Raw genomic sequence first — 57,671 nt, 5'->3', positions numbered from 1 at the left:
ATGAATCAGCGGCAGATTGATGTTATTACCCAGGAAATTATTCCATATCAAAGTTTGGAAACAGTAGATTTAGGAATTGTAACTCCATACCGAAATCAGATTTCTGCTTTGCAAAATACATTTCAGGGAACAAAGATCAAAGCTAATACGGTAGACAAATTTCAAGGAAGAGAAAATGATGTGATTATTCTTTCCACTGTAGATAATGAAATATCAGATTTTACCGATAATCCGAATCGTTTGAACGTTGCTATTTCGAGAGCAAAAGATCAGCTGATTCTGGTTGTCAATGGAAATGAAAATGAGAAAGACAATAACATCTCTGACCTGATCCGTTATATTGATTATCACAACTTCACCATCGTCAACAGTGAGCTCCACTCTATTTTTGACTATCTGTACAAAGGCTATGAAGAGAAACGAAGAGTTCTCCTATCAGGTCAAAAGAAAAAATCGGTTTTTGACAGTGAAAATTTAATGTACCTGCTGATCAAAGAGGTTCTATCACAAGACGAGTTTTCCAAATACGATGTGGTTCTGCATTTTCCTTTAAGAAATCTTCTGTTGGATTTTGACAAACTTTCTGAAGAGGAAGAACAATATGCCAGACATCACGCCACCCATCTTGATTTTCTGATTTACAATAAGCTAGGTAAAAACCCTGTTTTGGCGATAGAAGTTGATGGCTATGAATACCATAAAAAGGAAAGCCGACAAGGTGAAAGGGATCAAATGAAGAATGAGATTGTGGAGAAGTATGGAGTTCCTTTTTTACGATTTTCTACTACGGGAAGTGGGGAAAGGGGGAGGTTGATTGATGCACTGAAAACGGTAAGAAAATAATTTTTTCTAATTACGGATTTCCGTATTTTCTTTCGTCGTTATTGATTTAGATTTGTAAGTAATATCAAAGAGATTAATATCTAACAAATTTTAAAATCAAAACTAACCATGAAAAAAATATTACTCTATCTGACGATCTTTCTATCGTTTATTTCTTGTACAACCAATTACTACACCGTTTTATTATCTGAAGATACTCCAATATACGAAAGTAGCAATAATGAAAGTATTGTAACGACAGTACCAAAAGACACTCAAGTTTTCATTTCAACCAAAGCCAATAAGAACAATTATAAAAGGATAAAATGGGACAATTATTTGGGATGGGCGTATAATCCAAGCTATACAACTTACAGCTCTTATACACACTTTAGCACATCCCACTCAACTAAATCCACTTCCTCTTACACACCAAGTTCTAATTCTGGCGGATCAATACAAGTAAAGGGATACACAAGGAAAGATGGGACTTATGTTAGGCCGCATACTAGAAGTGCGCCGAGAAGAAGATAATATAACTACATAAAAAAATAAAAACATTAAGTGAGTCTCTGCATGATTGAGATTCACTTTTTTTTATGACATCCTAATATCCTCTAAAATAAAATATTGTATAATAATAAAATAGCTGGATACTTCTGTGTTTGCCTATTTGCAAATCCATAAGTATCCAGTTATAATGAGATTTTAAATGATGTACTTTAATAAAATAAATATATCAGTCTGAAAATTTACTACACATTATAAGAGTACAATACAAAGCATTATTAAGTTTGATTAATGTAATTAGTATATAATTTTCTTTATCACAGATTTACTTTTTCAAATCTCGTTTTGTAGGAAAGTTCTTCTTCAACTCATCTTGAATATTGGCATCCAAATCATTGAATTCTTTTCTCATAAGCCAATGATACACATTTTGTTGTCCTATAGTAACAACATAAGCCTGCTGAAACTCCCATCCCAAAGCACCCATATAATTCATGGCATCAACCATCGAATTAAAATCTCTGTTAGATCCGTCAGTATTTTTAACACGGTTACTTTCCCAAATTGATGTCGCTTGGCCATAGTCAATTTGGATAAGCACTTTTGTACTTAAAAATTTCGAAGTTCCTACAATTTCTGAATAAACATACTTAGGAGTTTCCTGAGCATTAACAATAAGCGCAAAAAGAATTGCGAAAATAAGTACTAGTTTTTTCATGGTTTAAAATATTTAGCCAAATCTAGGGGAAAGAAACCATGATTAATTATGGGAAACCTTTGGTGGTAATAGCAATAAAGAATATAGACACTTGACCTATTTAGAAATTACGAACATCTTATTTTATCTGATTATGGGATTCCATAATGTAGAAAACAAGCATTGTTTTACTTTTGAAATAATCTTAATCCGTTTTAAGATTATAAATATTTTCTAACTATATTAATTAATTGAAATGAGCACAATTCAAGCAATCAAGCCAGGACCAAAACCTAAAAAAGAGGACGGTACGCCTGACAGAAGGAGAAGCGTTACTCCTCCTAACCAACCAAAACATCCTACATTAGATCCGCACAAACATAAACCTAAAGACTAATGAGAGGATAAGGGCAACTGATTTTCAGCTGCCCTTTTTTATTAAATAATTTGCACAATTTAATGTAAATATGGTAATAAATCACCCTCTGTAATATTTGTACTTTATTTTTCACTTGCATACTTTAAAATAATTCTTTCTGAAACAGGTTTGAGTTCTTTTTGATTATCTGGGTTGACTCCATCCATCGTGAAAAATTCAACTTTATTCTGATATTTCGAATACCAGACGTTCTCCATTCCGTTATCAATATCTAAAGTGTCAGGACGAGTAATTTTTCTAAAATATTTAAACCGAACACTGTCTAATGGAATAACATCATGTTTAGGATTCAGATCCGCTGCAACAGTCAACCGGTACTCTTCTCCATTCCAATACATATGATCCTTCTTTTGAAAGTATCCGTTAAAGTGAGCAAATGAACCGGCCGTTAGAAATAAACCAATAAAACCTGCTCCCATTGCATTATTTTTATTAACGATTTCAGAAAATTTAAAAGTAGGAGCATGTGTAATTTTAATAATAATGCTATTAACGGAATCAGCAATCGCATCTATACCGTTGCCGATTTTTACGCTAATATCGTTATTTGCAGATTGGTTTCTAAAAAAACCATTCTTTTCTTTATACTCATTGTAATCTCTGCAGTCAAGATATAAACTCAGCGCATCCAGACTTGATTTCTTAATGGATTTATATTCTTCTTTTTCTAAAACTACACTATTATAATAAGCAAGCATGGTCTTGTAACTTAAGTTGATTTTGTGAGTGTTAATTAAGTCTGTACTTACATCCTTAAAGACACCACTGTCCGAGGTTCCACCGTCTCTATTTTTAGATTTTAAATAGACATCTTCGAGCAATTTTTTTTCTGCCACTAATTCTTGTTTCATAGTCATTAGATTTATTGCAAATTATAACATTTCCAGCACATTACCTTACGGTTAACCGTAATCTTGGCCCATTTAAAATTTCCAAATTTTTTCCAAATTTCTGCTAACACTCACCTTCATTATCACCGTTACTTTGCCATAGAAATCAGTGAGAAACTAAACAATTATTAACAATCTGATTTCTGAATATCTGAGAAAACGGAGGATTGATTTCCGGGTTGGGAAGCAGAGGTTTCTCTTCCGTTTTCAAGGGTTTCACTTCCCAAAATTTAAGAAGCGCTTCTTTTTTCAAAAACGTGTAACACCGCCTGCAATCAGTTTTGCGGGGAAGAACACCAATGTCAATTTTTAAATTTTACAACAGTGATACAACTCTTATTAATGCTACTTGGTTTAGCATTCGGAAGCAACAATGCAAATACGTACAACAACAATGGTACAAATACTATAATGACGCAGCTCGATGGAACTGGAGAAGGATTAGATCCGGGAACAGGAACAGGCGGAGATGACGGCACAGGAGGTCCCGGAGGACCAATCGGAGGAAACACAGGACAGACGCCCCCTACTCCAAGACCATAATAAATAATTTATTCAAAGGCAGATCAAAAGTCTGCCTTTTTTCATATTTTGCAGTAAAAATCAAATATGATAAGAGTTTTATTGCTGATATTGTTTTTACTTCTTTATTCATGTAAGAAAAGCCAGCCAGATAAAGTTACTTTGCTTAATAACAGCAGTCACGACAAGGCAAATGAATTTAGAGATAATCAAATATCTGATTCAGCATTTTATTACTATAATATCGCAAAAGATGAATATCTTTTGAATAAAGATTCCTCTAAAGCTGCACAAGCAACTATTAATATGGCAATTATCCAATCCAATAGTGGAGATTACTTCGGAAGTATCGAAACATCATTAGAAGCGGATACTTTATTAGCGAAGAAAAAGGACAGTATTTCAAAGGGGTTTTTAGCGGCAAATTACAATAACCTCGCAGTAGCATCGAACAACCTTAAGAATTATGATGAAGCAGAAAAGTTTTACAAATTAGCATTGGACAATGCTGTCAAGTTAAAAAACAAGTTTATTTACTGTAATAATATCGGAGATGTTTTAATTACTAAAGGTGAATATCAAACTGCAATTCCTTACTTACAAGCTGCCTTAAAAACAACCGATAGTGTGGACTATGCCAGAGCATTAAATAACTGGGCACGTGCCAAATACTTGGAAAATCAAAATTTCAATCCTTTGCCTTTCTATAACAGAGCTTTAAATATCCGATCTAAAGGGGGAAATAAATTAGATTTAAATTCTAGTTTTGCAAATTTATGTGACTATTATAAAGATAAAGATAATAGGATTGCTTTGGCATACGCAAAAAAAATGGAAGGTGCTGCAATTGCTGCCAATAGTTTACCGGATCGGTTACAGGCTTTCAAAAGAATAATTTTCTTAGATTCAAAGAACTATCAGATAAATTTCCAAAAATTCACTTCTCTCAACGATGAAATTCAATTAGAGGTAAACCGTGCTAAAAATCAGTATGCATTAATACGCTACGGTGTAGAAAAAAGTAAAGCTGAAAACAGCATTCTTAAAGTTGACCAACTTGAATCTCAAAAAAAACTTATTTATTTAGTGATTGCAGTAGTTGGACTAATCACCATAATTATCTTTGCTAATCTATCTTATAAAAAAAGACGTAAAAGACTTGAACAGGAAAAAGAACTGCTTAAACAGGAAAAAGAATTAGAAGTAAAAAACACGGAATTAAAATACTCCAAAAAAGTTCATGATGTAGTAGCCAATGGAATCTATCAGGTGATGACAAAACTAGAAAATCATCTGGATATCAGCAGAGATGAAACATTAGATGATCTAGAATATGTTTATAATCGATCACGGAATATTTCTTACGACAATATTAAAAATGACGATCATTCAGAAGTTTTTCATGAAAAGATTGCTAAACTTTTGAGCTACTTTAATAATGATGAAGTGAATACTATTTTAATTGGTAATGAGGTCGAGGTTTGGGAAGATATATCTGATTTTAATAAGGCTGAAGTTTATCAGATATTACGTGAATTGCTGATTAATATGAAAAAGCACAGTAAAGCAGATCGTGTCACTTTAAGATTCGAAAGAACTTTTGAAAACGTCAAAGTTTTCTATTCTGATACAGGAATTGGAATCAATAATGAAACTATTTTGAAAAATGGTGTTCGTAATATGGTAAACCGTATTGAGAATATCGGTGGGTCTATTACTTTTGAAACTCAAACTGAAAACGGACTGGAAGTAAACTTTTCCTTTCCTATTTCATAAAACAAAAATGTTATGTTTAAAAAAGTTTTAATCGCAGAAGATCACGAAATACTAAATTTATCTGTACAGAGAACAGCTGATGAATTAAAAATCCCAGTGGTGGATTACGTCCATTATTGCGATGATGCTGTAGAAAAAATTAAAAAAAGTTTAAGGGAAAACAGTCCTTACGATCTGCTCATTACTGATGTTTATTATGATACTGATTATAGAGAACAAAGAATTAAAGATGGACGAGAAATGGTGAAAGAAATCCGTGAAATCCACCCTTCTATTAAAGTAATTTTTTTTTCTGCAGAACATAAATCAGGAATAATAGATACATTATTCAAGGACTATCAAATCAATGGTTACGTCAGAAAAGGCAGAAATGATGGAAAAGAATTAAGGAAAGCAGTTTCTGAAGTATTTAAAGGGAACAACTATCTTGCTTTAGAAGCTAGACAAGATGTGAAAAAATTAAATAGTTATGAATTTTCATCTTTCGATGTTACTTTAGTTTCCCTTCTTGCTCAGGGAGTCTTACAAAAGAATATTCCAACATATCTTGCGAATAACAATATAAAACCTAATAGTCTTAGCAGCATAGAAAAGAAATTAAATGTTCTGAAAGAGGAATTGGGAATTAATAATAATGAGCAACTAATTGCATTCTGCAAAGATCTAGGCATCATCTAAAAAATAATATATCTTATCATTTTTATAAACTTTCTAATGCATTAGAAAGTTTTCCTTTTATGGAAATCCGTAATTAAATCTATTATTATCTAAATACTTTTGAAATGTTAATCAATAAAAAATTAAAATTTTATGAAAAAGTATTACGTCAACAAAAATGCTCAAAGCAATGGAGATCATGAGGTTCATCTAGAGAATTGCACATATCTCCCTTTACCAGCCAATTGTCAGTATCTGGGAGAGTTTTCTACATGTGAAAGTGCAGTAAAGGAAGCTAAGAAATCTTACACACACTCAAATGGTTGTAAGACATGCTGTCCAACTTGTCATACTAAATAAACTGTAATTACTTCAACATGAAAAAAATGATCTTCGCCACCGTGCTAAGCTTAGGACTATTGTTACCTGTAGTAAGCAAAGCTGCAGAAATATCTAAGATGACAACTTCAGAACTTTCTTATTTTCAACAGAAGAAAAAGAAATCTAAAAGCCGTAAAAGTACAGCTAAAAAAACGACTTCTAAAGGATGTACTTATAATGGACATACTCTTATTGTGGGTCCTCGTGGTGGTTGTTATTACTACTCCGGAAACAGTAAAGAATACGTAGACCGTTCGTATTGCTCAAGCTGCAATTAAAGTATTAGAAATCAGCCCTCAAAATTGAGGGCTGATTCTATTTTTTAGTAGTGAATCAATGTATTTTCATATAATTCCCTGGAATTATGGTAAACCATAATTTTTGGATAGTCTTTGTTATTAATTTTGAACACAGAATGATAACCCATTAAAATTCAATCCTATGACAACAATTGTACAAGATTCTTTATCTGATGCAGATGAAATTCTATCAAGAATAAAAACTGAACTGCTCAACGCTCAATCAGAAATATTGGTGGCAATGGCGTGGTTTACCAATCCCGAACTTTTTGATATACTTCAAAAAAAGGCAGCTGAACAAGTGAAGATTTCGTTAATCATTTCAGATCAGCCAGACAACGAAAAGCTGGACTTTGAAGCATTACGCATAATGGGCGTAAAATTTAATCGTATTAAAAATATAGGATACGGTATGATGCATCTCAAATTCTGTATCATCGACAGACGACTTGCAATCTCCGGATCATACAATTGGTCAAACAATGCAAAAAACAACCATGAACAGGTATTGGTAACGACTTTTCCTAAAACAGTCGACGAATTGGTGACCACTTTCTTTAAGATAGAAAATAGAATTGAGAAAATTAACAGTGGAATAAGTTTGGAGGATATTGAAAAAGAGGAGCAATCAGAATGGAAAGAAACGTTAAATGACTCTTATGAAAAACCTGCATTTTCACAAAAAGAAGAGTTGAGTTTTCAGGAAAAGTCATTAAAGGATTTCCAGGATGTTTTAACGAGTATTATTGCCACTGAAGTAGGATCTTTTGATAAAAACCTTCTTAAAGCCAATGCATATCAGAGAGCGCACGAAAACCAGGGAGATCATCAGATTTTACCACAAGCTCTGGACAGTTTATATTCGAATTTCATTAACGATATCGAGGTCATTGAAGAAAAGAAGACTCGACTTAAAACAAAAATAGAGGAACAGCAAAAATTAAGTATAGGAAATGTAGAAATCAGAACCGAAAACGAGATTGAGAGCCTTACATCCACTCTTAATGCTGAAACTAAAAATGCACAGGATGTGATCAATATTTTGGAAAAGTCTACCGATGAGAAAAGATTTATCATTAAGGCCAATACTGATACTCAAATTCCCTTTCTTCAAAATAAAATAGAGCTAGTAAGAAAAAAAATCATCGATCTCAAAACAGACATTGTTAAACCTCCGTTGGATATTTTTTTAATGACAGTGCTAGGACTCTTAGGAATATCCTTGCTAGCCTATATATTTGTCTTTTACACATCTGTGGCTTACATTTTTATTTTTTCAAAAGAAGACATTAAAGCATCTTTAGCAGTAGGAATGATACCATCAAACACAGAAATATTTGATCCCGAAGTCTTTACTAAAGTTTCTGAAAAAGGCATTGGTGGCCTTCTATTTTTATTTCTGTTCGTATCAATACCCATAGCATTGGGAATGATGAAGTTAATACTTAGAAATTCATATAATCAAGACTTTAATGGTCAGATGAGAAAAAAAATAGACTTTCAATCATATTTTGGCGTGCCCTTAATATTAATTGTCGATGCATTTATGGCTTATAAAGTTGCACGAAATATTGAGGAAATAAAACTTTTGACCAACGAAATAGATCAAAAAATGGCTACTTCAGATATTATTTTGTCTGAGAATTTTTTGCTTGTTTTTATTTTGGGAACCTTAGGGGTTTTACTTTTAACTTTAATTGTTAACAAAATATATTCTTTGCTTCACGAGCGAAGCACAACTCATCAGCAACAAAAAATAAAGTTTTCTATTGAAAATCTGGAAAATGAAATTTCGGGATTAGACAATCAGATATTAGAAGTTAAAAAAATAAATGACGGATTAAACATTGAGATTTTAGCTATGGACAGAGATAAAAAAGAGTATGAAAAATTAGGACAAAACCTACCGCTGGAGTGCAACAGAAAAATTGGTTCATTAAGAAATGCTTTTTTATCATTCAGGGAAAAAGTCGAAAATCTTTCTCAGATTTATAAAAGTCAGGTAGATAATGACAAATTACCGGTTTCTAAAGCTGAAATGGAAAACAGAATTAATATTTTCATGGAAGGTTGGAGTAAATATCTCTACGAACTATTTGCTGTAAAAAAAGCAGAAATTAAAACATCCGAAGCCATTAATGAATGTGAAAATTGGTTGAATGGTATCAGCCTTCAGAAAAATTTAACCACTGATTTTGCACAGAACTAAACAAACAAAACATGAAAAAATTATATTCATCAATTATTGTATTTCTCTTATTTGTTCTTTTAATTTCCTGTAAAGAAACAAAATGTAGCTCAAAAACAAAAATTACTTATTCTATCACGAGCAATTACAACGTACTCATAGTACCTGATTTATCAAATAGGATTAATCAATCTATTCATCCTAAGCCCATATCAGATATAACTATTATAAATTCAGTATTAGATCGTATTCCTGAATTGTTGAAATTGGGTAATCGAAATCTTAATCAACTAGATATTTATAAAATTGACTTTATTAACCGTGGCATTCTAAATGAGAAAACAATCAATAATTCTAATTTTGAAATCAATTTTTTAAAATTTAAAAATAGGCTTAAAGAAGCTTCAAAATATAAAGGAAGTCAGTTAAAATCAGATATATCAACATTAAAAGAAGAAACAGCCAAGATATATTCTTATGCTTTAATCCAGAGTTCAGGATCAGATGTCTGGAATTACTTTAATGAAACCATCCATTCCTCACTATCAAATCAAATTGATACTATAAAAATTTCAGAGAACAAAGGCATTATCTCTACAACAAAAAATAAGATTGTCCTGCTAACTGATGGATACATAGAAACAATCAATAAAACATCGGGTTATAATCTTAATCAGGATCTAATTACAGAAGTAAGAACTGAATTTCTTAAAAGTAAAACTAGTAACCTACAAAAGTTCATCCTTTCAAATCCTCAATTTCTAGTTAAAAAAACAAACAGTGATCTTAAAAACATAGATGTTTTGGTTTTAGAAATTACCGACAGATCTTTAGATATAAATGGTGTTGCACGGTTTCATCCAACCGACTTGGAAATTATCAAGATTATCTGGACAGATTGGTTGACCAAATCCGGAGCCGGTCGTGTGCAAATACATGCAACTTTATCGAACAGTAAAGATGTCTATCCGATAATTAAAAACTTCATAGAAAGTAAATAGAACTTCATCAACTCAATCCAATAACCCTAAAAAACTATCATCATGGCTTGGTCATACAGAAAAAGAATTAAAATTGTACCAGGTGTACATCTTAATTTCAGCAAAAGAGGCATCTCAACAAGCATCGGAGTAAGAGGAGCTAGTTTAAATTTCAGTTCTTCAGGAACCAGATTAAATACCAACGTTCTCGGCTTCTCAAACTCATATAAAATATCAGGATCTCCAGCATCACGATCACCACAACCTCAAAGTCATCCGCTTCCTGTTCATGATTACAGTCGAAATCTTTCTGATAACATTTTCAGTGCCGATATACACGAAATAACTTCTCAGGATATGTCAGGAATCAAAGAATCTATTTTAGTTGCACAACGGCAAAAAATTGAATTAGAGGCAGATTTGAAGAAGATAAAAAAAGCATTGTCTTTTTCTAATACAAAAAAGATTATAAGCTATATGTTGATTTATGGATTTATTAATAAAAAAATTGTAGAGAAGATTAATCAAGATATAACAGCTCAAAAAGAGGCTATCATTGAAACACAAATTGTCATTGATAACTCTGCAATTAATATTGATGTGCAATTTGATGATCCAATAAAAAGAAAGTACGAACGTTTTTATAATGCTTTTAAAAACTTAAGTACATCTCATCGTATTTGGGATATTACGGGTGTCCATTTTCAAAATCGCGTCGCAGCGAGATCTAACGCCAGCACACTAGTAAATAGAAGAGAAATTAAAGTAGGCTTAAGATCACTTTCCATAATAAAATCTAATTATGAAGCACTATATTTTCAAAATATAAATGGGGCAGATCTCTATTTCTACCCCACTTTTATATTAATGTTTACAAATAATCAAAACTTTGCAATTATTGGAATCGATGAGCTAAATCTGATCAGTACATCTGTCAGCTTTACAGAAACATCCTCTGTCCCACGAGATTCTAAAATTATCAGAAAAACATGGGCAAAGGTAAATAAAAATGGTACCCCTGATAAGAGATTTAAAAATAATTATCAGATACCCGTAGTTCAATATGGCAGAATACATTTATCGACTTCTACAGGTGTAAACGAAGAATATCAAATGAGTAACTACGAGTTTACTCAAGAATTTGGAGATGCATTTCAGGAATACAAAAATTTGTGCAGAGCAATCGATATAACAAACTAAAATTTTCACACAATTTATCTTTGGATTTATGTTAATTAAAGTTGGCCTTACCTACATTATCCTACCTCTTGTTTTACTTGAGGTTTTTTTATTCTCTCAATTAGATTCTTGGGATTTTTAAATAAAAACTCAAACTTTCCGATATCTTTATCGAAACTGATGCAGCCTTGGTATTTCTTCCCTTTGATGTTGGTGAGTCCGTTGATGTAGGCGGTCTCCCCTGTTTTGAGTTTTTCGATCTGACATTTGTTGAGAGGTTCGCCTCTAAAGATTATTGATTATTTTGTTTTTGTAGATTTTTGATAAATGATTTATGAGATTATGATCGTATATATATCATAGCCATTGGAATAAAATGGAGTTTTTCTCATTATATTTGCTGAAAATTTTTACAATTTAAAAAGCACTTGAAACTTTTTTTCGATAAACGATTCTAAAGCCAATCCTGGTGAAAATATGATCCATAGCAATTTCAATATGAAAAAAAAATTACTTTATATTTTAGTCCTTCTCACTGTAAACTTTATCCAAGCACAAAACGTTCATATACCTGATAATAATTTTAAAAACTTATTGCTCAACATACCCTTAATCAATATGAATGGTGATGGAGACATACAAGTTTCAGAAGCAATTGGATACAGTGGTGCGTTACACATCGGCAATCAAAACATTTCAGATCTTACCGGTATTGAAGCATTTGTAAATCTTACCGATCTGTTTTGTCATGGCAATCAACTGACAACGTTAGATGTGAGCCACAATACTGCTTTAACTTATTTGGGTTGTGCTGAAAATCAGTTAACAACACTCAATGTAAAAAATGGAAACAATAGTGCCCTGATATGGCTATATTCTGCAAATAATCCTAATCTTCTGTGTATTCAGATTGATAACAGCAACATGATAGGAACTTATTGGGCTAAAGATGCTGCCGCTACTTACAGTTCAGACTGTCAATCATTTTTAGCAACTGAAGAAACTGTAAAAAAAAGTATTTTAACGTATCCAAATCCTGTAAAAAACTTGCTTCATTTTTCAGTAAATGCTGATGCAACATTATACAATATGGTTGGTCAAAAATTGGGATCGTATAAAAATGTGTCACAAATAAATATGGAACAGTTTGCGGAAGGCACCTATATTTTAGTGCTTTCAGATAAAAATGGAGATATCATCCAGCAAACTAAAATCGCGAAGTATTAAAATAGGTTATCTTCACTATAATCAATAAATTATTTTGACATTTAAACGAAAAACGATCCTCTGAATGCAAATTACAGATCCCTAATTTGTAATCAATTATATTTTTAGACCCTTTGATTTCATTGGATTTTTATCCGTTAATTTTTTCTCATTCTAAGCATTTTTAAACGAAAACTCAAACTTCCCAATATCCTTTGAATGGATAAAGGTTTAGCGTCTTTGAGGTTTTCTTTTGCTGTTCTTTGAGGGTGAACTCATTACCGGAAGGCGCGGTATTGAAATCGGGTTCTTTTCTGATGAACTAAAAAAACGTAGACTTACATGGTTATGATTAGAACATTGTAAGCTTTTAGAAGAGAGATTAATAACCACTTAGCGGGTGAAAATACAGAATAACGTTATTAAAATTCATATTGAAAGCTCAAGGTAGATGTTAATTTCAATCCAGATACTGAACGCTAACGCCAATAAAAGAGTATACCAAAGCAAATCAATTTGTTTCCTGAGCTGAATTCCAAAAATGACAATAAAGAAAAGAGGACAGGCTATCAGATACATTAGAATAGCAATACCCAAAACAATAAAAATATCGTAGTGGTAGTTACCCAACAAAAGTATCATCGCAAAATGTATACACCAGACAACTATCGGCATGAAGATGCACAAAAGCCACTTCGACAGCTTTTTCATTTGCAGCTTTTCTGATGCCTGATGATAATTTCTGATTATAAGAAATACGGTTCCAATTAATAACAGGACAAGTATAATAATCTGGATCAATTTATATCTTACAGTATCTTTCCGTGTATTAACATGATCAGTTTTTATTACGTTGCTGTTTTCGAACAACTGAACTTTTGTACGTTCACCATTAACAAAAGTAACTGCATTTGAAAATTTCCCGTTACCATTATGGAAAACCCAGACAGAGTCTTCAATACCGTTTTTGTATAAACCGGCAATAGTTATTTTGCCATCCTTTTTCCTTATCAACTTCCCATCTAAAAGCCCACCCCTGAATCGTACGGAATCTACCCCTTCGGCTGTATTTATATTTAAATAGGTAATTGTTTTCGGGTCAACCAATCGTACTCCATTACCAAGCATCTGCGAGACAGTGTAATCAAGATTTTTGACAGCAGCATTTTTGCTGTAGTCATCATATTTCACCGGTCTTTCGGACAGAGAAATCTCGTCAACTTTGACGACAAGCAATGAATCAAATCTAAAATACTGTAAATGGTCGTAATCACTTCTGTCAATAGGTTTGTCTGATGTAAGAAGTATATAATGCGGCTGATCAAGCCTTTGCGTGTATCTGGGTTTACTGGTAGAATAAAATGCAAAAATGGCTATTGCCCCGATCAGATAAGGATTTATTCTTTTTTGCCAGACTAAAAGTACTGGTTTCTGCTGATCGCTGTCCATACTGAACCATGCTGCTGCTAAAATTGGCAAAGCAAGAAGATCCGTCAGATCCACTGTTCTTTCTATCGGGAAGAATACTTCACTGAAAAAATCGATAAATGGCTGTGAATGGGAAGTTTTCCAGTAAACAAAAAATACCGCCGTTGTTGTGAAAATTGCTGATCGGTATTTAGGCAGTAAAACAGACCAGAAAACAGGAAATACAAAAAGCCCGCACAAATCTGATAGTTTTCCGGTAAGTATATTATGATAGGTTGTTTTCAGATAAAAATCATTCAGGATCAGCAACCCTAAACATACAATAAATGGGAAAGAAACTATCGGACTCAGACGTTTTTTCATATTGGTTAATTGTTATCGGTTTTTACGACGTACTGTATCTAAGCTTTTTAAAATTATAGAAAAAAAAGCATACCGGCCGTAGCAGATACTTTTTTCCTGATGTACACATTTTAAAATCTACATCATTACCAAATTACAGCTTTAAAATTTAAATATCCTATTTTGAGTAAGAAATAAAAATTCTAAAAAAAGACTGATATATTTTTAAATAATAGCAGTATTATTAATTTATATTTACATAATAAATTAAAAAAAACCATTTAATCGTATATCTAGAATCGTTCTGATGGTATTTTCATTTTCTTTGCCGTTTATTTTCACCAAAGGACTTTATGAAAAATGATTTTAAAAGGTCATTATTTGTGGTTTATCTATTTTAAATTTTCTTTGGACAAGTTATTTTTTAGTGAAAACTAATTATGATGAATTGGCCTATGCAAAAATTAACAATGAAAAATTAGCTGACCGTAATTTATTATTTTTTAAGCAAAAATGCGTAACATACTTTATTATTCAGATAAGATGAGGAATTCTTTTTACTACATTTTGGTATTTTTTGCAGGATTATATTCTGCACAAGTTTCTCAGGTCTATGAAAGAAGCTGGGGAACTTATTTTGGAGGAGTTCATACCAACGGAACTACGGGAACCACGAGCTATAAAGCAACAGAGGTTAATGATGGTAATATTATCATTGACAGAGAATACAATAGCAACTCGAATACCAGTTATTACAACCAATTTATCACTACGGGCATGCAGGGATTTACTCCCGGCATACTCAACCGGTTAGAAGGAAAGATTAATAATAATGGTTCTTTGCTCTATTCAAAATATGCGATTCCTAATACTGCATTAGGCGCATCCGAAAGCGAAAGAATAATGTATCGTGATCAGGATGGAAGTTATTATGTAAACGAATCAAAAAATATACTCAATGCTTCCGCAAGTACAGGAGTTTGGCTTACAAGTTCGGTAGTTGAAGATATACAAAACAATAGCACATCACTTTTGGCAAAGTATGACGCTAACGGTATTTTTCTATGGAGAACATTCATTCCTGCAGGCATTTCAGATCTAAGCTTTACAACAGACGATGCAGGAAATATATACTTCTCGGGACTTACCAAAAAACAAGACTTAGCAGACACGGGAAGTTATCAAAGCAATTTTGTACTAGATTACGTCAATGGAAACTTTAGACAGAATGCTTATCTCGTAAAACTTAATTCTTCAGGACAAAAAATATGGTCAACCTACTATCCTGCTGAACAAATATTTTCTCTTGATGAATATAATGGAGATCTGTACTTAGTTACCAGTTCTGATTTCTTAGTTACCAATACACAACTTGCCACCAGTGGTACATTTCAGCAAACCAAAGCGCTCAGTGCTATTTCGAGATTTAATGCAAATACTGGCCAAAGAATCTGGGGTACTTATTATGGACCTTCTGATAATTATGGAAATGTTGGCATAATAAAAGTAACAGAAACAGGGATTTATACATTAGGTTTGTCTTTTGAAATCTACTCACCCAATAATACCAACTATTTTGCAACTGCAGGAGCGTATCAGGCGCAACCGATGGGAAACCAAGACAGTGTGATCAGCAAATTTAGTTTTTCCGGACAGCGGGTTTGGAGCACTTACTTTGGAGGCACAGAATCAGATGATTTTTCTAGTCTAGATGTAAAAGGCAGCAAAATATTGATTTCCGGGTCAACATCCAGTCAGAATATTGCCAGCGCAAATGCTTTTGTAAACGTAAAGCCCAACCTGAGTATACCTGATATTTTTTTTGCAATGTTTAATACATCTGGAGAATTGGTTGTTTCTTCTTATTATGGAGCTACTGACGTTTCTTTAGGCATATTCTTAGGTGGGTCTGTTAAATCCTTTTTTTCAAAAAATTCAGACTCATTCTACCTGGCCGGAATTACTGCAAATCACAACGGGTTCTCAACAGAAGCAGCATTTCAACCCGCAATCATACCAATAACAGGACCAAGCAGTTCAGACTACACTTGTTTTATTGCTAAGTTTACGCCCAAAAACCTTTCAACATCAGAAAGTATAAAGGCTGATCAAATTAAGCTTTTTAATAACCCGAATAACGGGAATTTCTACATAACCGGAGATTTATTAAGCACAGCAAATTACAAAATCCACCTTTTTGACATTTCCGGAAAATTAATCTATAAAGAAGACTTACCCAAAGGTAAAATTCACAAATTCTCTTTAGAAAATCTTCTTGTATCCGGAACTTATATTCTCAACTTAGCTACTGATACCGGGGAAGCATTAAAAACATTTAAACTCATTGTGAAGAAATAATAAAAGATTGAAAGTTTCTGAACAAGTTGCCAATACCCCTATTCAATTTGTTTCCGGAAATTTCTAAATGAGCGATGAGCAACTCGACAACCTCAAATCTTTGGAATTAGTTTATTTAAGAATCACAGGTTTTAGCTTAGCGATCGGATTTTCAGGAGAAATACCTATCAAAATGCAGGATACAACACCTCCTTCTCCCTTTGCAGCCAGAGGTAAAAAGAAAAAAAAGCTTTCAACTACGGTTGCTATAACTACTAACCCTCAGACCTGCCCTACCGCTGTAAGCGGGAGTTTGGGTATGAGCTGGGAGCGGTAACAAACTTTAAATGCATTGCATTAAGACTGCCGTTCTAGGCAGTCTTTGTTTTATATCCTATATTTGTTTTTACCAAAAATCAAAAAAATGAAAAATTATACTGTCCAATGTTTAACGATTGTCCTCTTGCTTTTTCCTTTATTTTTTAATGCAGCAACGATTCCTTTCGAATTGATTGATGGAAAAATTGTTATTGAGGTCAAAATAAAAGATAAACAGCACCATTTTATTTTTGATTCTGGAGCATTCACTCTCATTTCACCCGAACTAAAGGATGAAATAAAAGCAAAAAAAACCAAGATTATATTTGAAGGAACAGACGCAAATAATGCCAAATCCAAAATGGATGTTTTCTCTACAAATAAACTGCAGATATCAGATATGGATCTTAAAGAAGTTAATTTTTCTTTTGCAGATATCAACTGGATGAGCGCTCGTGCATGTAAGAAAATAAGCGGAATCTTTGGTGCCAATATGATGAAAGGTAAAATTTGGCAAATTGATTTTAAAAATAGTAAACTGACAGTATCGGATCAAGTGAATGAATTAAACGTAGCAAATTCAGTACATATTCCATTTTCTGAGGAGAATTTTACGGGTGTCCCTAAAATAAATATCAAGATAAGAAATCAAAATCTGGAGTTTATTTTTGATACAGGATCCGGAATGGGATTTACGCTTGATCAAAATTCATATAATCAAATCAAAGATGATCTGTTTCTGACATTTGAAGGATTGTTAGCTCAGTCAATAAGCAGCGTCAGTATTGGAGAAAGATATGTTGATTTAATGGAGGTTCAGATTAATAATTCAAATATGGGGGTTCAGATGGTAGATAGCAGCTCGGATTCAAGAAATCTTCTAGGTACTAGATTTATGGAAAACTATGAGGTTCAGCTCGATTTCATCCATAAAAAAATTATTCTTAATTCAAACGGAGACCAACCTCGATATTTTACTTTTGGCGTCTCTTTCGCACCAATGAAGGAAGATTTTATCATCGTCAATAAAATACAGCTTCCTCAATTATCTGCATTAAATGTAAAAGATAAAATTTTGAAAATTAATAATATAGATGTTTCAAAAGTCAATTCAGAAACAGTCTGTGAAGTTAAGAAGGTACTTGACAGCAATTCATCTATAACGATAGAAACTTCAGCTAAGAAAACTTTTACTTTAGAAAAGAAAAACGTTTTAGAGTACATCAGATAAAGCCATAACATATTATTCAGATATTGTTTGTGATGACTGCTTCGCCTGATCAATTTTTAATAAAGTGAATATTCAAAATGAACAAAATTTAAAAGAAATTACGAAAGTAAAAATCCCGTAGTTTATTGTAAACTACGGGATTTTTACTTTTAATACGATATGATTGTGGTGGCTACTGATGTCAAGTCTTACTACAGGTTTTGTACCTCAATATTAAATAGTAAAAAAAGACTAAATATTTTTGACAATACCCATTTTTCAAAAACCGAGATCTCAAAAACCGATAGTACTGTAACGCTCTTTATGGCTAATGGATTTGAAGTTTCAATGAATGTATTTTACTATGAAGCAAGATGATTTTCACCAGTACTAAAGCTGGTGTTGCCCTGGATATTGCATCTTAAATTTTCAATAATCACTTTATGAGAGCATCACTTCTATTTGTTAGAATAATGCTAAACAATATTTTCCTGTAAATCATTATTAAAATTATTGAGATTAATATCAATAACAGGAACTTCATACCTGCTCAAAGCTTCAGCTATCTTTTCGGCTGCGGTATCACAAAAATCCAAACCGGAATAATCGGGATTTAAACCGCCAATAAATGGTACTGCCATTATAAAAAGATGATCTACAGCCTGACTGTAAACATTCAGAGATTGAAAGAAATCATTGATTCCCAGACCAGGAACTTTCAGATAGTAATTATTATTGTGTCCTTCAAGTACGTTATCCATGCCGTCTTCCAGCAATTCTTTTCCTTTAGTATTTTCTTTAAAAGCCAAATATCCTTCACTTGTCACATGATGATTTTGTAAGCCTGCAAAAGGAAGATCGGTAATATTCATTTGCTGTTGGCCAATTGCATCAATAAACATTTTGTAGTATTCATTCTTTTTGAGACCCGTTTCAGAACTGTAATGGTAAACACCACCAAGTTCAGCATGTGGTTCCATTGTACTCTCTTTATCGACCTGAACTAAATCAAGACGACCTGCATTATGTAAGGCCATCAGTTCTTGATAAGAAGATTGTGGAAGTGAAGCAATAATTACAGATACTAAAGGCATTAAACTTGATTTCAAACGCAGCATATCTTCAGCAGAAAAATGTTTTGCAGGATAATTCATAGCATAACTAAACGATGCAAGTTTCTCTTTCCAAGTAATAGATTTTTTTTTGTCAATTGATTTCTCTGCTTCTTCAAATTCAGATTTAAACAGTTCAAAACTGTCGTAACTTTCTCTTAAACTAAGCATTTTTTCAGAAAACTCTTCTATACTTAAATCCTGTATGATTGTATAAAATTCCGCATCTTTCTTTTTAATGGGAAGTTTAAAATTTATTTCAAAAACATAATCTAAATCTACGAAACCTCCGTTTTTGTTTTTGTACTCATAAATTTCGTCTAAAGACATCATCCAGTCTGAAGAGTAAGCATCATCTTCAGAATGAAAACGCAGAGCAGGTAAGAAACCACCCGTTGAAAACAAATTTATTCTAAAATTTTGAGAATCTTTATTCGGTTTAAATTCCGTAGTTCCATTTTCAGTTTTTATAAACTCTCCGTTTAGCCGGGAAATAGTTTTTACCGCATCAACTGCTGTAAGCGATGTTCCACGGATGGCAACGGGAAAATCAGTAGCTTTTGTAAATTTTGAAGGAGGATAAGGAGAATCAAACCATCCTTCTATTTTTTCTTCATGTTTTTTTGGCCATACATGCCCTGTACAAATAATAACCGTATCAGCAAGAAACTCCTCCTGATCGGTCGTGATTTTAAAAACCTCTTTTCCTTGATCAAGTTTTGTGATGTCAGTTACAGTTGTATTCGTTTTAGCGATGATTTTAATTCCTGCTTTTTTTGCAATTTTAATATATTCTTTGAACTGATCTTCCAAATAATTCCCCAAAAGCAATCTGGGAATTACCTGATAAGAATTTAATTGCTCCGCATCACTAAAATCAGGAAAATCCTTCACTGGATTTTTCTTCAGATATTCTTTAAATGAATAACTCAAATCGGGTAATTCATTGGCAGAAACATTTGCAACATGTTCTTTTGTTGAGCCTAATTTTCCATAAGGCATCCCAACACCGAACCGCTCGTTTTTTTCAAAAATATAAATGGTTTCGGGGCAAAGTGATTTTTTGAGAATATGTTTTAAAGTTAAAAGTGCAGCAGGGCCACCACCTATGATTGCTATTTTGTTGGTTGATTGGGTATTCATAATTATTAACTTAATCCTAACAATCCAAATAATGTTCCGTCAAAATTATCTCATACTGAAAAAATAATTATAGTTTTATGACTTCAATACTTAAACATATAAAATTTAAAAAATTATAAAATAAAAACAATACAAAAAAACGTTACAGTGAAATGGTCATTATACCGGTACAGATCACATCAGGAGACCATACTGATATTTTGAACTTAGAGAAAAAATAAATATACATCAAATCAACGGGGTCACTTATTAGCAAAGTCAAAAGCCTAAAAGATTGTAAGAAAAAGATCACTAAGTTAACTAAGTTAACTGTACAAATTAAAAGGATTTATTTAAAGAGAGCAAAAGCAAAGTTCTACCCTTCTCTTGTTTTTTCTCCCAAAATCAGGTTGCAAGCTTTTAATGAGTTTAGATAAACAGCCTCAATCTTTTCATTTTCTTTTACGGTAATAATGATCTACCTTTCAATGAACTGCATTTGTATCTTTTGAGGTTTCTGACTTTTCTATGCAGATTACCATTCAGGCAGGCACAATGAAAACTGCAATCAATTCCTTGAAAGCAATAAAAAGAACATTGATTCAGCCTGAAATATTTTTGCGGAGAGTTTGTAATCTCCGATTACGGATACCTAAAAAGATTTTTTTCCGCAGTGACAACAGAATATATTTACTATCGAAAATCGTATAGCCTCAAAACGCAATTGTCAAAAAGGGAGATTTTACATTATTGATTTATGTAAGGTGAATTTTGTAATCTGAGACTTATCAAAAATTAATAAAGATGATGCAGAAAAAGCAATCTATTTTTTATGATTTACTGGAGATTTAATATTAATGAATATTGATTACTGCAAGTTGATTCTTGTTTTGAAAGATGAGCCTTGTTTAGATGTAAGCTGGACTGAATCTGATGAAAATGTGAGCTAAATAGTATGTATACCGTTTTCAACCATAAGTTAATCATCATGACAAGGATATTTCAGAAAGATTGTAAGCTGTGTTTGCTTTGCGGCCTGCAAAACGATCAATCGTCTACAAATCGGTCTAATTATTTTTTTTAAATCGGTCTGGTGACAACTAAAGCATCATTATTGTTGAATTTTACACATTCAAATTTTGCTGCTGCTGCAAAAAACGTAGCCTGAAAAATTGAGAGAAGTGATTGGTCCGAGGCTTTACTCGTGGGTTGGTTACGGTTCTCTGCAATTTACCTGGCAGTTTTACTACAATTAATTATTTCAAAAATTATTTTACATCATGAATTTTTAATTAAATTAGCCAAAACTTTTAATTATTCACATATGAGTAAACTATACACCTTTTTATTTTTAATTTTCATGTTAGTTTCTTGCAAAACTGACACTAACATAGAAGAAGGCGGTCAACCCAATGCGACGGTAGATTTCAGTTTTGGAAACGCGGCTCAAAGAAATTTTCACGGTCTGGTGCTGTCCACAGACGGAAGTCCTGTTTCAGGTGCGACCGTTACCATCGGGACAAAAACCACACAGACAAACATCAAAGGTATTTTCGCAATCAGTGATGCAGATGTAAAAGAAAATTTTGCCTATGTCAAAGTAACCAAAGCAGGGTTTGTGAATGGGGCAAGAACACTTGTTCCCACCACAGGAAACAACAGAATCAATATCATGATGATTCCTGCAACCAATACGATGACGGTAAGTTCCGGAACATCATCTACAGTTTCCTTACCGAACGGAACAAAAGTGAAATTTGATGGAAGTTTTAAAGATGAAAGTGGTGCCAACTACACAGGAAATGTAAACGTCGCAATGTTTCATTTAGCACCTTCCAATCTGTATCTTAACGAATTAATGCCTGGTTCATTCCTGGCTACAAACTCTAACGGGAATTCCAGAATCATGGAAACTTTTGGAATGCTTCACGTACAATTAACCGGCTCTTCGGGACAAAAACTGCAGATTGCAAATAATCATACAGCAGAAATGACCATAGCGATCGATGCTTCTCAACTGGCTACTGCTGCGGCAACAATTCCGCTATGGTCCTTCAATGAAACAACCGGAATCTGGCAGGAAGAAGGCGTTGCAACTAAAGTAGGAAATGCTTATGTAGGAAATGTAAGTCATTTTTCCTGGTGGAACTGTGATGTACAATTTCCTGTTGCTACCTTGAAAGTAAATGTAAAAAACTCTGCCGGGCAAGCATTGAGTAACTTAAAAATTGGCTTAAAAAGAAGCACACAGACGTATGAAACCTATGGCATGACTGATAATGCCGGTTCAGTTTCAGGGTTGGTTCCTGCAAATGAAACACTGATTTTAAAAGTATATAATTTTTGCGGAACAGTACTGTATACGGCTAATGTAGGACCTTTCACGGCAGGAAATATTCATACATTACCAGATATCATCATCCCGTCTTCTGGCATCACTGCATTTACAGTTACCGGAACTTTGAAAAACTGCGCAGGAGCAAACGTAACCAATGGAGTGGCTGTTTTACAGCCTGTGGCAGGTTCTACCAACTATTTTCAGGGCGGTACAGCAATTGTTACCAATGGTACATTTTCCATGAACACTGTTTCGTGTAATGCCAATCAACAGTTTATTCTAGAAGGTTTTGACTTTGCCAATATGCAGACCAGTGGTGGAATCAGTTTTACGGGAGTGAGCCCTGTTACCAATCTTGGGAATATTACGGTATGCACTGCGGTAAATGAGTTTATCACTTATCAGATTGATAGCCAGACACCAAAGAATCTTCTTCCTCCTATCGGAGCAACCTATTCGGCAGGAACTACAACTCCGGGAACATCAAATACTTTGTCGGTAACCTGTTATCCGCCAAATTCGGCACTAGGAGGCTTTCAGATGATAGTTCCAAATATATTGAGCGCAGGAACTTATACTAATTTAAATAACCTAGATGTAGTCGGAAGTGGCTCAATTTCTCCTGGAAATAATTTATCTCTACAAGTTATTAATCTCGGAGCAGTAGGCCAATATATTGATTTTACAATCACTGGAACCTATACCAACTCTACAGGAACTCATACTCTTTCTGTGACAGGACACGTTATCAGAGACAATTAAAGGTTTTAAGAACTTTTTATATAAAGGAGGCTTGAGAAAGTCTCCTTTTTTTATTCTCTGTCCCAGATTGGTAATCTATTTTTACTGACGTTTTATAAGAAAATTTAAAAGCGGATGGTATCTATCAAAATTTAAAAGATTCGTTGGAAGCTCTGCAAAAAGTTTTTCCAGACAAAGACTACAAGCATTATTGTAAGCTTTTAGAAGGCAGATAAATAACCACTTAGCTGATAATATAGAATTACGTTATTAAAATTTATACTTCTTGAGAAACTTTCGTAATAGTAAAATTGATGACAAATCATCCTTTTGTGTTATTTTTTCTTGCATGAAGTTAACGTAATTTTATTGCAAACTAAATAACAGACCATGAAAAAACTTACACTATCCCTACTAGTCACTTTCAACACCGTAATAATTGCACAAATAAAAGTGCAAGATACCACATCCACAAAATCACCTGTTGCTAGGTATGAAAGAGATATGATATCACAAGATGGCAAAAAAGGAGACTTTAATGATAAAATGCTTAACATATTTTTCGCCGAAAAAGTGGGTACTGCATTTGGCGGCACAAACGATCTCAGTCTACAAAAATTCTTTGCCTCACTTGATGCTGGAGAGAATTCAATATCTGTAGGTGGTAATTTTGATGACAGAGATGATGAATTAAAACGACTGAAGTGGGTCTTGAGTACAGGTTTAAAAATGAAAGCTAAAGACAAGTTTTCAACTTTTTATAAAAACGGTGATTTCCAAGGTAGTAATATTGGCGGATTCTTCAAAGTAACATTGATAGGTAGAGGTCTTATCAATTACAGTGATAAAGACAAGATCAACAAATCTATCAAAAGAAAGGATGCAATTATAGCTTACAGAAAACATTTATATTCTGATTATGAACTTAAATACACAAAATTAAAGACCGAAGAAAAGGATATTGTGGCTAGACAACTAGAACTACAAAAATACAATCAAGAAGCCGAATTACCACAAGCAATTCTGGATAAAAAAAGTGATGAATTATACATTGCGATGGCTAAAGATGAAATCAAATATACGGAAGATAATAAACTCTATCGTTATCTATGGAATCATTGGTTATCTGCGGATGTATACATTCCTTTTGGTGAAAACAAGTACAAGACAACTTCTGATTTCATATCAAGTCCTCTCGTGGATAAAAATTTCTTTGCGATCAGTGGGTCTTTGACGTATAATGTCATGTGGTTATATTCATCAGGCGAATCTATATTTTTAAAAGTAAAAGGAGCTATTAAAAACAACAATAATATTATAGTTGACGCCATGACCTCTACACCATTTCAAACGGTTTCTACAGCTGCAAATAACACCACAGTTATCACTAATACAGAGGATGGCTACATAACAAATTTTGAAAAATTCATCACACCGACGATAACAATTGAACCTGCTTTTTTCACTTTTAACAACACTGTCGGTTTTAGTCCGGCAATTGAATTTAATGCTGGAAAATATAACAAAACAAACTGGAAATTGGGAATCCCCATAAGCTTAAAAGATAAAGAAGGTAAGCCTAAGGTAAACTTTGAATTGCAGTGGAAGGAGATCAATACATTTAAATCCTCAGACCATATTGTGGGAGTTTCTGTTAATTTCTTATTTGGTGACATGATTAACTAAAGTTTGTGATAGAGTACATCTACCTTGACTATCATTTCAATCGCTTCTTCATTACATTACAAGTGACATTCCTGACTTCCCAACTATTGCGCAATTCCGATCGCGTGTGAGGATAATAAACACTCTCTCCTACTGAGATTTTCCCATTTGGCTTGATCTCAGTCAGAGAGATATTTTAAGTTTTGAGATGCTACTGAATAACCTGCTTCCGAATTTTTTGATTTTGCTGTAGCATTCTCAACATAAAACGCTGGATACATTTCTGTTTTTAAGTGAGTTCCAGTTCTGAAATGTAAATTCCATCTAAAGAATATCAATGTTGATCGATGCTGGCGTGATATTTGTAAAATATTTTGAACACCCATTCACATTTTTTAAAACATGGAAATTACTTTTGATATTAAAGATGACCTCATTAGCCACACGAAATTAATCGAAAACGTTGAGGTCGTTTATAAGAAAAAAAAGAAACACAACGGCGCACTGTCTGCCGTAAAAATCAGTCCGTTTGAGGTCAGAATATTGGATGAAACCACTAAAGAAGAAAATCCGCAACACCTCATTGATTTTGACCTTGCCCAACAGCTAACACTCACATTCTTTGATGGCACAGTGAAAACGTATCAGGATCCAATCGTGTAATTTTTTTCTAAAACTTGCGCAATATCCCTTATTCAGGCACAAAACTTGTACCTGTTGTACAGATAAATGATTTCAAATACACACCACAATCACATTATATTAACTCAAAAATCCCCGTTGTTTTATTAAGACCGGGGATTTTTACTTTTCAGATTATGTATTAAATCCCACTCCTCTGATAGATATAGAGTAAGTTTAGAAATTTTATAAAAAATACATGGTTTAAACCCGAATGTTGAGACAACTGACGAATCAGAAATCCACTTTTTCGATTTTTGTAGGACTGTAACCAAACTGTTTTTTAAAAACATAAGAAAAATGTGAAAGGTCTTCAAAACCTAAATCAACAAAAATATCAGAAGCAGATTTGCCCTCTTCTTTGATGAGAAAATAGGCTTCATTCAGCCGCTTTTGAAGAATCCATTTGTGTGGCGAAGTCTGAAATACTTTTTCAAAATCACGTTTAAATGTGGCTAAACTTCTTCCTGTAAGGAAAGCAAAACGTTCCAGATTGACATTGTAACGAAAATTTTGATTCATAAAAGCTTCTAAATCAATTTTGAAAGGCTCTGAAAAATCGAATAGAATATTTTTCAATTCAGGTTTCGTTTGCAATAAAATTAAAAGAAGTTCTTTTATTTTCAAATCTACTAAAGTTTGATGATTCAAATTGCTATCCAGAAGAGTCTTTAACGAAGTGATAAAATTCTGAAGCACCGCATTTACTTCTACCGAAACAAGAGGTTTGGCAGTGATTGAATGCTCTGCCTGTAGATGATATTCTCTCGAAAAATTAATTAAATTCTCGTCACTCAAGTAGATATTCATACTTTCAAAAACATCATTTTCAGGTGGAATTTTGACAAACTTCACCAATTGGTTTTTTCTTATTAAATTAAAATCTCCAGGATTCGCTGTATAATTTTCTTTGTCATCTGCCAGCACAAAACTGCCAGAAATCTGATACGAAAGCGTATGCGTCGGAACAAAATTTTCGCCCTTCCTGCTTACCTCGTGGTAACAGGAATAGACAATTGCTGAAGTTTCTACTTTACTGTTCATATCAAAATAAAAGCGCTATCTGTTGCGATAACGCTTATCAAATTTACAAATTATTATTTCAGAATAGCCTTTGGTTCAAGATAAGCTTCCAAACCGTAAACGCCATATTCTCTTCCAATACCCGACTGTTTGAAACCGCCGAACGGCACCATTGGGTCGTGGCTGAAACCGTTGATACAAACTCTTCCTGCATCAATTTGAGAAGCCACACGTACTGCTCTTTCGTGGTCTGCAGAACTTACGTAAGCCGCCAAACCGTAAGGGGAATCGTTGGCAATTTCTACCGCTTCTTCTTCAGTTTTATACGGAATAATCGACAAGACAGGGCCAAAAATCTCTTCCTGAGCAATTCTCATTTTGTTGTTAACGTTCGTAAAAATGGTTGCTCTCACGAAGTTTCCGTCTTCAAGACCTTCAGGTTTTCCTTCGCCACCGGCAAGTAAAGTGGCACCTTCTTCCAAGCCGATTTTAATATAATTTTGAACTCTCTCAAACTGCTTTACGCTGACCATAGGACCTATATTCGTATTTTCATTTTGAGGCAGACCAACCACAATATTTTCAGCGGCTGACTTTGCAATCGCATTCACTTCGTCCAGTTTATCTTCCGGAACCAGAAGTCTTGTCGGCGCAATACACGCCTGAGCACTGTTCATATAAGCTCCGTAAACAGCCATAGGAATTGTTTTTTGCAAATCTGCATCGTCGAGAATGATGTTGGGAGATTTTCCGCCCAATTCTAAAGTGACCCTTTTCATTGTATCAACAGCCGTTTTTGCAATTAATTTTCCGACTGCGGTAGAACCTGTGAATGAGATTTTAGAAACATCAGGATTAGTTATCAATTCTGTTCCGACCACATTTCCTAACCCTGTCACAAAATTGATAATGCCCTTTGGCAAACCGGCGTCGTGAAAAGCTTCCATCAAAACCTGTGTCTGCAAGGCGCTCATCTCACTGGGTTTAATCACAACGGTGCATCCCGCAGCGATGGCTGTTGCCACTTTACTGGTAACCGAACTGTTGCTGGCATTCCAAGGCGTGATGATTCCCACTACGCCGACTGGCTGCATTTTTACCAATGAAGAATTGATGTTTTTTTCGAATTCATACGTTTGAAGAACTTCTATCATACTGTCGAACCAGTCGCCGGTATGCCTGTTACTCATGGTAACAAACTGATGCGTTCCGCCATATTCTTCAATCATGATGTCGATGAAATCCTGTTTTCTTTTTTCGACTGCGATTTTTAATTGGGTCAAATAGTTGGTTCGTTCTGCAACTGTAGATTTAGAAAACGTTTTGAAAGCTTCTTTTGCCGCTGCAACTGCATTTTTTGTATCTGTTTCATCAGCTAATATGACTTCGCCAATCTTTTGATTATTAGAAGGATTGATGAGATTGAAAATTTCTTTTCCGTGTGGCGTTACAAACTCGCCATTGACGTACACTTTATTTACTGTTTTCATTTTGTTGGTTTTAATGATACAAATTTATGCTGATGAGCATCATTAAAGTTTGTAGAAAAGCTCAAATTAACTTTGTTAAAAGGCTCAGCTTTATCTAGTATCTAGTCGCCACGAATACAAAAATATCTTGAGAGTGAAAATGATTGTTTTTTTTAAGATTTATGACAAAGTTCTTTTAACCAGTTATCGATAGTCTTAACCAAATCAGCGGGAGAACAGCACAGAAATACGCTGCCTTTTTTTGCAGTATGGTAATAATTGAAACGAAAAACTATTACCCTTGCAGTATTAAATTTCATTCCTGTGGCAGAGATACCACACACATCTCAGAGAAAAGAAAACAGCATTCAATAGAATCTGAGGTACTCTATAGACTTAAAGTGATAATTCTAAGACCTTATCTGCTGTATAGTTTTCTTAAATTTTCATTGATCTTTTTTATTTTCATCCAAAAAACGAAATCCTACAGTCATTAATAAGCACTAGCTTTTCATATTCAATCTTTCCTCCTGAAGATCAAGCAGCCTGAGATGTTTTCTGATTATTTCTTCATCCAACAAAATTTCTTCGCGGTTTTTAGTAATCAGCCAGCTTCTCTGACTGTCAAGAATGTCAATATAAATCGTTCTGTACTCATCGAAATTAAGAATAATTTCAGAGCTGTTCAGTTGGTTTTCATATTTCTGTAATTGATCTTTCAACGCCGGGAAACTGTCTATCTTGTGAGCATAATCTCTGCGGATTTTATTAACGGCCACTTCTGCCAAGCTGTTTTGAATATCATAATCTATTTCTTTCTCACTCTTTATAAAGTCGCGGTCTACCGGTGGAAACCTCCTCAGTAAAAGAGGTAGCGTAAGCCCCTGTATCAACAAGGTTAAAAGAATGACAATAAATGTGATGAAGAGGATCATATTTCTTTGTGGAAAAGGAGTTCCATCATCGAGAGTCAGGGGAATGGAAAGCGCTGCCGCCAAAGAAACAACACCACGCATTCCCGTCCAGCCAATAATCATGGGCGTTTGCCAGCCTGGTGATTGAGCATCTGCAACGGTAATAAAATTTCTCATAATTAAGGTTGTAACTAACGCTCCGTAGCCAGCAACTATTCTTACAATAATAAGGACAACGGTAACTGCAACTCCATAGCCGATGGCAGTGAATAGATCGGTATCACCTAAACCGGAAACAATTTCCGGCAGATCTAAACCAATCAGCATGAAAACGATTCCATTTAGCAAGAAGCAAAAACTTTCCCAAACGGTTACCGTCCGTATTCGTGATGCGCTGCTTAAAAAATCGTGACTGCGGTAAGAAAGAAACAACCCACCGGTTACCACAGCCAAAACCCCGGATGCATGTAGTTGTTCTGCCGCCAAATACATTGAAAAAGGCGCAATAAAAGTCAACAGGATATCAATGTTTGAATCGGTAGGTAAAATTTTATGCATTTTCATGAAAATGTACGCAATAACAAGACCTAGTCCTACTCCTCCAAAACACATCCAGACAAAACTCCCTGCTGCTTCATGCCAGACGAATTGTCCGGTCGCAGCAGCGATCATCGCAAATCTAAAAATGATGAGAGAAGAAGCATCATTGAGCAGGCTTTCACCTTCAAGAATTGAAGCCAGCCTCTTTGGCACTTTTACAAATTTTAAAATTGCTCCAGCACTCACTGCATCTGGTGGAGAGATGATTCCGCCCAATAAAAAACCTAAGGCTAAAGAAAATCCGGGAATAAAATAATTGGCAAAAACAGCCACAGACATAGCAGTAAAAAAAACGACTACAAAAGCAAAACTGAAAATAATTCTACGCCATCGCCAAAGTTCTTTCCACGAAGTTGACCAGGCAGCCTCATACAGCAAAGGCGGTAAAAAAATGATGAATAATAATTCAGGTTCTATTTTAATAGGTGGCACACCAGGAATAAAACTGATGACAAGCCCCGCTAACACCAACAAAACAGGATATGCAACCTGAATTTTTTTTGCAAGCATGATGAGCATAGTGATAAGCAGAACCAAAAAAAGATAAAATTCAAAATTTTCAAGCATATCGGAATTTTAGAAAACTAAATATATATCAAATTTTAAAAACATTTTGGTGTTATCACAAATTTAAAGGCTTAAAATGACAACCACAAAGAGTATGAGGTCTGTTCTGAGCGAAAAGTATGAAACAAAAAACTACTCTTACACTGCATAACTCAGTATATATTTCTGTTTTATTTTTTTCCCGGTTAATTTGATGACCATAAACTGTAAAAATGGTTTAATATTTGATCACGTTTGCTACACCAAAATAATATAATATGATTACTTTACTCAATGATGCTCCGGAAAACGTTGCAGCTTTCAATGCTAGCGGTAATATCGATCAACTGGAATTTGAAAATATCATTATTCCGCATGTCGAGAAAAAAGTAGCAAAGTACGATGAACTTAACTATCTGCTGTACTTAAATACTGATGCACCCCAGACTGATGTAGATTTGTGGTTGTCACGTTCGCTGTCTACACTCAATAACATCGCACATTGCAATCGTGCGGCCATCGTGAGTGATGATGTACGACTGCAGAAAATAACTGCTTTACACAGCAACAGATTCAAGATCTTTCCAAAAGATAATGTTTATCATGCGATGTACTGGTGCAATAACGGTAACGAACTTGAGAATCATAAAGGATAGCCTGAGTCTAAGACCCACTCTTTTTCAAAGACAATATTTCTTTCATTCTTCACATATTTTTAAAACTCTCCGAAGTTCTTACTTTGGAGAGTTTGCTTATGTCATGTTTTTCGGTTATGCATTTTGAAATTAGTGTTCCTTCAATCATCTATTCAAAAGACGAGAGAATAGATAGCCTGAAAATAAAAATTGGATGGAACAGTGAAATTTAATTTCAAAAATTGGAAATCAGAATATTTGTATATCAGCAAATCATTATTAACAAATTTGTTCAAAACTCTACGATCCGGAATGAACAGCAAAAAAAATGAGCTGTCAAAAATTGACAGCCCATAATTATATCTTGTAACATTTATTTTCTACTTGATAGCAGTCTTTACCTTTTCAGTCTCCATCAAATGATTTTCTAAAGTCGGAAGAGTTTTAGCGGCAAATGCTTTTAGATTAGCATCTGATCCGTCTGTAGATTGTTTTTTAAAAGCTGCAATATCTTTTTTATGGTCATTGAGCATCATATCTACGTACGCTTTATCAAAATCAGCCCCTTTTTTTGCTTTCAGATCAGCATGCATTTTATGTTGTGCTTCGTCCATCGAAGATGGTAAAGAATAGTTGACTGTTGCAGCCCATTTTTTCAACTCATCATTAGCTATCTTATGATCCTTCGCAATCTTCTGTCCCAATGATTTTACAGATGCATCCGTCGAATTTGTAGCAGCTAGCTCTCCCATCATCACTTCCATCATTCCGCCCCTTGCGGCTGCATCTACAAACTTCTTATCCTGATCGTTAAGTGCAGTAGATGTAGATCCTGTATCTGCACCAGACACAGTAGCAGAATCATTGAGTGTCATTGGGGAATCTGCAGGCGCATTCATTGCGGTGCTGTCTGCCGTGGAATCAGCGACTGTTGTGTTTTCTTTTTTGTTGCATGCCATCATTGCAGACAATGCCAACAGTGTTAGAATTGAATTTTTCATAATACTAAAATTTGATTTGGTTTATAAAATTGAATAACAGTTAATTACTCTGTACAATGTGTTAACAATTATTTTGCCAATATAAACTGAACACAAATAAATTATTAGCTTGCCTCTTTACCAAACCTTTTTAGCATCAGCACATGCGAACGAAGCGCAGAGAAAAAAGTCTTATTTTCAATATAAGGCAGATTGAACTCCATTGCAGTCTTCTTTACAATGACAGAAATCTCCCCGTAATGTATGTGACACACTTTAGGAAAAAGGTGATGCTCGATCTGTCTGTTTAGTCCACCAAGGAAAAATGCAGCAAGCTTACTATGCGTTGCAAAATTCGCAGTGGTTCGCATCTGGTGTTCTGCCCATGCCTCCTCTATCTGTCCGGTTCCGTTCGGCATCGGGAAATTGGTTCCTTCAACGACGTGCGCCAGCTGGAAGACCAGCCCCATCGTTAATCCTTGGGCAATATGCAAGAGCAAAAAGCCAATCAGAAACTGCCACCAACTTAAATCGAGCACCCACAGTGGTAATATAATAAACAAAAAGTAATACAGTAACTTATAGAAAAATAAATTAAAGTACTCGAGCTTAGGATGCTTGTTCTGATGGGCGCCAATCTTTTTCTGAAAAAACTTCATATAATCTTTCCTGAAAACCCATGAAAGGGAGGCTAGACTGTAGAGTGGAAATGCATACCAGTGCTGGTACCGCTGAATGGAGTTGACTTCGTCTTCTTCAGCAATCCGGATTAATCCCGGCGCTACCTCAATATCCTCATCATGCCCGGGGATATTGGTATACGTATGATGAACTACATTGTGTGTAATACTCCAAACATATGGATTGGCACCAACCAGATTAAAAATAAATCCGAACAGCTTATTCACTTTTTTATTTCCTGAGAGCGCTCCATGTATAGCATCGTGACAGACGTTGAAACCTACGAAGGCACTGAACATACCTAATACCACCGCAAGTGGTAAGAGCATCCAACCAGGCAAAAAGCCTGAGAGGATTACCACATACGTTGCAACAAACCCTGAAAGGAAAAATATTGTCTTGCCCCACATTTTGGCATTTGCATGCTGACTTAACTGATTTTGATTGAAATAGTATTCTACTCTTTTTCTGACGGTTGCATAAAAAAGAGAACCCGAAGCGGACGAAAATTTTACCTTTTGTGACATAATATATCTTGTTTGATCTACTTACTTTGTACGAACAAACAGATATGCTAAATCGGGTGTTGGACTAAGGAGAATGATGAATTTTCCGGCAAGTTACCGGATTGTATGGTGATATAACGTATAAATTGGTATTTTATTATACTCTGACCGGTAATTGTGTAAAACTATTCTTGTAATCTAGCTAAAAACACGCAATTTAAAATCTCCCCTGCCAACTCAAAAACAGAAATTTTTTAAGTAATTTTAAAAAAATTGCGGCGACTATCTAATTGTAACATGAGTGCGAAAACATAGCCAGCGATCATTAAAAAGGACATTTCGTGTACTATTTCCTTTTTAAAAATCTGTATTTAAAGTCTCTTGCACAGGTAACTAATATAACTTTAAAAATATGCTGCATCATTATTTATGATTTCTAAATATTTTTTTGGGGTTATTCTTTTTTACAGGAGGAAAGATGAAGGCAAATGAGAAAACTAAGAAACAGAAATTTTTCAATGGAAAGGGTTTTCAGATACATTACTCAATACTCTTGATGATATTAGCCTTTGCAGCATTTAATATGCTGAGTGCTTCATCAAAAAAGATGTTCATTGACACTTCAAAACCATTTGTCAAAAAATAGGTTACATTTCCTTCCGTATTATGACTTAAAAAACAAATTTGATTCGCATTGATAATTATCGGCTTTCCCAATATTTTAGCTCCCTCAATCGTGTTGGGCTTTTTCAAAGTAATAATGACAGAAGGTTTGATATAAATCAGACCTTCTGAAGTTGTCTGCAGTTTGTTGTTCAATATTATATTTTTTTTTCAAATGTATAAAATTATTATTTCTTAAAAATTAAGTGCTTTCCACTCATATGATTAAACCAGTGAATCTATTCAAATAATTCAGCACAATGATCACCTAAGTGTAAATGATACCACAGATTAGAATTTTATAGATATTGGGCTTATTCTTCGATGGGTTTTGCAATACCATTCAAAAAATATCCTAATTATGAAAAAACATACTGTTGTGATAGGAGGAGGATTTGCCGTCATTAATTTAATCAAAACTATTACTAAATCAAATGAGTTTCTCATTACTTTGGTTAACCGAAATAATTATCACTTTTCCCTCTCTTAATTTATCAAGTAGCAACTGCCTTTATAGAACCTTCATCTATCAGTTTTCCTTTCAGAAAATTGTTTGTTCAGCTTTAAATTGCTGAATGACTGCCCCGTTTTTAAGAAGGATCTCTTCACTGATGACCATAAAAAAGATAAAATTATAAAAGAGATTAAACTCATTTTTCACAATAGAATCTAGCTTCTGCTTGTGTGAATTAGTAATTGTAAAAATATAAATATCAACTATAAATCTTTTATGATTGACAGCATAAAAATGATTCAACCTTTATAAAGTAATTGAAATAAGATGTCCCTTAGAAGAGGAAGATTACAGAGTATTTGAAAATGAAAGGCACACTTATTTATTAACGATTAAAACATTACTTTAGTAAATGTCTGGTAGAGAACAGTAGTATTTATAAAGTTATTACTGATGTTTTTAAAATCATTAATCCGGAACTGATGTTACATATAATTTTTAATAAATCTCAGACTACCTTCTGCCAGTTCTTCTGCATCATAATTCGATTTCTGCCATAATGAAACCATCTGCTGCATTCCGGGAATTGATGATGAGAAATTTTCAAGAACCAGATTTCCTTCAAAATTGATTTCTTGCAAGGCTTTGAAAAATTCTGTCCAATTGACAATTCCTTCTCCCAACATTCCTCGGTGAGATTCTGTGATGTGTACGTGCTTCAGTTTATTTCCGGCAAGAATGATTGGATCATAAAAATTATTTTCCTCAATATTCATATGGAAAGTATCGAGATGAAGAAATAGATTGCCTTTTCCAGTTTTCTTAATTAAATCCAACACATTTCCTGCGGTATTACAAACATAAGATTCATAACGGTTTATGGGTTCAATTCCTATATTCACACCTTTTTCTTTAGCATAATCGGCAACATTGCTCCAGACTTCAACAATGATTTCGGCTTCATTTTCAGTCAAAGGATTTCCTGTAAAAGCGCCAATTCCACCGTGAAGAACACCACCTAAAAAATCAGTTTCCAGTTCCGAGGTCTTATCAATGGCTTTTTTAATCAAATTCTCAGCAACATCGGGATAAAAAGCAATATGCGCTTCTTTAGGAAGATTCAAGGAGCAGACAACTTCCAGATTATTATCTTTCAATTGTTGTTTTACTTCTTTTGAATTGAATTCCATTGAAGTTGGTAAAAGGATCTCAATCAAATCAAAACCTGCTTTTGCTGTTTTTTCTATGGCATATTTTCCGGATTCCGGATTCCAGTTTGGTGTTATCCAGGATAACAATGACGCTCCCAATTTTACTTTCATTTTTTTATTTTAAATGTTTTTTAGAAAATCCACCATTCTGTTCTCACGCCAAAGTAAGTTCCGAATCTCTTAGAACCAGATTGTTGTAAAAATGGAGAATACAAACTATTTATTGCCTGATTATTATATCTTGAAACCTCTGCAATGAAACGGATATGTGGTCTCGCCCAAACACTCCTTTCCGCAGTCGGAACGATGGTTGGTGCTAAAACTAATTTGGTCATCGAGGCAGTATTTTGATTTCCGTCTTTCCTTGCAGCGAAGTGTAATTCTGATAGAATGTGAAACCAGTTGTTAAAATAATAAGTTGCTCTAAGGCCCGTATTAAATTCAATTTTTCTGTTAAAAATTTCTTTTTGATAGTAATTGATTGCTTTGTTATTACTGTCAGATCCGCCTTTACTCATTGTATAAACTGCATAAGCATTGGCTGACCATTTATTGGAAAGGTTAAGCAAAATGTGTTCAACGGCAGTAAAAGAATAGGCACTTTTATAGGCTTTATTCACCTCGTCGGGAGCACCATACGTTCGCCAGGTCTGTGTATTTCCGCCGTCACCTCCGTTTGCTATTCCACTTCCGTACCTTACGGATATTTGATTAAAAGAGCCTGCTATTTTTGTTTTTAAATTGGTATTCAGTTTTACACCCAGAACCCAACCCTGATCCGATTTATATTGCTCCATTGATTTTTCTCCCGACTTATCTACATTATGAAATTCAGCAAGGAGTTTTAGCATATGAAGATTATTTTTGAATGGAATAGTCTGTTCTACAACAAAAACTTCACGTTGTCTGTAGATCAGATTTTTTGTACCACTAATAACATTTGTGTAAGAATAAGGCGTTGAATTACTGGCCGCGGTATCAATCGCTGCCGGAAAAAACATTGAAAATCTGGTATTTTTATGTCTCACACCCCAACCCGTCGCCGAATGGTCATCAAAGTAAAAATAATCTGCAATATGCACATCATCATATCTTAACCATCGCGAACCAGCCCAGACATCCCAGTCGCTTCCCATAATATTTCTGGCTTCCACAAATGCTTCCGGCAAAGCGATGATCATTCCCTGATTGGATTTTGAATCTACATTCCCCAGAAAAGTGCCGCCTGAATAGAAACTCAATCTCGCCTGCATATCTATTTTCGTGGTTTTTTCACTGTCGCCGTTGACAACTGGAGTGAAATGAAATGCTGGTAAAAAATCCACATAATCACCCTGATCCATTCTTCCTCCCAATGAGCCTTGATTATTAAGATTCAGTTGTCTGCCGGTTCTCCCATCAGCATTCGGAGAATATCCGACGCCTATTCTTCCTGTTGTTCCAAAGGAAAAATCCTTGTTGGTAATCACAATTTGGGCGTGGTAAATCTGGCTGATGATTAATAAAAACCAAAAGCTATATTTAAAAACATTTAAATTTTTCATCTTATTTAAATGTTTTTGGCTTGTAAAAATTCAAAGCAAATAATAGGATAACGACGTAGCAAATAATAGGAAGAAGATATGCATGAGCAATATCTTTCTCAGCAATTTTTCCCATTAAAGGTGGAAAAACAGCACCTCCAAACATTGCCATCACCAGAAATGACGAAGCTTGTGGGACTTTGCTTCCCAAGCGTTTCAAACCTAGACTGAAAATAGTAGGATACATTACACTTAAGAATAGATTTAATAAAATCAAACTGATAAAAGATGCCCAACCGAAACTTTGAGAAATAATCAAACATAGAATAATATTACAAGTTGTGAAAACGGCAAGAAGTTTATTCGGAGCTATAAATTTCATTAAAAATGTTCCTACAAAACGTCCGATCATCATCATTGCCATACTTAGTGAAAAATAATAAGATGCCTCAATTTCCGGAAGATTCATTTTTTCTACGCCGTAGTTTATAAAATACGCCCAAGTTCCACCTTGAGCAGCGATATTGAAAAACTGTGCGATCACGGCAAAAATAAAGTGTCTCTGCTTCCATAGTGGTGCGTGCGGATCTGAAACTGAAGTCTCTACTCCATTTTCGTGTTCTGAAATCGCAATATCTTCTGCGTGAGGATCTTTCAGACTTGGAACTTTAATAAAAGAAAAAATAACGGTTATAGTCAATATGACAACACCAATCCAAGTGTAAAGATCTTTTACAGAGTCTAAAGAATTATCGTTTAAACCAGACTTTCCAAAGATAAAATAACCTCCCAAGAGCGGACCTATAATTGCGCCTAAACCATTAAAAGACTGAGCGAAATTAACCCTTTGATCACTCGTTTTTTCATTTCCTAAAGCTGCAACGAAAGGATGTGCGACAGTTTCCAAAGTTGCCATTCCCATTGCCAAAACGAAAAGTGCAACTCTGAAAAAGTTAAAAGACATTTGATTGGCAGCCGGAATGAAAAGAAATGACCCAAGGGCAAAAAGTGATAATCCTAAGATTACACCCATTTTATATCCAAATTTTTTCATAAACAGTCCCGCCGGAATTCCCATTAAAGCATATGCGCCGAAGATTGAAAGCTGTACCAATCCGGATTTTGACTTTGAGATATTCAAAACATTTTGGAAATGTTTGTTCAGAACATCGCCCATCGTCAGAGCAATCGCCCAAAAGAAAAATAATGATATAACAAATGCCAGTACGACATAATATTTCTTCTCTGTAAATTTTGCAGTATTCATCGTATTGATTTAAATAGTTTGACCGTAATGTTCTTCTTTGAATGACGTGAATTCTTCATATGTGTAATCCGGACAAGCACCTGATTTTGAAGTAATAAATGCGCCGAGAGACACTGCCTCCTTCATAATTTCTTCCGGTGATTTATCTTGAATTCTTTTTGACAAAAACCCTGCAAGAAATGAATCGCCGCTTCCTACGGTGTCATTAACCTCAATTGAGACCGCTGAAAAATTGTAACTTTTGTCTCCCACAAAATACCTTGCACCTTTGCTCCCTTTTGTAAGGACAATCTCATTAAGGTCAAAATGTCTTTGAATGTATTTGATGCTCTGATCTTCATCAATATAATCTTCACCAAGATACTCAATGATGGTTCTCAGTTCCGCTTTGTTCATTTTCACCAAATGAGCTTTATGGAGTAATGTTTTAATCAAGTCAAAATCTATAAAAGGAGGACGAAAATTGACATCAAACACTCTGAATTTTGAAAGTTCTATCAGTTTAAGAAGTGTATTTCTTGATTCTTCATTTCTGGCAATAAGACTCCCAAATACAAATGCATCAGAGTACCTGATCAACTCATTTTGTTCTGCAGTAATTTCTATATGATCCCACGCCACATTGTTTACAATGTCATAATGTGCCTCTCCATGTTCATCAAATTTAGCAATGACTGTTCCTGTTGGTTTGTTATTGTCGATCTGGATAAAATCAATAGAAATATTCCAACTTTTTATCTGATTCAGAAGTTGGTTGCCAAGTTTATCGTTTCCGATTTTGCTGATCATCTGCACGTCTACTCCCATTTTACCGAGATTGTACCCAACATTGAAAGGTGCGCCTCCTGCTCTTGACCCGATTGGAAAGATGTCCCAGAGAACTTCTCCAAAACATACGATTTTAGAATTATTTATATTCATATATAGGTTAAACGTTTAAGTTAATTGATAAAAAAATTATTTTATTGAATTATTGATGATTAATTCTCCTGACAGCGTTATTTTTTTTGTCGTAGAACTGTAATTGGCGATTTGCATATCCAGCAATTTGATTGATTCTTCTGCCATTTCTTCTAGAGGTTGCTTTACAAAAGTAATTTCTGCTGGGAATAATTTGTACGCCTCTGTTTCATCGAAAGCTAATACTGATACCTGCTGTGGCACTTTGATATTATTCTTCACTAAATACGCAAGACCAGCAACTGCCAATTTATTACTTGAAAAATAAAGTGCTGTATTTTGAGGATTTGTTCCTAGGGTTTTCCCAAGTTGTGTTTGAACTTCTACTATATTTTCCAATCCAAGTAAGATACTTTTGCTAATAATACTTTTTTCTGAATCAGCAATACTTGTTTCAAAGCCATGTTGTCTATCTAAAAGATGAGGCAATTTTGTATCATAACCGATGTAAACAATTTGATCAAAATCTTTTTCTAAAAGATACGAAGTTGTACTTTCAGCAATTTCTCTGTTATTAAGGATAACACCTGGAACGTTGATACCTTTCAGATATCGGTCAATCGTCACAACAGGATATTTTTTTTCCATCAACTTCAGCAAAATCTCTTCAGAACCTGCCACTGGAGCCACAATCATTCCATCTACCTGCTGTTGAGAAAAAATTTCAACCAGCTTTTCAAATTTTTCCGGATTCTCATCAGAACTGCCAATAATCAAAGTATACCCAAGTTTTAAAGCTTTGTCTTCAAGATTTCTGGCAATATTAGAATAAAAGTCGTTGGAAATATCAGCTACAATGAGCCCTAGCAATTTACTTTTATTATTCTGAAGACTCTTTGCAATTCTATTGGGTATGTAGTTAATCGTTTCAGCAACTTCAAAAATTTTTTTCTTGGTGTCTTCGCTGATCCTCTGACCTTCTTTCTTGTTCAGAACATATGAAACAGTCGCCACGGAAACTCCGGCAATTCGTGCAATGTCTTTAATGGATGGTCGTTTCACTGTTCTGATTTACATTGCAAAGTATTTAATAATAAATTAAAAAAACAATAGTCATTTTTTTTTCTCTCATTCAGAAAAAAGTGTAATTTGGAAGATTTTTTTTGCACATTCAAAAATTAAATAAAACACTGACAATCAATAAATTGAAATTTAATTTATTATAGTGTATCAATTTAATATTAAGAAAATGTTCTTAAACATTAGTTTTCAGTTAAACGTTTAAGTCAAATTTATCCGAATTATTTATGGATTTAGTTAGAAATGGAATTATTCAACACGATCTCTAATAACTTTTATCATTCTTGTATCATGTGGTCTGCCGAAGAAATATATTCTTTTTCTTTTTTCACATGATTTGCATCTTCACCCATTCGTTGTGCTTTCATATCGTCTAATGAAAGAGCCGGAACCACTTCGTGTCTGCTGTGCCATAAACAGCCGATGAGAATTTGCTTCAAATAGTTGTTTAAATTCTGCGGATTTGGATGAGCATAAAGGATGATATGTTTCATTGTTTTAATCAGATAGAACAGAATAGATCAGAAGTGTGTGCAAATACTATAAGAAAAACGAAATATAAAATTATTCAATTTCTCCATTGTAAATATCTTTTGGAATGTGAGACCTGTTTTTTCAATCTGTAAATTGATCGATTTTCACTTTTCTGTTTTCATTATTAGCATCTTCTATAGCTTTCAAAATAGTTTTGATTTGGGGTTTATCAATCATATATCGATTAGAAAATACATATTCGATCGTTTTTGTGTTTTTAATATTTTCTAACGGATTTTTTGTTAGTAATACTAGATCTGAATAATAACCAATTTTAATTTTTCCTGTTTTCGTTTTCATCCATTTGCTTGGCGCAACAGTTGCCGAATACAGAACTTGTGCATTTGTGAGTCCAGATTTAGATAAAGATTCCAGCTCATTGTGGAGTGAAAAACCTGGAACTACAGTAGCAACATTCGCATCTGTACCAGCCATTATGGTAACCTTATTTTCTACTAATGCTTTTGTCATAATATGAATAGCTTCAACATAAGTTTTCCAAAAAGTCAATGATAATTTTCTTGCTTCAGGCTCATTTTGTCCATCATACTCATATCCATTTTCACCAGGCAGCCAACCTAATTTATATAATCTTGTTCCTTCAATAATTTTTGGATTTGCATATTGTAGTTCTACTTCTTTCAATTTAGATTTTAAATCAAATCTTTGGGTCAAAAAACTTTCACACAACCAAACGGTTGAAGTAACGCTGATATTATTCTTTTTTATTTTTTTTGCAATTTGTTCTGAATGTGTTCTTAAATAATTCAGATAGTCTCCCGGATTTTTAGCTACTGATTTTCCAAAATTATCAATTGTTTTTATGGTTATTTCTTCAATATGAGCAACCTCTTTTTGTCCTGATGTATAAAATGTTTCCAAGCTTACTAGCGGTAGATGACCAATAACAGGGATATTGTTTTCTTTGGCAACTGCTATTGTAGTTTTAAACATTTCAGGGTTCACAAAACCGTACATTTTAACGGCATCATAACCCTGCTCCTTTATCTTCTTTATTGATTTTGCAGCATCATTTTTATTTGAATAGTTGATGGATTGCCTTGTCCAACTATAATAATAGCCAGCCACTCCACTTTCGCTAAATACAGGTGGTGATGCAACGAATAGCCTGGGGCCGAAAGCATTCTTTTGTATCTCTTTTTTCCATTCCAAAGAACGTGGTCTTCCAGCCATTTCTCTTACAGATGTAACACCATTAACTAAATATAAAAATAAATCGTTCTTGCTTTCTTTTAGATGAACGTGAGAGTCTATAAGCCCCGGAATTAGATATTTGTTTGCTCCATCAATGATGGTGAAATTATTGTCTAAAAGTTGATGTTCTCCCAAGGTAATGATCTTTCCATTTTTGATAACCACATCTTGATTTTTAATGAAATACGTACAATCTTCTGAAAGTACATTGGTATTTTTTATTTGAATTACGCCGGAGGGTTTTACAATGGAAGTAATATCAATAACGGTCGTTGATTTACCTAAAACCTTATTTAATTCATTATCCGCCCATATGAAGACACCAAAAAAAACACCTGATAATATTATAATAGCAGATAACACCCTCTTAAACCATCGATTTTTCATAAATTAATTATTTAGATTGATGATGCGAAAATAAAAGGTAATATGCCCTGAATCATTACGTGACACCTGTTTAGGTACGAAATGAACTGTTTTAGGTACGAAAACTATAAAGACAATAGATGCTCCTTGTAATTTTTAGAAACTGGAAGTTCAATTTGAGTTAGAGAAATGGTATCCGGGTTTTTCCAAGATTTGAAATGAGATGGATTTATTAAATGTGAACGATGGATTTGAACCAAAAAGTCACAGTCATTCTGGATTTTTTTGAGCGTGCTGCGAATTAACTTTGTTCTTAATTGATGCCCATCTAAAAAGAAAATCTCAACATAATTTTGTGCATTTGAAACACAAATTAAGTCAGATTTCATTATTTTTAAAATATCTAGTTTATTTTCTCCTCTGATAATAATATCTTCATTTTCGGGTAAAATATTTTCAACTTTAGCCGGAATTAATTGCACAACATATATTCTTGCAAAGATTATAATCGGCGTTGAAATTAAAGCCAATTTAAGAATGATTGTTCTAAAAAATTCAAGAAAAGCGTATCCTCCGTTCAAAATTGATTTATAGTAGACATAAGTGCTAATTAAAAACAGAAGTTGAAAAAATACAATGCTGGTTATTTCAAAACCTACATTCCATTTTGAGACTTTTTGATACAAAAATTTTTGAAAAACCGCCAATAGTCCATAGCAAAGAAATGCAATAAGGCTAAACCCAACGCTTATCAAAATCCACATTGCAAAGCTTATTGTTCCATCATCAAAAGGCCGTATGAAAAATGCGAAAATGAAAAGCCATATACTGATAAAGATTCCGATTACTAAGTGATTTCTGATTGATGGATTTAGTTCTTTCATTATAATGATGGTAACAAAATGGCTGGATACTATTTTTTAATACGTATTTAATTTCAGTAAAAGCTAAATTACACAAAATAGAAATTTCTCAATACAGATATTTTGTTGAAATTTGAGGAGGAAGACAAAACGTTAATGACAAGATTTATTGACCCTATAATTAGAGATTATAAAGCTAAAAAACCACCTCCACTGCCGCCAGAATCATTACACTGAAAGTGAGTTATACTGTTCCAAAAAATCCTCAAAAGAACCAAATACTGCATTATCAAGTCCTGTCATGTAGCTTAAAACTGCCCCATGTTCCTTCTGAAATTCTTTACCGATTTGTTCGTAATTACAAACAGATCGATTTGAACATTGTTCTTCATCTGATAAGGATAAAAATTTCTCACCTGAAAGATCGCCACTCCAGAACCCTTCTTGGTATAACTTAATCTGATATTTCCTAAGTGTTCGGTATAGTGTGATTATTTTTTAAATTAAATAGCATTCTGCCGTTGGGGAAAACTGTAAATCCGGTGTTTTAGCTGATAAGGTATTAAAACTGCTTCTACAGAAAAAATTGTAGTTTCCATAGCTCGAGAGGTTTCTGCAAACATTCCTGATGAGGAACCGCCACGTGGAGGGGTAAATCCCGTAATCACTATATTATTTTCTTTACTAAGCTAACTGAAAATACTACAAATTAACTTTACTAAAAGAAAGGCTCAACTCTTGCTTAGAAAATTCTAGTATTATTGCTCCGTATAGTTTATCTAGAATTCGTCCGTAAATCAGACCTGCGGTTTTTAATTTTTCTTTTTAAAATTATTCAAAATATTTTGAGTTTGTTTTTACTTTTAATATTTTTGAATTTGCGTATCAGTTCTATTTCGGGTTTTCTGAAAAATATTTATATGATATCTAAGTATAGATCTTTTTTTCAATAAAATCCAAGGTTTATTTTTTACTTATTTTATTTCAGTAGAAACACCATGACAAATTTCTCTAATCAACATAGTTCTGAACAGCAAAGAGTTGCCGAAACAGAAAATCGTTTGAAAGCACTTATTGAAGCTACCTCTGATGTCGTTTACTCTTTAAGCCCGGATTGGGCGGAAATGCGTGAATTAGACGGAAGAGGATTTCTAAAAGATGCCAATGAGCCAACCAAAGATTGGAAATTAATCAATGTTTATCCAGAAGATCTTGAGATCGTCAATGCGACAATCGAGGAATGTATTCGAGAAAAGAAAGTTTTTCAGCTTGAGCATCGTGTTCAGAGAGTTGATGGTACACCAGGTTGGACTTTTTCAAAGGCAATACCGATATTAGATGAAAGAGGCGAAATTATTGAGTGGCTTGGAACTGCAAAAGATATAACACTTCGAAAAGATGCTGAAAAAGCACTTCGTATCACCCAGGAAAAATCTGATCGGCAGAAAAGACTTTACGAGACCGTCACTTCATCTACACCAGATTTGTTATATGTTTTTGACCTTGACTACCGTTTTACTTATGCAAATCAGGCTTTGCTCGACATGTGGGGTAAATCATGGGAAGATTCTATTGGTAAAAATTTGTTAGAAAATGGTTATGAACCTTGGCATGCAGAAATGCATGAAAAAGAAATTGATGAGATAAAGAAAACCAAACTTCCTATCCGTGGAGAGGTATCATTTCCCCATGCTACATTAGGTAAACGCGTCTATGACTATATTTTTACTCCTGTCCTGGATAAAGATGGAGAATTGGAAGCTGTTGCAGGAGCAACAAGAGACGTTACAGATAGGAAAAAGTGGGAAGAGAGTCTGGAAATTAATTCTAAAACCCTTCAACAACTCAATGAAGATTTAGAAAATACCAATCATGAGTTGGCAACTACGCTGGAAGAAGTAGCCGAAGTAAATGATGAATTAATAAAAGCCAATGAAAAGATTGTAGAAGGCGAGATCGCCTTCCGTCTGGCAGTTAATGCAGCAAATTTCGGAACATGGTTCATCCACTCCGTTACCCGAGAGTTTACTACTGATGCCCGCTTAAAGGAATTGTTCGGTTATTATGAAAATGAATCTTTATCCATAGAACAGGCTTTGGCACAGATTACTGAGGAACACCGGCCTATTGTAGCGGCAAAGCTCGAAAATGCTATTTACAACAATGGTGATTATGATGTTACCTACCCTGTTATCGGACTCCATGACAAGCGGCTCCGTTGGCTTCGTGCAATAGGCAATCTAAAAGCTGATCCTTCCGGGGCTTTTTCTGCATTCACTGGCGTTGTGATGGATATTACGGATCAATATTTATCTGGTGCAGAGATAAAACGTGCGGAAGAATATTTAAGAATGGCGGTTGATGCAGCAGGTTTAGGGACATTTCAAATCAGCGCTGATGAGCGCACCTTTAAAGCTTCACCTAAACTTAAAGAGCTTTTTGGGTTCTACCCAGACGAAATTATGCCGTATGAGGCAGCTGTCAATCAGATACATGCTGACTTTCGTGCTTCTGTAGCTGCAAATGTTGAGCGTACATTTTTGGAAGGCACGCGTTTCAATATGGAATATCAAATTATCGGTTATCGCGATGAAAAGAAAAGGTGGGTTCGTGCGATTGGCGAAGTTCAAGAAAAGGATGGTAAAGAATATTTTACGGGAGTTATCCATGAGATTACAGAAAAAAAATTGGACGAGATCAGAAAAAATGACTTCATAAGCATGGTTTCCCATGAACTTAAAACTCCATTAACTTCAATCAATACCTACCTGCAACTGTTATTGCGAAAAGCAGAGAAGTCTGATGACCAGTTTGTAAAACAAGCTTCTGCCCAGAGCCTGAAACAGGTCAAAAATATGACTGAAATGATCAATGGTTTTTTGAATATATCAAGACTCGAATCCGGTAAATTACATATCGATAGAACGGATTTTGACCTTTCTGAATTATTTAAAGAAATTCAAGCAGACTATCAAATTCAGTATTCGACACACGATCTTATTTTCACCATACCAAAATCAATAATCGTCAATGCAGACCGTCTAAAACTGGCACAGGTTATCAACAATTTAGTGGGTAATGCCGTAAAATATTCAGCTAACAAAACTACCATCAGTGTCTCTTTTGAAAAAATGAACGAATGTATTAGAGTAATTGTCAAAGATGAAGGAATAGGTATTAAGCCTGAAAATCTTGCTAGATTGTTTGACAGATACTACAGAGTCGAGCAGGAAAGTATTATTGCAGGTTTTGGGATTGGATTGTACCTCAGTGCCGAAATTATAGAAGCTCATGGTGGAAAGATTTGGGCAGAAAGCGAATTTGGAAATGGATCCACCTTCTACTTTGAATTACCTACAGCTTAAAGATGACTCAACAACATTAAAGATTAAATTCAAAATTTAGTTCAGTGCAGTAAGCTCTTATTAAGATTCTAATATTGGAAATTTAGAATACCTAACGAGCTTATTCACGAACCTATAAGTCAGATTAATTCGTTTTTCAGTGGAGAGATCCATGCTTGAACTTGCTGGAAAGGATTATTCAGTTTTTGGCAAATCTTTGTTTGAAGTATTTCCCAAGCTTAACCAATAATTGATTAAAACCTTTAAATAGGGAAAATCTGCTACAGATTGTTCAAATTCGGTGCTGATCGAAAATAAAGTACGCATAGAAAAAGTCTTGTTGAATTCACCAATACTCCTTTTGTGGAAAACGGAAAAATAAGCGGTACTATGGATATGGATTTAGGAGTGACTTCCCAGGTACTGGCTAATGATAAAAAAGCCCCGACAAATGTCAGAGCTTCCATTTTAATCACCAATTTTCACCGTTCAGAAAACTAAAATCCTTTCTTATTTCAGACATTTCAATGTACTTTGGTCGAAAATTCATTAATAGGTAACCTGGCTTTCGGCATGGAAGCCAGGAAATCATTAGCTTCATCACGGTAGCCCAATGATAAGATGACCGAAGCGTGAAGCCCTTTTTCGGATAGACCTAAAACCTCATCAAACAGTTTCGGGTCAAACCCTTCCATTGGTGTGGCATCCACTTTAAGCTCTGCAGCAGCAATCAGGGCTGTACCCAGGCCAATATATGCCTGTTTATCAGACCAGATCACATTTTGTGAGGGTGTTTGGGCAGAAAAATAATCGATCAGCATGTCTTTCAATGTGTTCAATGCTCCGCTTTCCAAATTTCGCTGCTGTTCCATCATCTCAACATAGTCTCTGATATAGTCAATGCTTATTTCATTGAATCCGGCAAAGACCAGTAAATGAGAAGAGGCATGAATTTGTGCATTGAATGAACCTTCTCCCAACCGTTGCCTTACTTCAGGGTTGGTGATGGCCAATATTCGGTAAGGCTGTATTCCGCAAGAAGATGCGGTAAGATTGATAGCTTCAACAATTTGATCAATCTTATCTTCACTGACCTTCTCATCTGAGTATTTCTTGACAGCATAACGCCATTTCAAGTTTTTGATTAATTCCATTTTGTCATTTATAAATTGAAAGAGCAAAGTTATGTCTTCAATGTGTATCTTTGTAACTAAGTGACAAAAAGTTATAGTGACAAACGAGTAACCAAGTGAATGATATGGAACAAGAATTTGATCTGGTAAAGGACTGCAGCCAAAAAATATTGGCGATCAGTGATACGATGGAAATTTTAAACGGTAAATGGAAGATGTCCATTATTGCCTGCCTTTGTTATAAACCGATGCGGTATTCTGAATTGCTGAAGGAGGTTAAAGGTATTTCCGGCAAGATGCTCAGCCGTGAGCTTAAGGACCTTGAAATTAATGAATTGATCGAGCGTCATGTCTTCAATACAGCACCTGTTGCCGTGGAATATCAAATAACTGATTACGGAAAATCACTTAAACAACTAACGAACACAATTGCAGACTGGGGCTTCATCCATCGCCAGCGCATCATTTCGGGAATGAAGAAAACGGTGACTTCTACATCCTGAGTATTATAGTTCACTTACCAACCGAAAAGTAAGATTAATTCGTTCTTTCATATTCAGACTGGACTTGGCAATCCTATGCTCCCAATGCTCCTGAAGATCTCCTTTCATTATTAATAAAGATCCATGCGGAAGCGGAATGCTGTATTTACTTTCATGATGGTTCAATTTTCTGAAGTCAAATTTTCGGGTCTGTCCAAGACTTAAAGAGGCAATAACAGGACGGTCACCATATCTGCTTTCTTTATCTCTGTGCCATGCTACAGAATCATTATTGTCACGATATAAATTCAATAGCACTGAATTAAATTGGTATCCAAAAGCATCTTCAATTTTGGTCTTTAAAGACAACAATTCAGGCGTCCAGGCATTCACTTCAAATTGGCTTCCTCCTAACTTATACGACTTTTCACTATCACCATACCACGCTGTCAGACGTGGAGTCAATACTTTCTTATCATACATCTTCTGGGTTCTCTGTTTCCAAGGAGTATTTTCAAGAAGTTGAGAAAAAAGCAGATCCGATTCTTCTATCGTCAGGAAATGTTCTCTGAACTCTAACAGATCCTGTGGAAAATCATAGAATTCTTCGGCGCTAAATAAACTAAGTTGAGCCATTATTTTATTAACCTTTTTTTATTTTTACGATATCCCACAATCGCAATTCTTCATCATGTGTGTTTGAAGTTTCCGAAAATGAAAGCTTTTTATTTATTTGAGTAAGATATTCTCAACTACATATTTTTTTTCGAAGTTCTAATCTCCGCCCTCAGTTCCTTAGCCATACTCCCAATATTTTAAGTTTTTGATCCTCAGCTCCCGGGTAATGCAATTCATACCTACTTGATAATGTTTTTTGTATTAATACATTCAATAAATCAAAAGATTTAAATGAAAAAGCCAGAGTATATAGAGTAAACTTTTAAAGCAGGTTATTTTCTTAGTTCAATGAACTGCAACTGCATCCTGTGAGGTTCCGAATATACATAAAGATTTACCGTACAGGCAGAAAGAAATAAATTGAAGCGCATTTCTGTCCTATGTAATATTTTTATTAATTATCAGAATGCATATGATAACTTATCTGAAAAAAATAAAATCTCGGTCTAATTCCAAATACCGTTCAACTCTGTTAAGATTATTGGTTTTCCATCAGTTATGAGAATTGTATGTTCGTGCTGTGCCATAAATCCACCCTTGTCTCCGACCATCGTCCAACCATCATTGAGTTCTACCGCGTAAGAAGAATCTGTTGTAATGAAGGTTTCGATTGCTACAACAGAATTTTTCTTAAATCGTCTTTGGTCAAAACGGTTTCTATAGTTCAAGAGCTCTTCCGGATCCTCATGAAGACTTCTGCCAATACCATGTCCACCCAAATTTTTAATAACTTTATAACCTTTCTTTTTAGCCTCGGTCTCGATAAGATGTCCCACATCAGATATTTTCACTCCACCTTTGATTGAGTTGATAGCTTTCTTTAATATCTCCTTTGACGCATCCACTAATTTTTGATGTTGATGAATATCTACGCCAATTACAAATGAGTTACCGTTATCTGACCAAAAACCATCTAATTCGGCAGACACATCAATATTGATTAAATCACCCTCCTTTAAAACAGTATTTTTTGAAGGAATTCCATGGCAGAATTCATTATTAACGCTAATGCAAGCACAGCCTGGAAATTCATAAGTTAAATAGGGAGCTGATCTTGCACCAAAATCATTTAATATCGCCGCACCATAATCATCGAGCTCCTTCGTTGTAATCCCAGGCTTGACAAATTTTTTCATTTCTTTTAGAGTATATGCAACAGCTTCACTCACTTTCTGCATTCCGATAAGTTCAGATTCTTTTGTGATAGACATATTTTATATTTAAATTTAATGATTAATTTATCGTTGTAGGAATCGATATGGATCATTTGCAAATTTATTCCCGAAGTTTCTTACCATCAATCGGCAAAGTAAATGAGAAAACGGTACCTATATTTTTATCACTATCCACCTGAAGAATTCCGTTATGGAGTTCAATAATTTCCTTACAAAGATAAAGTCCTATACCAAATCCTGCTATGGATCTGTTGTTGATATCTTTTACACGGTAATAGCGATCAAATATTCTCTTCTGATCATCGGGCGATATTCCTATTCCCTGATCGTGAACGTTAATTTTTAAATGATTGTCACCTATCATTAAATATTCTACAGTAATCAACGTTCCGAAAGGTGAGTATTTGATTGCATTTCCTACAAGGTTATGGAGTACCTGCGATATCTTTTCGCGGTCAGCAATGATCGATGTTTCTCCGGAAGACTTAAAAATAAAATTACCGGCAGGGTTGGTTGAGAGAACTTCATCCTCAATTTCCGAAAATAGTAATTGGAAATCAAAAGTTGTTTTTTCAATATGCAATTGTCCGGAATCGAATCGAGATACATTAAGAAAACCATTGATCATATTATTCATATAATCCGCCTGCTTCAAACATTTTTCCAATACATTTTGCAGCATTGGGTTCTCTTTACTTACTTCCGTTCGTTGCAAAATCTGAATAAATGCTTTGAGTGATGTGAGCGGCGTTTTAAGTTCATGACTTACCATACCCATAAAATCATCTTTTCTCTCCTCCTCTTTCTTTTGTTTTGTAATATCCCTCAGAGTACCATTAAGGCTTAGCGGATTACCCTCATTATCATAGAAAACTCTTCCGTTGGCCTGTAAAAGTCTAATCTTTTTGTCTGTTTTATTCTGAATTTTATATTCTATTAAATAATGACCATCAGAATCTTTACTCAGTGAATTAGAGATTGCTGCAATAACTCGATCTCTATCCTCTGGCACAATGACCGCTAATGCAAGAGAAAGATCTAAACTTTCTTCGGACGACAGTCCAAACCATGTTTTTAGTAGATTATTCCCGGAGAAAAGATTCGTTACAGGCTGGTAATAAAAAGTAGCAAGTTCTCCTGCGTCTATGGCCAAAGCCAACATCTGCTGGTCATTTTCATTTTTCCTACGTGCCAAGACCTGTTGGGTGATTTCTTCAATAATAACAAGAACTCCTGAAATATTACCGCGGTCAGAAAAGATAGGCTGATATATCGAGTTGACGACAGCTTCTCTTAATCCACCATTATGATGCAGTCTGACAGTAAATTCGGTATTTATTTGGGGTTTCCCACTTTCATAAACCTCTTTAAGCCATCCATTTACAGGCTGGCCGCGTAATTCTGGACGGGCACTCTCATGCATGTAGCCAATTACTTCCGATTCTTTTCGTCCCCATATTTTAAGAATAGCCGGATTGGCGATTTCAATAGTGTGTTCAGGTCCTTTTAACATGGCAATTCCGACAGGAGCCTGTTCAATGATTGTCCTGATATAATTCCTGCTTTCGTCAAGCTGTTTTATAGATTCACTGAGTTCTTCGTTTGTGGCGGTCAGTTCTTCAAGTGTTGCAGCCATCTCTTCATTAAGTGCATGTTCTTTTTCTTCTTTTTGTTGCAATTGCTGTAAAAATTCACGACGAGCGGTTACCTCAAGTGCTGTATTGAGTATGCACCATGTTTTATGATCATGATCAGTAAGCGCCTTATATTCATAATCAAAATAATCAAGCACCTCCACACCATTTTTTATCAATTTTGCAGGTGCTTCATGAACAGAATAGGTTTTACCGGAATGCCAAACCTCTTGTAGTAGCTTTAAAAACGGTTGTCCTTCAAGTTCTGGAATAGCCTCCATTAACGGTTTACCTATCACAGACGCGTCTTTACCCCAAAGTGCCAACATGCCCTCATTTGCAAAACGTATGATCATATCTTCCCCTGAATAAATGGATGTTGGTGCCGGAGAGGAAGCTAATGCCTGAATAATTAAATCTAAGCTGAAGCTATTTTCGGACAAAAGTTCTTGCATATTCATAAATTTGACAAAGATATGCAAAACTCTTTTTATTACCTGCAAGTAGTGGTATATGAGATAGTAGAAAAAAATAGAGGTGGCAAAAGATGATGACCTTAATTATTTTCTCTACTTAAACATTAATTATAAAAACTGATTGAAAGTGCTCACAATGTACTGGTAGAATAACGATACTGAACTTTAAAATCATTAAATTTAAATACCAAGTTCATATTTCAAATTACAGTGAAATGAACATATTTTATTCAGATATCTTTATCACAGGATCTGTCACTAGGTACAGTATTTGTTTCGTTTGTCAGTAGTGTTATACCGCAAGTTGATGATTACTTGTGTATATTCTTTAGCCCTACTCGATCATAAAAAATAAAAATAATGTTAAAAAAAGGAGATAAAGTGAAATGGAAATTCCAGTTTGGGGAAACACAAGGAATAATTATCAAGATCCACACCAATGATTTTGTATTTATGAATAGACAAAGAAGAGCATCAGAAGAAACTCCGCAATATGAAGTGATGAGCGAAAAAACGGGTAAAACTGCAGTTCATAAGGCTTCAGCTTTAAAAAAGATATAATACAAAAGTAATCGACAAATTTTAAAACTGAGCACTTAACATTAAACCACCGCCAGCTTATTGACGCTTGTATTACGACACAGTACATCATTTAGTAGAATCTCGAAGGATGATATGAAAACTGTTTCCACTTAGCTGATGGTAACCGGAATCATATTACAAACCAAGAGCTAATCTTTTCAGCATTCCTTTGAAAATAAGACCGTGAAATGGTAAAACAGAAATCCAATATAATCTTCCAAGCAACCCTTTGGGTCTGAAAACTGCTTTCTGCCAAAGTTTCCCTTTGTATAGTTTGAACATCAACCACGCTTCTCCAGGTAATTTCATCTCAGCAAAAAGAATCAGTTTCCCCTCTTCCCTGTTTGCATAAATCACCCGCCAAAAATCCAAAGCATCTCCCTCGTGAAGCAATGTAGGATGCGTGCGGCCTCTTCTTAAACCAGGACCGCCAACCATTAAATCCAGAAATCCTCTCACCTTCCAGAAAATCTGCCCATACCATCCATTTTTTCCGCCTAGACTAAAAACTCTGTTGAGGCATTTATCCCGATCATCGTATTTTATAGCTCTAACATCTTTGAAACAACCGAAATGGGGAACTTCTATAAATTCCTTTAGTGAAGAATCATTTCTACTGCTTATAAAACTATCTTTCCAGCTGGAACGGATTTCATTTGCCTGAATTTTTTCCATCGTTCTTTGCAAAGCACTCTCGTATGAGAATGGATGGATGCCCGTTATGTTTTTAATCTGGTCTAAACTTTCCTTATCGCATACTACTTCTATCTTCATACTTCCAACCAGTGAACTTGCCAAGCTATAAGTCGTTGACGTAATAAAATACAGCCAGTATGACGACAATTTTGGTGTCATTACCGGTAGAATAAAGATCGTTCTTTTCAGGCCTCTCACTTTGGCATAGCCTAATAATATCTGTTTATAAGTTAGGATATCATCACAACCAATATCAAAACTTTTATGATAAGTTTCTTTTTTGAATAATGTAAAAATCAGAAAATCCAGAACATTGGCGATTCCTATCGGTTGACATTTGGTTTCCAGCCATTTTGGAGTCACCATTACCGGCAATTTTTCCACTAAATCGCGGATAATTTCGAATGAGGCACTTCCCGATCCAATGATAATCCCAGCACGTAAAACAGTTGCGGGAACTTTACTTTTCATAAGGATTTTCTCGACCTGAAATCTGGAATTCAAATGTTTTGATAATTCCTTTTGGTTGACAAGTCCTGACAAGTAAATGATATGTTCACAATCTGTTCTTTCGATTGCTGTAACAAAATTCTGAGCACATATCTTCTCAGCTTCTTCATAGTCACCATTGCCACTCATAGAATGCATTAGATAATAAGCCCCGGAAATATCCTGCGGAATATTCTCTAAAGTTTTTTCATCTAAAAAATCTACTTCTATAACCTCTATCAATTCATCTTTGATTCCGGAAGGTTTAGAAAAACGGCTTACATCACGACTGCAACAGACTACTGTATAACCTTGTTCCGTGATCACACTGATCATTCTTTTCCCGATATATCCCGTTGCTCCTGTAAGTAATATTTTTTTCATAATAGATAGATTTGACACGATGTTAAAAAAAAACTTGAAACGATGAAAGTATTTAGATCTTTTTTAAAAGATGTCCAAAATATTTTTTTTATGACACAAAATCTCTTCCATCTGCCGACAGACCTGATTGCAAATTTGCTTCTATTGTATCAAAAACCTTTTTTCTGGAGAGCATCAGCTTTCAATTTATTAATGATAGACAAAGTTATGCCGTTTTTGAATGTTTGAATTAAGCACTTGGTGTTTGTCTCCATAATGACTTTGTAATTTGATTATTTATATTTTCTAAAGATTAACGGAGGCCAGCCTGCCAGAGTACCTTTCTTATTTATACAGAAATTTACCGTGAAATTTTATCAACAAGCAAATAAAGAAGCAGAATTAATTTTCTACTGATTAATCGGTACGTAATTTTCTTTCTATACTTTTAAATAGATTATAATAAATAAACTCAGCATGAAAAAAGTATGGACTGTCGTTACAGTAGGAATATCATCAGCAGTTGCAGCTATTTATATTTTAGGTTATGGATATATTTTTAAAGCAGTAGCAATAAACTTAAAAAAGGGAGCTCTTACACCGTCAATCGATGATGAAGAAAAATTTCCATCTTTGCTTATTGATAATCTGCATCCGAATTTCTGGACAAAAGACAGTTCTTACAATAGTTATAAGTTATCAGAAAATATTCTGAAGGATTTTCAAAAAACCCGTACATCATCACTTGTTGTGATCCGTGACAATAAATTGGTTTATGAACAGTATTGGAAAGATCATCAATCTTCTTCACTGATGAACTCGTTCTCCATGGCAAAAGGCATTCTTTCAATTTTAGTCGGCTTTGCGATAGATGATGGTTATATCAAATCTGAAGATCAGCTAATATCAACAATATTTCCATCCTACAAAAAGAGTAAGTTCGGACAATTTCTTTCTTTCAGACATCTGATGACCATGCAGGCCGGCTTTGACTGGAATGAAGAATATCATCATCCGTTTGCAGAAAACTCTAAACAATATTTCATAGATGATCTCGCTGACCAGGCTTTTAATATAGATTTTAAAGAAATGCCCGGAGAAAAATATGAATACCAGAGCATTTCAGCGCAACTCTTAGGTATGTCATTGAGAAAGGCTGTGGGGAAAAACCTCGCAGCATACCTTTCCGAAAAGCTATGGAAACCATTGGGAATGGAGTATCCTGCAAAATGGAGTACGGATGAAAAAGGAATAGAAAAAGCGTTCTGCTGCATTCATGCAAGTGCCAAAGATTTTGCAAGGGTTGGTCAGTTTATCATGCAGCAAGGAAACTGGCAAGGACAACAACTTCTTAGTAAAGATTTTTGTAGAAATCTTTTGACTCCCACCCAAGAAAACGATGCTTTCTGTTTTAGTATTTGGGCTGATGATGAAAGTGATACTAAATACCGTTTCTTTTACGGATTTTTAGGTCAGTTTATCATCATGATTCCTGATAAAAAAATTGTCATTGTAAAGACAGGACTGTACAATCGATTAGAAGTAGATGAAAAACTAAGACCAATTCAGGTTAAAATTATGGTGGAAGAGTTTAAAAATTACATGCAATAAAAAAGGTAGTTTTCATGTAAACATTCTATAATGATCTATAGAAATGCATAACCTACAGAAGTTATGCATTTCCCAAATCTCATCTGAATAATAAAGAATCGAGGATAATAGATGTTGAAGGATATACTTTCGAATCCACTCTCTTCACAAACCATGATAATCTAAACGCTGTAAAGATTAATATTTACAGCATTTTTTGTTTGTCTTTTATTGCAACGTAGCATGGGTAAATATCTTGGTACAGTTTGTGCAGATATCTTCAATAGATAATGACTGCGTTAAAAAATCTACATTCATTTATCATTTGATGGTGAAATAATAATAAGATTATGATTATTATGTAGAAATCTCACATAGCTCTCACGTTGTTAATTAGTTAAAAAATAAAAAACAAAGTTTGGTCATGTCAGATAATGTTATTAAATTTGATTTTAATGATATTTGTCAGTACAATTAATTTTGAATTACAGCTTTCATTATCTCTAAGTCACCTATCATGAAAAAACAAATCTTAATCACTGCGTTGTCTCTGGGAGCAATCGCTTTAGGAAGTAACCAAGTTCTGGCACAAAATTCTGAGCAGTTTAATACTTCCGTTAACATTATTTTAGCAGATGTTATATCAATGGATGTGGGAAGTGCTGCTTCACAAGGCTCTGTAGATTTTAATTACGTAAATACAACAGATTATAACGCTTCAAAAAATGTGACCGTGCCGAATAGTTTGGTCATCATTTCCTCCAAAAATTTCGATGTAAAAGTAAAATCTGAAGGCGCAAACTTCATAAGTGGCGCAAACGTAATTCCAGTGGATGTACTACAGGTAAAAGCAATAGCTGGCGGAAATTTGATGGGAACCCTGAATGAGGTCACCTTATCTACAAACGATCAAGTATTAGTAAGCAACGCAAGTTCTGGAGCAAAACAATCTTTAAATATTGCCTATTCTATTTCAGCAGATAAAGCATCGAAGGTACTTTTGGGAAAACCTAAGGGGACTTACACGCAAAAAATAACGTATACTGCTACCGCTTTATAATAAAAACAAACAGTAATTTTATATAAGCCCTCAACACACAAAGTGTTGGGGGTTTTTCTATTTAAACCGAATTAATAATTCTTTTATCTGAAACTGATCAAACTTTAGTATCAAATGCTCCGCTTGGAAGCGCCTTGACATTGAATCTGGACTACACCATTCCGGCGTCGAAATCATCATCTTCTGATATCTTAGGTAAACCGGCCGGAACGTATACGCAAACAGTAACGTATACTGCAACAGCTTTATAATAAACAAAAAGCAATTTACATAAGCCCTCAACACGCAATGTATTGGGGGTTTTTCTATTTTCCAAATGAATAGTCATGTAGTTATTTTACTACATGAACTTCCATGTTCAACTACAAATAAACTTTTATCGCCGCCGTAGATTTGTAGTGTTCAAAAGAGAACAATTAAATAAGAAATAAAATCAAAGATTAATATCATGACAAAACAATTCGCAATCGCAGCCTTAACTATCGGAGCCATCATATTAGGAACTAACAATGTTCAAGCTCAAAATACTACAGCTACAACAACGGTAAACATTACCCTGAAAGATGTAATCTCTATCGACAGCGGAAGTACAGCCATCGGTAATACAGTTGACTTTAACTATGCCACTGCGGCAGATTACAACTCTGATCAAACGATTACTAAAGCCAACTCTTTGAAAATTACTTCAACGAAGAACTT

General features: G+C 34.5%; 47 protein-coding genes and 2 pseudogenes (1 of these 49 running past the window's edge). 25 read left to right on the top strand and 24 right to left on the bottom strand.

Annotated elements, in window-relative coordinates; all coding sequences use genetic code 11:
* Positions 1-843 carry the 3' end of an AAA domain-containing protein gene (locus AR685_RS17625; RefSeq protein WP_059125417.1) on the top strand. It extends 1,716 nt beyond the left edge of the window, so the window shows 843 of its 2,559 coding nt (coding positions 1,717-2,559); its start codon lies beyond the left edge, outside the window; its stop codon occupies positions 841-843.
* An 814-nt stretch (positions 844-1,657) separates the two neighbouring features.
* Here AR685_RS17625 and AR685_RS17620 read toward each other — a convergent pair.
* Positions 1,658-2,050: a hypothetical protein gene (locus AR685_RS17620; RefSeq protein WP_059125416.1), complete on the bottom strand. Its 393-nt coding sequence runs from the start codon at positions 2,048-2,050 to the stop codon at positions 1,658-1,660.
* A 235-nt stretch (positions 2,051-2,285) separates the two neighbouring features.
* On the opposite strand from AR685_RS17620, the gene AR685_RS18210 reads away from it, so the two are divergent.
* Positions 2,286-2,426 (top strand): hypothetical protein, encoded by a 141-nt coding sequence (locus AR685_RS18210; RefSeq protein ID WP_165592843.1) that lies wholly within the window; start codon positions 2,286-2,288, stop codon positions 2,424-2,426.
* A gap of 104 nt (positions 2,427-2,530) precedes the next feature.
* Here the strand turns inward: AR685_RS18210 and AR685_RS17615 are convergent, their stop codons facing one another.
* Positions 2,531-3,319 (bottom strand): hypothetical protein, encoded by a 789-nt coding sequence (locus AR685_RS17615; protein ID WP_059125415.1) that lies wholly within the window; start codon positions 3,317-3,319, stop codon positions 2,531-2,533.
* Between the two features lie 381 nt (positions 3,320-3,700).
* Between AR685_RS17615 and AR685_RS17610 the strand changes: the two genes are divergently transcribed.
* The 8 genes from AR685_RS17610 to AR685_RS17575 all read left to right on the top strand — a co-directional run bounded on the left by AR685_RS17610 (position 3,701) and on the right by AR685_RS17575 (position 12,567).
* On the top strand, positions 3,701-3,901 hold the full coding sequence (locus AR685_RS17610) for a hypothetical protein (RefSeq protein ID WP_059125414.1): 201 nt from the start codon (positions 3,701-3,703) through the stop codon (positions 3,899-3,901).
* Positions 3,902-3,967: 66 nt separating this feature from the next.
* Complete coding sequence (locus AR685_RS17605; protein WP_059125413.1) at positions 3,968-5,656, top strand: tetratricopeptide repeat-containing sensor histidine kinase; 1,689 nt, start codon at positions 3,968-3,970, stop codon at positions 5,654-5,656.
* Positions 5,657-5,668: 12 nt separating this feature from the next.
* On the top strand, positions 5,669-6,334 hold the full coding sequence (locus AR685_RS17600) for a response regulator (protein ID WP_059125412.1): 666 nt from the start codon (positions 5,669-5,671) through the stop codon (positions 6,332-6,334).
* Positions 6,335-6,690: 356 nt separating this feature from the next.
* Positions 6,691-6,972 (top strand): hypothetical protein, encoded by a 282-nt coding sequence (locus AR685_RS17595; RefSeq protein WP_059125411.1) that lies wholly within the window; start codon positions 6,691-6,693, stop codon positions 6,970-6,972.
* Positions 6,973-7,135: 163 nt separating this feature from the next.
* A complete protein-coding gene (locus AR685_RS17590) occupies positions 7,136-9,202 on the top strand; it encodes a phospholipase D-like domain-containing protein (protein WP_059125410.1) in 2,067 nt (688 codons plus the stop codon).
* An 11-nt stretch (positions 9,203-9,213) separates the two neighbouring features.
* Positions 9,214-10,182: a hypothetical protein gene (locus AR685_RS17585; RefSeq protein ID WP_059125409.1), complete on the top strand. Its 969-nt coding sequence runs from the start codon at positions 9,214-9,216 to the stop codon at positions 10,180-10,182.
* 42 nt (positions 10,183-10,224) lie between these two features.
* Complete coding sequence (locus AR685_RS17580) at positions 10,225-11,361, top strand: DUF4236 domain-containing protein (RefSeq protein ID WP_059125408.1); 1,137 nt, start codon at positions 10,225-10,227, stop codon at positions 11,359-11,361.
* A 477-nt stretch (positions 11,362-11,838) separates the two neighbouring features.
* On the top strand, positions 11,839-12,567 hold the full coding sequence (locus AR685_RS17575; RefSeq protein ID WP_165592842.1) for a T9SS type A sorting domain-containing protein: 729 nt from the start codon (positions 11,839-11,841) through the stop codon (positions 12,565-12,567).
* Positions 12,568-12,975: 408 nt separating this feature from the next.
* Here the strand turns inward: AR685_RS17575 and AR685_RS17570 are convergent, their stop codons facing one another.
* Entirely contained in the window at positions 12,976-14,337 is a 1,362-nt protein-coding gene (locus tag AR685_RS17570; RefSeq protein WP_059125406.1) for a hypothetical protein, read from the bottom strand.
* Between the two features lie 492 nt (positions 14,338-14,829).
* Here AR685_RS17570 and AR685_RS17565 point away from each other — a divergent pair, with 492 nt between their 5' ends.
* From AR685_RS17565 to AR685_RS17555, 3 genes are all read left to right on the top strand, one after another.
* On the top strand, positions 14,830-16,674 hold the full coding sequence (locus tag AR685_RS17565; protein WP_082671967.1) for a T9SS type A sorting domain-containing protein: 1,845 nt from the start codon (positions 14,830-14,832) through the stop codon (positions 16,672-16,674).
* Positions 16,675-16,741: 67 nt separating this feature from the next.
* On the top strand, positions 16,742-16,990 hold the full coding sequence (locus AR685_RS17560; RefSeq protein ID WP_059125404.1) for a hypothetical protein: 249 nt from the start codon (positions 16,742-16,744) through the stop codon (positions 16,988-16,990).
* A gap of 87 nt (positions 16,991-17,077) precedes the next feature.
* On the top strand, positions 17,078-18,202 hold the full coding sequence (locus tag AR685_RS17555) for an aspartyl protease family protein (protein ID WP_059125403.1): 1,125 nt from the start codon (positions 17,078-17,080) through the stop codon (positions 18,200-18,202).
* Positions 18,203-18,657: 455 nt separating this feature from the next.
* Here the strand turns inward: AR685_RS17555 and AR685_RS17550 are convergent, their stop codons facing one another.
* Entirely contained in the window at positions 18,658-20,436 is a 1,779-nt protein-coding gene (locus AR685_RS17550; RefSeq protein WP_059125402.1) for an FAD/NAD(P)-binding protein, read from the bottom strand.
* 1,303 nt (positions 20,437-21,739) lie between these two features.
* Here AR685_RS17550 and AR685_RS17545 point away from each other — a divergent pair.
* From AR685_RS17545 to AR685_RS17535, 3 genes are all read left to right on the top strand, one after another.
* A complete protein-coding gene (locus tag AR685_RS17545; protein WP_131777653.1) occupies positions 21,740-23,515 on the top strand; it encodes a carboxypeptidase-like regulatory domain-containing protein in 1,776 nt (591 codons plus the stop codon).
* A 369-nt stretch (positions 23,516-23,884) separates the two neighbouring features.
* Positions 23,885-25,180, top strand: a complete 1,296-nt coding sequence (locus tag AR685_RS17540; RefSeq protein WP_047443816.1) for a hypothetical protein — start codon at positions 23,885-23,887, stop codon at positions 25,178-25,180.
* Positions 25,181-25,561: 381 nt separating this feature from the next.
* The gene (locus AR685_RS17535; RefSeq protein ID WP_047443815.1) at positions 25,562-25,822 is read left to right on the top strand and encodes a hypothetical protein; all 261 of its coding nucleotides are present in this window, start codon (positions 25,562-25,564) and stop codon (positions 25,820-25,822) included.
* Positions 25,823-26,074: 252 nt separating this feature from the next.
* Here the strand turns inward: AR685_RS17535 and AR685_RS17530 are convergent, their stop codons facing one another.
* The 3 genes from AR685_RS17530 to AR685_RS17520 form a co-directional block, all read right to left on the bottom strand.
* A complete protein-coding gene (locus tag AR685_RS17530; protein ID WP_047443814.1) occupies positions 26,075-26,884 on the bottom strand; it encodes a helix-turn-helix domain-containing protein in 810 nt (269 codons plus the stop codon).
* 53 nt (positions 26,885-26,937) lie between these two features.
* Positions 26,938-28,353 (bottom strand): aldehyde dehydrogenase family protein, encoded by a 1,416-nt coding sequence (locus AR685_RS17525; RefSeq protein ID WP_047443813.1) that lies wholly within the window; start codon positions 28,351-28,353, stop codon positions 26,938-26,940.
* Between the two features lie 482 nt (positions 28,354-28,835).
* A complete protein-coding gene (locus tag AR685_RS17520) occupies positions 28,836-30,413 on the bottom strand; it encodes a Na+/H+ antiporter (protein WP_059125400.1) in 1,578 nt (525 codons plus the stop codon).
* Between the two features lie 257 nt (positions 30,414-30,670).
* Between AR685_RS17520 and AR685_RS17515 the strand changes: the two genes are divergently transcribed.
* On the top strand, positions 30,671-31,048 hold the full coding sequence (locus AR685_RS17515; protein ID WP_047443811.1) for an STAS/SEC14 domain-containing protein: 378 nt from the start codon (positions 30,671-30,673) through the stop codon (positions 31,046-31,048).
* A gap of 359 nt (positions 31,049-31,407) precedes the next feature.
* Here the strand turns inward: AR685_RS17515 and AR685_RS17510 are convergent, their stop codons facing one another.
* The 11 genes from AR685_RS17510 to AR685_RS17455 form a co-directional block, all read right to left on the bottom strand.
* Positions 31,408-32,028 (bottom strand): DUF4142 domain-containing protein, encoded by a 621-nt coding sequence (locus tag AR685_RS17510; protein WP_059125399.1) that lies wholly within the window; start codon positions 32,026-32,028, stop codon positions 31,408-31,410.
* Positions 32,029-32,132: 104 nt separating this feature from the next.
* Entirely contained in the window at positions 32,133-33,017 is an 885-nt protein-coding gene (locus AR685_RS17505) for a fatty acid desaturase family protein (RefSeq protein ID WP_228376464.1), read from the bottom strand.
* 717 nt (positions 33,018-33,734) lie between these two features.
* The gene (locus tag AR685_RS17500; RefSeq protein WP_047443809.1) at positions 33,735-34,013 is read right to left on the bottom strand and encodes a hypothetical protein; all 279 of its coding nucleotides are present in this window, start codon (positions 34,011-34,013) and stop codon (positions 33,735-33,737) included.
* Between the two features lie 783 nt (positions 34,014-34,796).
* Entirely contained in the window at positions 34,797-35,633 is an 837-nt protein-coding gene (locus tag AR685_RS17490) for a sugar phosphate isomerase/epimerase family protein (RefSeq protein ID WP_059125397.1), read from the bottom strand.
* 20 nt (positions 35,634-35,653) lie between these two features.
* The gene (locus tag AR685_RS17485) at positions 35,654-37,066 is read right to left on the bottom strand and encodes a carbohydrate porin (RefSeq protein ID WP_059125396.1); all 1,413 of its coding nucleotides are present in this window, start codon (positions 37,064-37,066) and stop codon (positions 35,654-35,656) included.
* A 1-nt stretch (position 37,067) separates the two neighbouring features.
* Entirely contained in the window at positions 37,068-38,312 is a 1,245-nt protein-coding gene (fucP, locus tag AR685_RS17480) for an L-fucose:H+ symporter permease (protein ID WP_047443805.1), read from the bottom strand.
* Positions 38,313-38,321: 9 nt separating this feature from the next.
* Entirely contained in the window at positions 38,322-39,233 is a 912-nt protein-coding gene (locus tag AR685_RS17475; protein ID WP_047443804.1) for a carbohydrate kinase family protein, read from the bottom strand.
* 36 nt (positions 39,234-39,269) lie between these two features.
* Entirely contained in the window at positions 39,270-40,274 is a 1,005-nt protein-coding gene (locus AR685_RS17470; protein ID WP_059125395.1) for a LacI family DNA-binding transcriptional regulator, read from the bottom strand.
* Between the two features lie 296 nt (positions 40,275-40,570).
* A complete protein-coding gene (locus AR685_RS17465; protein ID WP_059125394.1) occupies positions 40,571-40,786 on the bottom strand; it encodes a hypothetical protein in 216 nt (71 codons plus the stop codon).
* A gap of 121 nt (positions 40,787-40,907) precedes the next feature.
* Positions 40,908-42,428, bottom strand: coding sequence for an amidohydrolase family protein (locus tag AR685_RS17460; RefSeq protein WP_059125393.1), 1,521 nt, complete (start codon positions 42,426-42,428; stop codon positions 40,908-40,910).
* A 104-nt stretch (positions 42,429-42,532) separates the two neighbouring features.
* Positions 42,533-43,291 (bottom strand): LytTR family DNA-binding domain-containing protein, encoded by a 759-nt coding sequence (locus tag AR685_RS17455; RefSeq protein WP_047443801.1) that lies wholly within the window; start codon positions 43,289-43,291, stop codon positions 42,533-42,535.
* A 977-nt stretch (positions 43,292-44,268) separates the two neighbouring features.
* On the opposite strand from AR685_RS17455, the gene AR685_RS17450 reads away from it, so the two are divergent.
* Positions 44,269-46,635, top strand: coding sequence for a PAS domain S-box protein (locus AR685_RS17450; protein ID WP_059125392.1), 2,367 nt, complete (start codon positions 44,269-44,271; stop codon positions 46,633-46,635).
* Positions 46,636-46,809: 174 nt separating this feature from the next.
* On the opposite strand, the gene AR685_RS18340 is transcribed toward AR685_RS17450, so the two are convergent.
* A complete protein-coding gene (locus AR685_RS18340; RefSeq protein WP_262483885.1) occupies positions 46,810-46,941 on the bottom strand; it encodes a hypothetical protein in 132 nt (43 codons plus the stop codon).
* 36 nt (positions 46,942-46,977) lie between these two features.
* Between AR685_RS18340 and AR685_RS18205 the strand changes: the two genes are divergently transcribed.
* Positions 46,978-47,115 (top strand): hypothetical protein, encoded by a 138-nt coding sequence (locus tag AR685_RS18205; RefSeq protein WP_165592841.1) that lies wholly within the window; start codon positions 46,978-46,980, stop codon positions 47,113-47,115.
* 23 nt (positions 47,116-47,138) lie between these two features.
* Here the strand turns inward: AR685_RS18205 and AR685_RS17445 are convergent, their stop codons facing one another.
* On the bottom strand, positions 47,139-47,768 hold the full coding sequence (locus AR685_RS17445; protein ID WP_059125391.1) for a nitroreductase family protein: 630 nt from the start codon (positions 47,766-47,768) through the stop codon (positions 47,139-47,141).
* Between the two features lie 104 nt (positions 47,769-47,872).
* On the opposite strand from AR685_RS17445, the gene AR685_RS17440 reads away from it, so the two are divergent.
* Positions 47,873-48,250, top strand: coding sequence for a winged helix-turn-helix transcriptional regulator (locus tag AR685_RS17440; RefSeq protein ID WP_059125390.1), 378 nt, complete (start codon positions 47,873-47,875; stop codon positions 48,248-48,250).
* A gap of 3 nt (positions 48,251-48,253) precedes the next feature.
* Here AR685_RS17440 and AR685_RS17435 read toward each other — a convergent pair whose 3' ends face one another.
* The 3 genes from AR685_RS17435 to AR685_RS17425 form a co-directional block, all read right to left on the bottom strand.
* Positions 48,254-48,865: an alpha-ketoglutarate-dependent dioxygenase AlkB family protein gene (locus AR685_RS17435; protein ID WP_047443798.1), complete on the bottom strand. Its 612-nt coding sequence runs from the start codon at positions 48,863-48,865 to the stop codon at positions 48,254-48,256.
* Between the two features lie 488 nt (positions 48,866-49,353).
* Entirely contained in the window at positions 49,354-50,118 is a 765-nt protein-coding gene (gene map, locus AR685_RS17430) for a type I methionyl aminopeptidase (protein WP_059125389.1), read from the bottom strand.
* A 64-nt stretch (positions 50,119-50,182) separates the two neighbouring features.
* Complete coding sequence (locus tag AR685_RS17425; RefSeq protein ID WP_165592840.1) at positions 50,183-52,171, bottom strand: ATP-binding protein; 1,989 nt, start codon at positions 52,169-52,171, stop codon at positions 50,183-50,185.
* 381 nt (positions 52,172-52,552) lie between these two features.
* Between AR685_RS17425 and AR685_RS17420 the strand changes: the two genes are divergently transcribed.
* Positions 52,553-52,753 (top strand): DUF2945 domain-containing protein, encoded by a 201-nt coding sequence (locus AR685_RS17420; protein ID WP_047443796.1) that lies wholly within the window; start codon positions 52,553-52,555, stop codon positions 52,751-52,753.
* Between the two features lie 156 nt (positions 52,754-52,909).
* On the opposite strand, the gene AR685_RS17415 is transcribed toward AR685_RS17420, so the two are convergent.
* Entirely contained in the window at positions 52,910-54,343 is a 1,434-nt protein-coding gene (locus AR685_RS17415) for an SDR family oxidoreductase (protein ID WP_059125388.1), read from the bottom strand.
* Between the two features lie 456 nt (positions 54,344-54,799).
* Between AR685_RS17415 and AR685_RS17405 the strand changes: the two genes are divergently transcribed.
* From AR685_RS17405 to AR685_RS17395, 4 genes and pseudogenes are all read left to right on the top strand, one after another.
* The gene (locus AR685_RS17405; RefSeq protein ID WP_059125386.1) at positions 54,800-55,933 is read left to right on the top strand and encodes a serine hydrolase domain-containing protein; all 1,134 of its coding nucleotides are present in this window, start codon (positions 54,800-54,802) and stop codon (positions 55,931-55,933) included.
* Positions 55,934-56,429: 496 nt separating this feature from the next.
* Entirely contained in the window at positions 56,430-56,972 is a 543-nt protein-coding gene (locus tag AR685_RS17400; protein WP_059125385.1) for a hypothetical protein, read from the top strand.
* Positions 56,973-57,046: 74 nt separating this feature from the next.
* Positions 57,047-57,223: pseudogene (locus AR685_RS18415) on the top strand (peptidoglycan-binding protein LysM); the annotation flags it as partial.
* 197 nt (positions 57,224-57,420) lie between these two features.
* A pseudogene (locus AR685_RS17395) lies at positions 57,421-57,671 on the top strand (peptidoglycan-binding protein LysM); the annotation flags it as partial.

The organism is Chryseobacterium sp. JAH (assembly GCF_001507335.1).
Taxonomy (GTDB): domain Bacteria; phylum Bacteroidota; class Bacteroidia; order Flavobacteriales; family Weeksellaceae; genus Chryseobacterium.
Note: the sequence above shows the minus strand (reverse complement) of the source record. Positions and strands in the feature narration are given on the sequence as shown.

Excerpts from the sequence above, each read along its gene's own strand:
- map (WP_059125389.1), bottom strand. The coding sequence starts at position 50,118 with ATGTCTATCACAAAAGAATCTGAACTTATCGGAATGCAGAAAGTGAGT.
- AR685_RS17400 (WP_059125385.1), top strand. The coding sequence starts at position 56,430 with ATGAAAAAACAAATCTTAATCACTGCGTTGTCTCTGGGAGCAATCGCT.
- AR685_RS17420 (WP_047443796.1), top strand. The coding sequence starts at position 52,553 with ATGTTAAAAAAAGGAGATAAAGTGAAATGGAAATTCCAGTTTGGGGAA.
- AR685_RS17610 (WP_059125414.1), top strand. The coding sequence starts at position 3,701 with ATGCTACTTGGTTTAGCATTCGGAAGCAACAATGCAAATACGTACAAC.
- AR685_RS17585 (WP_059125409.1), top strand. The coding sequence starts at position 9,214 with ATGAAAAAATTATATTCATCAATTATTGTATTTCTCTTATTTGTTCTT.
- AR685_RS17505 (WP_228376464.1), bottom strand. The coding sequence starts at position 33,017 with ATGCTCTTACCACTTGCGGTGGTATTAGGTATGTTCAGTGCCTTCGTA.
- AR685_RS18210 (WP_165592843.1), top strand. The coding sequence starts at position 2,286 with ATGAGCACAATTCAAGCAATCAAGCCAGGACCAAAACCTAAAAAAGAG.
- AR685_RS17440 (WP_059125390.1), top strand. The coding sequence starts at position 47,873 with ATGGAACAAGAATTTGATCTGGTAAAGGACTGCAGCCAAAAAATATTG.
- AR685_RS17455 (WP_047443801.1), bottom strand. The coding sequence starts at position 43,291 with ATGAAAGAACTAAATCCATCAATCAGAAATCACTTAGTAATCGGAATC.
- AR685_RS17520 (WP_059125400.1), bottom strand. The coding sequence starts at position 30,413 with ATGCTTGAAAATTTTGAATTTTATCTTTTTTTGGTTCTGCTTATCACT.
- AR685_RS17560 (WP_059125404.1), top strand. The coding sequence starts at position 16,742 with ATGAGCGATGAGCAACTCGACAACCTCAAATCTTTGGAATTAGTTTAT.
- AR685_RS17605 (WP_059125413.1), top strand. The coding sequence starts at position 3,968 with ATGATAAGAGTTTTATTGCTGATATTGTTTTTACTTCTTTATTCATGT.
- AR685_RS17550 (WP_059125402.1), bottom strand. The coding sequence starts at position 20,436 with ATGAATACCCAATCAACCAACAAAATAGCAATCATAGGTGGTGGCCCT.
- AR685_RS17475 (WP_047443804.1), bottom strand. The coding sequence starts at position 39,233 with ATGAATATAAATAATTCTAAAATCGTATGTTTTGGAGAAGTTCTCTGG.
- AR685_RS17620 (WP_059125416.1), bottom strand. The coding sequence starts at position 2,050 with ATGAAAAAACTAGTACTTATTTTCGCAATTCTTTTTGCGCTTATTGTT.
- AR685_RS17555 (WP_059125403.1), top strand. The coding sequence starts at position 17,078 with ATGAAAAATTATACTGTCCAATGTTTAACGATTGTCCTCTTGCTTTTT.
- AR685_RS17525 (WP_047443813.1), bottom strand. The coding sequence starts at position 28,353 with ATGAAAACAGTAAATAAAGTGTACGTCAATGGCGAGTTTGTAACGCCA.
- AR685_RS17580 (WP_059125408.1), top strand. The coding sequence starts at position 10,225 with ATGGCTTGGTCATACAGAAAAAGAATTAAAATTGTACCAGGTGTACAT.
- AR685_RS17415 (WP_059125388.1), bottom strand. The coding sequence starts at position 54,343 with ATGAAAAAAATATTACTTACAGGAGCAACGGGATATATCGGGAAAAGA.
- AR685_RS17570 (WP_059125406.1), bottom strand. The coding sequence starts at position 14,337 with ATGAAAAAACGTCTGAGTCCGATAGTTTCTTTCCCATTTATTGTATGT.
- AR685_RS17485 (WP_059125396.1), bottom strand. The coding sequence starts at position 37,066 with ATGAAAAATTTAAATGTTTTTAAATATAGCTTTTGGTTTTTATTAATC.
- AR685_RS17575 (WP_165592842.1), top strand. The coding sequence starts at position 11,839 with ATGAAAAAAAAATTACTTTATATTTTAGTCCTTCTCACTGTAAACTTT.
- AR685_RS17450 (WP_059125392.1), top strand. The coding sequence starts at position 44,269 with ATGACAAATTTCTCTAATCAACATAGTTCTGAACAGCAAAGAGTTGCC.
- AR685_RS17600 (WP_059125412.1), top strand. The coding sequence starts at position 5,669 with ATGTTTAAAAAAGTTTTAATCGCAGAAGATCACGAAATACTAAATTTA.
- AR685_RS17590 (WP_059125410.1), top strand. The coding sequence starts at position 7,136 with ATGACAACAATTGTACAAGATTCTTTATCTGATGCAGATGAAATTCTA.
- AR685_RS17530 (WP_047443814.1), bottom strand. The coding sequence starts at position 26,884 with ATGAACAGTAAAGTAGAAACTTCAGCAATTGTCTATTCCTGTTACCAC.
- AR685_RS17510 (WP_059125399.1), bottom strand. The coding sequence starts at position 32,028 with ATGAAAAATTCAATTCTAACACTGTTGGCATTGTCTGCAATGATGGCA.
- AR685_RS17425 (WP_165592840.1), bottom strand. The coding sequence starts at position 52,171 with ATGCAAGAACTTTTGTCCGAAAATAGCTTCAGCTTAGATTTAATTATT.
- AR685_RS17460 (WP_059125393.1), bottom strand. The coding sequence starts at position 42,428 with ATGAAAAATCGATGGTTTAAGAGGGTGTTATCTGCTATTATAATATTA.
- AR685_RS17595 (WP_059125411.1), top strand. The coding sequence starts at position 6,691 with ATGAAAAAAATGATCTTCGCCACCGTGCTAAGCTTAGGACTATTGTTA.
- AR685_RS17515 (WP_047443811.1), top strand. The coding sequence starts at position 30,671 with ATGATTACTTTACTCAATGATGCTCCGGAAAACGTTGCAGCTTTCAAT.
- AR685_RS17465 (WP_059125394.1), bottom strand. The coding sequence starts at position 40,786 with ATGAAACATATCATCCTTTATGCTCATCCAAATCCGCAGAATTTAAAC.
- AR685_RS17405 (WP_059125386.1), top strand. The coding sequence starts at position 54,800 with ATGAAAAAAGTATGGACTGTCGTTACAGTAGGAATATCATCAGCAGTT.
- AR685_RS17545 (WP_131777653.1), top strand. The coding sequence starts at position 21,740 with ATGAGTAAACTATACACCTTTTTATTTTTAATTTTCATGTTAGTTTCT.
- AR685_RS17435 (WP_047443798.1), bottom strand. The coding sequence starts at position 48,865 with ATGGCTCAACTTAGTTTATTTAGCGCCGAAGAATTCTATGATTTTCCA.
- AR685_RS17535 (WP_047443815.1), top strand. The coding sequence starts at position 25,562 with ATGGAAATTACTTTTGATATTAAAGATGACCTCATTAGCCACACGAAA.
- fucP (WP_047443805.1), bottom strand. The coding sequence starts at position 38,312 with ATGAATACTGCAAAATTTACAGAGAAGAAATATTATGTCGTACTGGCA.
- AR685_RS17615 (WP_059125415.1), bottom strand. The coding sequence starts at position 3,319 with ATGAAACAAGAATTAGTGGCAGAAAAAAAATTGCTCGAAGATGTCTAT.
- AR685_RS17565 (WP_082671967.1), top strand. The coding sequence starts at position 14,830 with ATGCGTAACATACTTTATTATTCAGATAAGATGAGGAATTCTTTTTAC.
- AR685_RS17540 (WP_047443816.1), top strand. The coding sequence starts at position 23,885 with ATGAAAAAACTTACACTATCCCTACTAGTCACTTTCAACACCGTAATA.
- AR685_RS18340 (WP_262483885.1), bottom strand. The coding sequence starts at position 46,941 with ATGCGTACTTTATTTTCGATCAGCACCGAATTTGAACAATCTGTAGCA.
- AR685_RS17490 (WP_059125397.1), bottom strand. The coding sequence starts at position 35,633 with ATGAAAGTAAAATTGGGAGCGTCATTGTTATCCTGGATAACACCAAAC.
- AR685_RS17445 (WP_059125391.1), bottom strand. The coding sequence starts at position 47,768 with ATGGAATTAATCAAAAACTTGAAATGGCGTTATGCTGTCAAGAAATAC.